The 55675-nt window shown below is 71.4% G+C and carries 56 protein-coding genes (2 of these 56 running past the window's edge); 21 read left to right on the top strand and 35 right to left on the bottom strand.

Annotation, left to right across the window (positions count from 1 at the left end; genetic code table 11):
- On the bottom strand, positions 1-770 hold the 5' portion of the coding sequence (gene moeZ, locus ACNKF0_RS05930) for an adenylyltransferase/sulfurtransferase MoeZ (protein WP_416956594.1). 481 nt of this gene lie to the left of the window's left edge; 770 of the gene's 1251 nt are visible here — the first part of the coding sequence; its start codon is at positions 768-770; its stop codon lies beyond the left edge, outside the window.
- A 175-nt stretch (positions 771-945) separates the two neighbouring features.
- Between moeZ and ACNKF0_RS05925 the strand changes: the two genes are divergently transcribed.
- From ACNKF0_RS05925 to ACNKF0_RS05915, 3 genes are all read left to right on the top strand, one after another.
- Positions 946-1533 (top strand): TetR/AcrR family transcriptional regulator, encoded by a 588-nt coding sequence (locus ACNKF0_RS05925; RefSeq protein WP_299923185.1) that lies wholly within the window; start codon positions 946-948, stop codon positions 1531-1533.
- A 65-nt stretch (positions 1534-1598) separates the two neighbouring features.
- Entirely contained in the window at positions 1599-1817 is a 219-nt protein-coding gene (locus tag ACNKF0_RS05920) for a DUF3107 domain-containing protein (protein WP_416956592.1), read from the top strand.
- Between the two features lie 144 nt (positions 1818-1961).
- Complete coding sequence (locus ACNKF0_RS05915) at positions 1962-2246, top strand: GlsB/YeaQ/YmgE family stress response membrane protein (RefSeq protein WP_299921967.1); 285 nt, start codon at positions 1962-1964, stop codon at positions 2244-2246.
- Between the two features lie 85 nt (positions 2247-2331).
- Here the strand turns inward: ACNKF0_RS05915 and ACNKF0_RS05910 are convergent, their stop codons facing one another.
- On the bottom strand, positions 2332-3006 hold the full coding sequence (locus ACNKF0_RS05910; protein WP_416956589.1) for a ferritin-like fold-containing protein: 675 nt from the start codon (positions 3004-3006) through the stop codon (positions 2332-2334).
- A 156-nt stretch (positions 3007-3162) separates the two neighbouring features.
- Between ACNKF0_RS05910 and ACNKF0_RS05905 the strand changes: the two genes are divergently transcribed.
- The gene (locus ACNKF0_RS05905; protein ID WP_416956587.1) at positions 3163-4584 is read left to right on the top strand and encodes a DEAD/DEAH box helicase; all 1422 of its coding nucleotides are present in this window, start codon (positions 3163-3165) and stop codon (positions 4582-4584) included.
- Between the two features lie 25 nt (positions 4585-4609).
- On the opposite strand, the gene ACNKF0_RS05900 is transcribed toward ACNKF0_RS05905, so the two are convergent.
- Positions 4610-5464: a ParA family protein gene (locus tag ACNKF0_RS05900; protein ID WP_416956585.1), complete on the bottom strand. Its 855-nt coding sequence runs from the start codon at positions 5462-5464 to the stop codon at positions 4610-4612.
- Between the two features lie 60 nt (positions 5465-5524).
- Here ACNKF0_RS05900 and ACNKF0_RS05895 point away from each other — a divergent pair, with 60 nt between their 5' ends.
- Both ACNKF0_RS05895 and ACNKF0_RS05890 read left to right on the top strand, forming a co-directional pair.
- Positions 5525-6277: an SDR family NAD(P)-dependent oxidoreductase gene (locus tag ACNKF0_RS05895; RefSeq protein ID WP_416956583.1), complete on the top strand. Its 753-nt coding sequence runs from the start codon at positions 5525-5527 to the stop codon at positions 6275-6277.
- Positions 6274-6759 (top strand): GNAT family N-acetyltransferase, encoded by a 486-nt coding sequence (locus ACNKF0_RS05890; protein WP_416956581.1) that lies wholly within the window; start codon positions 6274-6276, stop codon positions 6757-6759. The genes ACNKF0_RS05895 and ACNKF0_RS05890 overlap by 4 nt, the downstream gene beginning before the upstream one ends.
- Before the next feature lie 39 nt (positions 6760-6798).
- Here ACNKF0_RS05890 and ACNKF0_RS05885 read toward each other — a convergent pair whose 3' ends face one another.
- Together ACNKF0_RS05885 and ACNKF0_RS05880 are read right to left on the bottom strand one after the other, a co-directional pair.
- Positions 6799-7635, bottom strand: a complete 837-nt coding sequence (locus ACNKF0_RS05885) for a PHP domain-containing protein (protein ID WP_416956579.1) — start codon at positions 7633-7635, stop codon at positions 6799-6801.
- A gap of 1 nt (position 7636) precedes the next feature.
- The gene (locus tag ACNKF0_RS05880) at positions 7637-8203 is read right to left on the bottom strand and encodes a histidine phosphatase family protein (RefSeq protein ID WP_416956577.1); all 567 of its coding nucleotides are present in this window, start codon (positions 8201-8203) and stop codon (positions 7637-7639) included.
- 49 nt (positions 8204-8252) lie between these two features.
- On the opposite strand from ACNKF0_RS05880, the gene ACNKF0_RS05875 reads away from it, so the two are divergent.
- Positions 8253-9425, top strand: a complete 1173-nt coding sequence (locus ACNKF0_RS05875; protein WP_416956575.1) for an MFS transporter — start codon at positions 8253-8255, stop codon at positions 9423-9425.
- A gap of 12 nt (positions 9426-9437) precedes the next feature.
- Here the strand turns inward: ACNKF0_RS05875 and ACNKF0_RS05870 are convergent, their stop codons facing one another.
- A complete protein-coding gene (locus tag ACNKF0_RS05870; protein ID WP_299921987.1) occupies positions 9438-9623 on the bottom strand; it encodes a DUF5302 family protein in 186 nt (61 codons plus the stop codon).
- Positions 9624-9692: 69 nt separating this feature from the next.
- Positions 9693-10505 (bottom strand): class I SAM-dependent methyltransferase, encoded by an 813-nt coding sequence (locus ACNKF0_RS05865; protein WP_416956572.1) that lies wholly within the window; start codon positions 10503-10505, stop codon positions 9693-9695.
- A 36-nt stretch (positions 10506-10541) separates the two neighbouring features.
- On the opposite strand from ACNKF0_RS05865, the gene ACNKF0_RS05860 reads away from it, so the two are divergent.
- Positions 10542-11624, top strand: coding sequence for a hypothetical protein (locus tag ACNKF0_RS05860; protein ID WP_416956571.1), 1083 nt, complete (start codon positions 10542-10544; stop codon positions 11622-11624).
- Here ACNKF0_RS05860 and ACNKF0_RS05855 read toward each other — a convergent pair.
- From ACNKF0_RS05855 to ACNKF0_RS05825, 7 genes are all read right to left on the bottom strand, one after another.
- Positions 11600-12643: a MaoC family dehydratase gene (locus ACNKF0_RS05855; RefSeq protein WP_416956569.1), complete on the bottom strand. Its 1044-nt coding sequence runs from the start codon at positions 12641-12643 to the stop codon at positions 11600-11602. The genes ACNKF0_RS05860 and ACNKF0_RS05855 overlap by 25 nt on opposite strands.
- A gap of 75 nt (positions 12644-12718) precedes the next feature.
- Positions 12719-13879, bottom strand: a complete 1161-nt coding sequence (locus ACNKF0_RS05850; RefSeq protein WP_416956567.1) for a Gfo/Idh/MocA family protein — start codon at positions 13877-13879, stop codon at positions 12719-12721.
- 30 nt (positions 13880-13909) lie between these two features.
- A complete protein-coding gene (locus ACNKF0_RS05845; RefSeq protein WP_416956565.1) occupies positions 13910-14752 on the bottom strand; it encodes a sugar phosphate isomerase/epimerase family protein in 843 nt (280 codons plus the stop codon).
- A gap of 136 nt (positions 14753-14888) precedes the next feature.
- Positions 14889-16139: a substrate-binding domain-containing protein gene (locus ACNKF0_RS05840; protein ID WP_299922001.1), complete on the bottom strand. Its 1251-nt coding sequence runs from the start codon at positions 16137-16139 to the stop codon at positions 14889-14891.
- Entirely contained in the window at positions 16139-17266 is a 1128-nt protein-coding gene (locus tag ACNKF0_RS05835; RefSeq protein WP_416956563.1) for an ABC transporter permease, read from the bottom strand. Before ACNKF0_RS05835 ends, ACNKF0_RS05840 begins: the two co-directional genes overlap by 1 nt.
- Positions 17263-18384, bottom strand: a complete 1122-nt coding sequence (locus tag ACNKF0_RS05830; protein ID WP_416956561.1) for an ABC transporter permease — start codon at positions 18382-18384, stop codon at positions 17263-17265. The genes ACNKF0_RS05835 and ACNKF0_RS05830 overlap by 4 nt, the downstream gene beginning before the upstream one ends.
- The gene (locus ACNKF0_RS05825) at positions 18381-19934 is read right to left on the bottom strand and encodes a sugar ABC transporter ATP-binding protein (RefSeq protein ID WP_416956559.1); all 1554 of its coding nucleotides are present in this window, start codon (positions 19932-19934) and stop codon (positions 18381-18383) included. Before ACNKF0_RS05825 ends, ACNKF0_RS05830 begins: the two co-directional genes overlap by 4 nt.
- Before the next feature lie 95 nt (positions 19935-20029).
- On the opposite strand from ACNKF0_RS05825, the gene ACNKF0_RS05820 reads away from it, so the two are divergent.
- The gene (locus ACNKF0_RS05820; RefSeq protein ID WP_416956558.1) at positions 20030-21223 is read left to right on the top strand and encodes an ROK family protein; all 1194 of its coding nucleotides are present in this window, start codon (positions 20030-20032) and stop codon (positions 21221-21223) included.
- Between the two features lie 29 nt (positions 21224-21252).
- On the opposite strand, the gene ACNKF0_RS05815 is transcribed toward ACNKF0_RS05820, so the two are convergent.
- On the bottom strand, positions 21253-22449 hold the full coding sequence (locus ACNKF0_RS05815; RefSeq protein WP_416956556.1) for an acyl-CoA dehydrogenase family protein: 1197 nt from the start codon (positions 22447-22449) through the stop codon (positions 21253-21255).
- Positions 22450-22581: 132 nt separating this feature from the next.
- On the opposite strand from ACNKF0_RS05815, the gene ACNKF0_RS05810 reads away from it, so the two are divergent.
- Together ACNKF0_RS05810 and ACNKF0_RS05805 are read left to right on the top strand one after the other, a co-directional pair.
- Entirely contained in the window at positions 22582-23193 is a 612-nt protein-coding gene (locus ACNKF0_RS05810) for a hypothetical protein (protein WP_416956554.1), read from the top strand.
- 258 nt (positions 23194-23451) lie between these two features.
- Complete coding sequence (locus ACNKF0_RS05805) at positions 23452-24513, top strand: IS110 family transposase (protein ID WP_416956553.1); 1062 nt, start codon at positions 23452-23454, stop codon at positions 24511-24513.
- 23 nt (positions 24514-24536) lie between these two features.
- Here ACNKF0_RS05805 and ACNKF0_RS05800 read toward each other — a convergent pair whose 3' ends face one another.
- From ACNKF0_RS05800 to ACNKF0_RS05775, 6 genes are all read right to left on the bottom strand, one after another.
- Positions 24537-25982: a phospholipase D-like domain-containing protein gene (locus tag ACNKF0_RS05800; RefSeq protein ID WP_416956551.1), complete on the bottom strand. Its 1446-nt coding sequence runs from the start codon at positions 25980-25982 to the stop codon at positions 24537-24539.
- 35 nt (positions 25983-26017) lie between these two features.
- On the bottom strand, positions 26018-27082 hold the full coding sequence (locus ACNKF0_RS05795) for a hypothetical protein (RefSeq protein ID WP_416956549.1): 1065 nt from the start codon (positions 27080-27082) through the stop codon (positions 26018-26020).
- Positions 27079-27315 (bottom strand): DUF6752 domain-containing protein, encoded by a 237-nt coding sequence (locus tag ACNKF0_RS05790; RefSeq protein WP_416956547.1) that lies wholly within the window; start codon positions 27313-27315, stop codon positions 27079-27081. The genes ACNKF0_RS05795 and ACNKF0_RS05790 overlap by 4 nt, the downstream gene beginning before the upstream one ends.
- A 13-nt stretch (positions 27316-27328) precedes the next feature.
- Positions 27329-28894 carry a hypothetical protein gene (locus tag ACNKF0_RS05785; RefSeq protein WP_416956545.1) on the bottom strand — a complete coding sequence of 522 codons (1566 nt, stop codon included), beginning with the start codon at positions 28892-28894 and terminating at the stop codon, positions 27329-27331.
- Between the two features lie 41 nt (positions 28895-28935).
- On the bottom strand, positions 28936-30141 hold the full coding sequence (locus ACNKF0_RS05780) for an endonuclease/exonuclease/phosphatase family protein (protein WP_416956543.1): 1206 nt from the start codon (positions 30139-30141) through the stop codon (positions 28936-28938).
- Positions 30142-30258: 117 nt separating this feature from the next.
- The gene (locus ACNKF0_RS05775; RefSeq protein ID WP_416956541.1) at positions 30259-32169 is read right to left on the bottom strand and encodes an endonuclease/exonuclease/phosphatase family protein; all 1911 of its coding nucleotides are present in this window, start codon (positions 32167-32169) and stop codon (positions 30259-30261) included.
- Between the two features lie 193 nt (positions 32170-32362).
- Between ACNKF0_RS05775 and ACNKF0_RS05770 the strand changes: the two genes are divergently transcribed.
- The 4 genes from ACNKF0_RS05770 to ACNKF0_RS05755 are packed head-to-tail and all read left to right on the top strand — an operon-like array spanning position 32363 to position 35732.
- Entirely contained in the window at positions 32363-33658 is a 1296-nt protein-coding gene (locus ACNKF0_RS05770) for a magnesium transporter MgtE N-terminal domain-containing protein (RefSeq protein ID WP_416956539.1), read from the top strand.
- Positions 33655-34167 (top strand): DUF1003 domain-containing protein, encoded by a 513-nt coding sequence (locus tag ACNKF0_RS05765; protein ID WP_416956537.1) that lies wholly within the window; start codon positions 33655-33657, stop codon positions 34165-34167. The genes ACNKF0_RS05770 and ACNKF0_RS05765 overlap by 4 nt, the downstream gene beginning before the upstream one ends.
- 31 nt (positions 34168-34198) lie before the next feature.
- Positions 34199-35359 (top strand): Mrp/NBP35 family ATP-binding protein, encoded by a 1161-nt coding sequence (locus tag ACNKF0_RS05760; RefSeq protein WP_416956535.1) that lies wholly within the window; start codon positions 34199-34201, stop codon positions 35357-35359.
- A 43-nt stretch (positions 35360-35402) separates the two neighbouring features.
- Positions 35403-35732, top strand: coding sequence for a sec-independent translocase (locus ACNKF0_RS05755; RefSeq protein ID WP_299922035.1), 330 nt, complete (start codon positions 35403-35405; stop codon positions 35730-35732).
- Between the two features lie 4 nt (positions 35733-35736).
- Here the strand turns inward: ACNKF0_RS05755 and ACNKF0_RS05750 are convergent, their stop codons facing one another.
- Positions 35737-36273, bottom strand: a complete 537-nt coding sequence (locus ACNKF0_RS05750) for a hypothetical protein (RefSeq protein ID WP_416956533.1) — start codon at positions 36271-36273, stop codon at positions 35737-35739.
- A 10-nt stretch (positions 36274-36283) separates the two neighbouring features.
- The gene (locus tag ACNKF0_RS05745) at positions 36284-37324 is read right to left on the bottom strand and encodes a hypothetical protein (protein WP_416956531.1); all 1041 of its coding nucleotides are present in this window, start codon (positions 37322-37324) and stop codon (positions 36284-36286) included.
- A 145-nt stretch (positions 37325-37469) separates the two neighbouring features.
- Between ACNKF0_RS05745 and ACNKF0_RS05740 the strand changes: the two genes are divergently transcribed.
- Genes ACNKF0_RS05740 through ACNKF0_RS05730 form a run of 3 tightly spaced genes read left to right on the top strand, consistent with a single transcriptional unit; the run spans position 37470 to position 38664 of the window.
- A complete protein-coding gene (locus ACNKF0_RS05740) occupies positions 37470-37808 on the top strand; it encodes a hypothetical protein (RefSeq protein ID WP_416956529.1) in 339 nt (112 codons plus the stop codon).
- Positions 37805-38149: a LysM peptidoglycan-binding domain-containing protein gene (locus tag ACNKF0_RS05735; RefSeq protein WP_416956527.1), complete on the top strand. Its 345-nt coding sequence runs from the start codon at positions 37805-37807 to the stop codon at positions 38147-38149. Before ACNKF0_RS05740 ends, ACNKF0_RS05735 begins: the two co-directional genes overlap by 4 nt.
- Positions 38146-38664 (top strand): Rv3235 family protein, encoded by a 519-nt coding sequence (locus tag ACNKF0_RS05730; RefSeq protein ID WP_416956525.1) that lies wholly within the window; start codon positions 38146-38148, stop codon positions 38662-38664. Before ACNKF0_RS05735 ends, ACNKF0_RS05730 begins: the two co-directional genes overlap by 4 nt.
- 2 nt (positions 38665-38666) lie before the next feature.
- Here the strand turns inward: ACNKF0_RS05730 and secA are convergent, their stop codons facing one another.
- The 11 genes from secA to ACNKF0_RS05675 all read right to left on the bottom strand — a co-directional run bounded on the left by secA (position 38667) and on the right by ACNKF0_RS05675 (position 52893).
- On the bottom strand, positions 38667-41507 hold the full coding sequence (gene secA / locus ACNKF0_RS05725; protein ID WP_416956523.1) for a preprotein translocase subunit SecA: 2841 nt from the start codon (positions 41505-41507) through the stop codon (positions 38667-38669).
- 15 nt (positions 41508-41522) lie between these two features.
- Entirely contained in the window at positions 41523-42749 is a 1227-nt protein-coding gene (locus ACNKF0_RS05720; protein WP_416956521.1) for a winged helix-turn-helix domain-containing protein, read from the bottom strand.
- A 2-nt stretch (positions 42750-42751) separates the two neighbouring features.
- Positions 42752-43432 carry a response regulator gene (locus ACNKF0_RS05715; RefSeq protein ID WP_416956519.1) on the bottom strand — a complete coding sequence of 227 codons (681 nt, stop codon included), beginning with the start codon at positions 43430-43432 and terminating at the stop codon, positions 42752-42754.
- A 55-nt stretch (positions 43433-43487) separates the two neighbouring features.
- Positions 43488-44102: a ribosome hibernation-promoting factor, HPF/YfiA family gene (gene hpf / locus ACNKF0_RS05710; RefSeq protein ID WP_416956517.1), complete on the bottom strand. Its 615-nt coding sequence runs from the start codon at positions 44100-44102 to the stop codon at positions 43488-43490.
- A gap of 402 nt (positions 44103-44504) precedes the next feature.
- Positions 44505-45209, bottom strand: a complete 705-nt coding sequence (locus ACNKF0_RS05705; protein WP_416956515.1) for a ComF family protein — start codon at positions 45207-45209, stop codon at positions 44505-44507.
- Between the two features lie 58 nt (positions 45210-45267).
- Positions 45268-47022 carry a GerMN domain-containing protein gene (locus ACNKF0_RS05700; RefSeq protein ID WP_416956513.1) on the bottom strand — a complete coding sequence of 585 codons (1755 nt, stop codon included), beginning with the start codon at positions 47020-47022 and terminating at the stop codon, positions 45268-45270.
- Positions 47019-48620: an MtrAB system histidine kinase MtrB gene (mtrB, locus tag ACNKF0_RS05695; RefSeq protein WP_416956511.1), complete on the bottom strand. Its 1602-nt coding sequence runs from the start codon at positions 48618-48620 to the stop codon at positions 47019-47021. The genes ACNKF0_RS05700 and mtrB overlap by 4 nt, the downstream gene beginning before the upstream one ends.
- A gap of 10 nt (positions 48621-48630) precedes the next feature.
- On the bottom strand, positions 48631-49329 hold the full coding sequence (mtrA, locus tag ACNKF0_RS05690; protein ID WP_299922057.1) for an MtrAB system response regulator MtrA: 699 nt from the start codon (positions 49327-49329) through the stop codon (positions 48631-48633).
- 53 nt (positions 49330-49382) lie between these two features.
- A complete protein-coding gene (gene ahcY, locus ACNKF0_RS05685) occupies positions 49383-50849 on the bottom strand; it encodes an adenosylhomocysteinase (RefSeq protein ID WP_299922059.1) in 1467 nt (488 codons plus the stop codon).
- Between the two features lie 92 nt (positions 50850-50941).
- On the bottom strand, positions 50942-52081 hold the full coding sequence (locus ACNKF0_RS05680; protein WP_416956508.1) for a DUF808 domain-containing protein: 1140 nt from the start codon (positions 52079-52081) through the stop codon (positions 50942-50944).
- A 71-nt stretch (positions 52082-52152) separates the two neighbouring features.
- Positions 52153-52893 (bottom strand): GNAT family N-acetyltransferase, encoded by a 741-nt coding sequence (locus ACNKF0_RS05675; protein ID WP_416956506.1) that lies wholly within the window; start codon positions 52891-52893, stop codon positions 52153-52155.
- A 78-nt stretch (positions 52894-52971) separates the two neighbouring features.
- Here ACNKF0_RS05675 and ACNKF0_RS05670 point away from each other — a divergent pair, with 78 nt between their 5' ends.
- The 3 genes from ACNKF0_RS05670 to ACNKF0_RS05660 all read left to right on the top strand — a co-directional run bounded on the left by ACNKF0_RS05670 (position 52972) and on the right by ACNKF0_RS05660 (position 55309).
- A complete protein-coding gene (locus ACNKF0_RS05670; RefSeq protein ID WP_416956504.1) occupies positions 52972-54462 on the top strand; it encodes a DUF222 domain-containing protein in 1491 nt (496 codons plus the stop codon).
- 88 nt (positions 54463-54550) lie between these two features.
- A complete protein-coding gene (locus tag ACNKF0_RS05665) occupies positions 54551-54904 on the top strand; it encodes an HIT domain-containing protein (RefSeq protein ID WP_416956503.1) in 354 nt (117 codons plus the stop codon).
- Between the two features lie 33 nt (positions 54905-54937).
- Positions 54938-55309 (top strand): nuclear transport factor 2 family protein, encoded by a 372-nt coding sequence (locus tag ACNKF0_RS05660; protein ID WP_416956501.1) that lies wholly within the window; start codon positions 54938-54940, stop codon positions 55307-55309.
- A 25-nt stretch (positions 55310-55334) separates the two neighbouring features.
- Here ACNKF0_RS05660 and ACNKF0_RS05655 read toward each other — a convergent pair whose 3' ends face one another.
- On the bottom strand, positions 55335-55675 hold the 3' portion of the coding sequence (locus ACNKF0_RS05655; RefSeq protein ID WP_416956499.1) for a hypothetical protein. The gene runs 256 nt beyond the window's last position; only the last 341 of its 597 coding nucleotides appear in the window; its start codon lies off the right edge, out of view; its stop codon occupies positions 55335-55337.

Below are 55675 nucleotides of genomic sequence, written 5' to 3'. Positions count from 1 at the left end.
TCGTAGATGACGAGCTTGCCGATGGCCGGGTCACCGATGCCGGTGATCAGCTTGATCGCCTCGTTGACCTGGATGGAGCCGATGCTCGCGCACAGCACGCCCAGCACGCCGCCCTCGGCGCAGCTCGGGACCATGCCCGGCGGCGGGGGCTCGGGGTAGAGGCAGCGGTAGCACGGCGCGTCGTCGGTCAGGGTCGGGGCGAAGACGGACGCCTGGCCGTCGAAGCGGTAGATCGAGCCCCAGACGTAGGGGATCTTCAGGAAGTAGGCGGCGTCGTTGACCATGTAGCGGGTCGCGAAGTTGTCGGTGCCGTCGACGATCAGGTCGTAGCCCTCGAAGACCTGCAGCACGTTGTCGTTGTCGAGGCGCTCGTCATGCACGACGACCTCGACGTAGGGGTTCACCTCGGCGATCGACTCCCGGGCGGACTCGGCCTTGGAGCGGCCGATGTCGGACATCCCGTGGATGATCTGGCGCTGCAGGTTGGACTCGTCGACCTCGTCGAACTCCGCGATCCCGAGCGTGCCGACGCCCGCCGCGGCGAGGTACAGCAGGGCGGGCGAGCCGAGACCGCCGGCGCCGATGACGAGCACCTTGGCGTTCTTCAGCCGCTTCTGTCCCGCCATGCCCACGTCGGGGATGATCAGGTGACGGCTGTAGCGGCGCACCTCGTCGGTGGTGAGCTCGGCGGCCGGCTCGACAAGCGCAGGCACTGCTTGCTGGGACACGTCTTCTCCTTGACTCGGGTGTCGGTGCAACAGCACCGCCATCGTCCATGTTCCCCGCGGGCCCCTGAAGCGCCTGTCCGGTCCCGCGATGCGGACGCGGCGCGGACGAGGGCTGCGGATAGGCTCGGGCCGATCCCCTACCCAGGAGTACGACGTGACCGCAGGCCGCACCGACACCACGTCCCACGGCGCCCACCCCCGACCGCGCGGCGGTCGGATGCCGCGCCGCGAGCGCCGTGTGCAGCTGCTCGAGTCCGCGCTCGAGGTCTTCGTGGCGCAGGGCTACCACGCTGCCGCGATGGACGACATCGCCGACCGGGCCGGGGTGTCCAAGCCGGTCCTCTACCAGCACTTCCCCGGCAAGCTCGACCTCTACCTCGCGCTGCTCGACACCTCGTGCGACCTGATCATCGACAACTGCCGCGAAGCGCTCGCCTCCACCAACGACAACCGGGACCGCGTCACGGCGACGATGAAGGTCTTCTACAGCTACGTCGCGTCCGAGGAGGGCGCGTTCCGGCTGGTCTTCGAGTCCGACCTCACCAGCGAGCCCGACGTGCGCGAGCGCGTGGACCGGGTGACCACCGAGTGCGCGTCGATGATCGCCGACGTGATCCGCACCGACACCGGCCTTCCCGACGAGGCCTCGGAGCTGCTCGCGGTGTCCCTGGTGGGAATGGCCCAGGTGTCCGCGCGGTTCTGGCTCGCGGGCGGCGGGCAGATCGCCCAGGACGACGCCGCCGACCTCATCGCCGGTCTGGCCTGGCGCGGCATCCGGGGCTACCCGATGACCGACGACCACTGACCCGGCGACCACTGACCCGGCATCATCAAGACGTACCCCCAACCCCTGAGCTGAGGAGCAACATCGTGGAGGTCAAGATCGGCGTGCAGCACGCGCAGCGCGAGCTGGTGCTCGACACCGACAGCACGCCCGAGGACATCGAGACCCGCCTGACCGAGGCGCTGGCCGGCAACGGCGTGCTCCGGCTGGCCGACACCAAGGGCCGCTCGGTCGTCGTGCCTGCCGACAAGATCGCCTACATCGAGCTCGGTTCCCCGACCGCCAGCACCGTCGGCTTCCGCTGACGCCTCACCACCCGGGGTGATGACACCCCCTCCCTAGGGGCGCGCGGTGATTGATACCGGGTCCTGGGGGGAACATGATGGAGAAGCCGGCACACACTGCCGGCACTCCCGTCACGAGCTCGTGGCAAAGAAAGGTGGCCCATCATGGTCGTAGATCTCATCGTCCTCCTCATCATCGGCGCGATCATCGGACTGCTCGGCAAGCTCGTCGCTCCGGGCGACAAGGACAACATCCCCATCTGGCTCACGATCCTCTGCGGCATCGGCGGCGTGCTGCTGGGCTACTGGATCTACTCCCTCTTCGGCGGCGACGGCTCGGGCGGTATCGACTGGGTCCGCTGGATCGTCGCGATCCTGACGGCGGCCGTCCTGGTCGTCATCGCCTCGACGGTGACCGGCCGCAACACCGGCAGCCGCTCGCGGCTCTGATCGACCCGCACGACAGCACGAGGCCCCGCATCCGACGGATGCGGGGCCTCGTCACGTCTCGGCGGACGCGAGCGGGCGACCGGCGTCAGGCGTCCAGCCCGAGCTCGGCCATCCGGGCCGCGTGCAGCTCGGTCAGCCGGCTGAACATGCGACCCAGCGCGGCCAGGTCGAGGCCCGGGCGGTCCACTCCCCCGGCCAGCAGCGCCGTGAGGGAGTCGCGGTCGCCGGCGACGCGCTGCGCTTGAGTGAGGGCCTCTCCCATCAGCCGACGGCCCCACAGCGCCAGTCGACCGCCCAGGCGGTGGTCCTCGGCGATCCCGGTGCGTACGCGCTCGACGATGAAAGCCGTCTGCCCGGTGTCCTCGAGCGAGCTGATGATGACCTCGCGGGTCTCGGCGTCGAGGTAGGCCGCGATCTCGCGGTAGAAGTCGGCGGCGAGCCCGTCGCCGACGTAGGCCTTGATCAGGCCCTCGTAGTAGTCCGACGGCGCCGTGTGGGCGTGGAAGCTGTCGAAGCTGGGCCGGAAGGCCTGCATGGCCTCGGCCGGGTCGGCGCCGAGCTGCGCGAGCCGCTCGACCAGCTTCTGCAGGTGCCCGAACTCGGCGGTGGCCATCGCCCCGATCGCGATCTTGTCGTCGATCCCGGGCGCCATCTTGGCGTCCTCGACGAGGCGCTCGAACGCCGACAGCTCGCCGTAGGCGATGGCCCCGAGGAGGTCGACTGCAGCACGGCGGTAGTCCTCGTCGGGCGATTCCGTCATGTTCGCAGCCTAGCGATAGCATCATGGTGACCGAGCCGCCGACGCATCAGCCGGTGGCCGCCTGTATGTGCGCGGTCGGCACTTGCCCGCAGGGGCTCTCGAGTGGGCTGACCGCATACGCGTGGGACAACCCGACTCATCAGAGAGCGACACTTCGTGACCACCTTCCGTGAACTGGGCGTGCTGCCCGAGATCTGCGACGCGCTCGACCGCGCCGGCATCACCACCCCCTTCGCCATCCAGGAGATGACCCTCTCGGTCGCCCTGCTCGGCACCGACCTCATCGGCCAGGCCCGCACGGGCACCGGCAAGACCCTCGCCTTCGGCATCCCGGTGATGCAGCGCTCGATCGCGCCGTCCAACCCGGCCTACGCCGACCTGCCGCAGGGCAAGCCGCAGGCGCTCATCGTGGCCCCGACCCGCGAGCTCGCGCTGCAGGTGTCCAACGACCTGAGCCTGGCCAGCAAGGACATGGGCCTGCGCGTCCTCACCGTCTACGGCGGCGTCGGCTACGAGCCGCAGCTCGAGGCCCTCGACGCCGGCGTCGACATCGTCGTCGGCACGCCGGGCCGCCTCATCGACCTGGCCAACCGCCGAGCGCTGGACCTCTCCCACGTGCACGCCCTCGTCCTCGACGAGGCCGACGAGATGCTCGACCTCGGCTTCCTGCCCGACGTCATCACGCTGATCTCCAAGACGCCGGAGACCCGCCAGACGATGCTGTTCTCGGCCACGATGCCGGCCGCCATCGTGTCGCTGGCCCGCATCCACATGCGCCACCCGATGAACATCCGCGCCGAGTCGTCCTACGACACCACGATGGTGCCGGCCACCGCGCAGTTCATCTACCAGGCCCACGACCTCGACAAGCCCGAGATCATCGGCCGGATCCTCCAGGCCGAGGACGCCGAGAAGATCATCGTGTTCACCCGCACCAAGCGCCAGGCGCAGAGGGTGGCCGACGACCTGGCCGAGCGCGGCTTCAGCGCCTCGCCGCTGCACGGCGACATGGCCCAGGTCGCGCGCGAGAAGGCGCTGGCGAAGTTCCGCGAGGACAAGATCCGCGTCCTGGTCGCCACCGACGTCGCCGCCCGCGGCATCGACGTGCGCGGCGTCTCCCACGTCATCAACTACACCTGCCCCGAGGACGACAAGACCTACGTCCACCGCATCGGCCGCACCGGCCGCGCGGGCGCCTCGGGCATCGCGATCACCTTCGTCGACTGGGCGGACCTGCACCGCTGGAAGATGATCAACAAGACGCTCGACCTGCCCTTCCCCGAGCCGCAGGAGACCTACTCCACCTCCGAGCACCTCTTCCACGACCAGGGCATCCCGGCCGGCACCAAGGGCCGGATCGTCGACCCCGCCCCGGTCGAGAAGAAGGAGCGCGCCCCGCGCGAGCGTCGTTCGGGCTCGGACCGCTCGGGCTCCGGCCGGTCGGACCGCTCCGACTCCGCGTCGGGCTCCACGTCGGGCGAGAAGTCGGGCTCCACGTCGGGCGACGCCCCGCGCCGCCGCAACCGCAACCGTCGACGCACCCGCGGCGGCCAGTCGGTCGAGACCCCCCAGTCCTGACCCCCCTGACCAGCCGGCCTCCGGGTCACTCCTTCGCGCGAGCGGGCTTCTTCGCCACCTTCTTCTTGGGGCGGGAGGCCCGCTCGACCAGGTTCTGGGCGACCTCGCGGTAGGCGATGGCGCCCTTGCTGCTGCGGCTGGTGGCGAGGATCGACCGGCCGGCGGCCGGAGCCTCGGCGAACTTGATGGTCTTGGGGATCGGCGGCTCGACGACCTCGAGGTCGTAGGTCTCGCTGATCGTCTCCAGCACCATGCGGGCGTGGTTGGTGCGGCCGTCGTAGAGGGTGGGCAGCACGCCCCACACCTCGAGGCCACGGTTGGTGAAGCGGCGTACGTCGTGGACCGTGTCGAGCAGCTGCCCCACGCCCCGGTGCGAGAGGGTCTCGCACTGCAGCGGCACCAGCACACCGTCCGCGGCGGTCAGCGCGGCGACCGTCAGCACGCCGAGCGAGGGCGGGCAGTCGAGCAGCACCCAGTCGTAGGCCCCCACCTCGGAGTCCTCGAGGTCCTCTGCGAGCTGCTCGAGCGCACCCTTGATGACGTGCTCGCGGCCGGTGCGGGTGAGCAGGTCGGCCTCCGCACGGGCGAGCTCGATGGTCGCCGGCAGGACGTCGACGCCCTCGTCGGTCTCGAGGATGACGTCGATCGGGTCGACGCCTTGGGTCAGCACGTGGTGCACCGAGACCTCGAGGTCCTCCGGGTCGATGCCGAGGGAGAAGGTCAGGCAGGCCTGCGGGTCGAGGTCGACCAGCAGCACCCGGTGCCCGAGCTCGGCCAGCGCGGCACCGATCGAGGCGACGGACGTGGTCTTGGCGACCCCGCCCTTCTGGTTGGCGACGGCCAGCGTGACGGGGGCCGCTCCCCGGCTCTTGGTGCTCATTGCGGGCAATTGTGCCGGACCGGGTCGCACGCGGGCGCCGGGTCCTGAAATGCTGGCCCGATGAGCACTGCACTGATCACCGGGGCCACCGCCGGCATCGGCCACGAGTACGCCGTCCAGCTCGCCGCCCGCGGCGACGACCTCGTCCTCGTGGCGCGCGACTCCGCCCGTCTCGAGCAGGTGGCCGAGGACCTGCGCCGCGCCCACCGGGTCGAGGTCGAGGTGCTGGTCGCCGACCTGACCGACCGCGCACAGCTCGCCACGGTCGAGGCCCGCCTCGCCGACCGCGACCGACCGGTCGACCTGCTCGTCAACAACGCCGGCTTCGGGCTCAAGCAGCGCTTCCTCGACAACACCGCGGACGACGAGACGGCCATGCTGGAGGTCCTGGTCACGGCCGTGCTGCGGCTGAGCCACGCCGCCCTCGGTGCGATGGCCGAGCGTGGCCACGGCGGCATCATCAACGTCTCGAGCGTCGCCGCCTTCCTCCCGCGCGGCACCTACTCCGCGTCGAAGGCGTGGGTGAACAGCTTCAGCGAGTGGGCCCATCTGGAGTACCGGTCGCGCGGGGTGAAGGTGATGGCACTGTGCCCGGGCTTCACCAAGACCGAGTTCCACCAGCGGATGCAGGTGAAGCGCGGCGAGGGCTTCATGTGGCTCGACGTCGACTTCCTCGTGCGCGAGTCGCTGAAGGACTTCGACAAGGCCCGCGCCTACTCGATCCCCGGTGCGCAGTACAAGACGATCAGGCTGCTCACCACCGCCATCCCCAACCGCGTGCTCCGGCTCACGCAGGGCATGGGTCGCCGGTGACGGTGCGGATCGTCCCGCCCGAGGTGGCCGACGCCGAGGCACTGGCCGACCTCCACCTCGACGTCTGGGAGGAGGCGTACGCCGACCTGATGCCGGCGTCCGTGTTCGCCGAGCGCCGCGCGCGCCGTGCCGAGCGGGTGGCGAGCTGGAGCGGCATCATCGCCAACGGCTCGAGCGACAACCTGCTCGCGTGGGCGCCCGACGACCGGCTGCTCGGCTTCTCCAGCACCGGCAGCGGCCGCGACGCCGACCACGCCCTGCCGCCGCTCGAGGTGATGGCGCTCTACGTGCGGGCGTCGTCGTCCGGCACCGGGCTCGGGCACGCGCTCCTCGACGCGGCGATCGGCGACTCCCCCGCCTACCTCTGGGTCCTCGACGGCAACGCTCGCGCGATCCGCTTCTACGAGCGCCACGGGTTCGCCTTCGACGGCACCACTAAGCGTGAGGACGTCGGGCTCGAGCGGCGGATGGTGCGAGCCTGACCGGACGTCATGCGAATCGCGGGTTCGAACCCCCGATTCTCATGACGTCAGAGCCAGGGACAGGAGCCGCTCGTACTGCTCGGGGTCGGTCGTGTTGACCCCGAGGTCGTGGTCGACCTTGCCGAGGCCGTGGTGGTCGCTGCTGCCGGTCACCACGAGGTCGAGGTCGGTGGCGATGCCGCGCAGCTCGGCGCGGTCGGCGGCGGAGTGGTCCTGGTGGTCGACCTCGATCCCGGCGAGACCGAGGTCCTTCAGCTCAGCGAGGTCCTCCGCCGACAGCACCGACCGGCTGCCGCGACCCCACGGGTGCGCGATCACCGCGACGCCTCCGGCGGCGACCACGAGGGGGATCATCTCCTCCAGCGCGGACGCGTAGCGGTTGACGTAGCCCGGCTGCCCGGGGCTCAGGAGGGTCGCGAACGCCTCGGTCCGGTCACGCACCACCCCGAGCCGCGCGAGCGCGTCGGCGACGTGCGGACGGCCCGCGGCCACCGACCCGCCCGACTCACGGCGTACGTCGTCCTCGGAGATGTCGATGCCGTGCGCGCGGAGGGCGCCGACGATCGCGGGCGTGCGGGCGGTGCGCCCCTCCAGGATCCGGTCGAGCTCGAGCACGAGCGCCGGGTGCGTCGGGTCGGGGAGGTAGCCGAGCAGGTGCACGCCGCAGTGGCCGAAGCGGGTGCTGATCTCCAGGCCCGGCACCAGCGTGATGCCGACCTCGTCGGCCACCTCCTGCGCCTCCGTCCAGCCCGACATCGCGTCGTGGTCGGTGAGCGCCACGACGTCGAGGCCGGCCGCCGCGGCCTCGCGGACCAGGTCACCGGGGGTGTCGGTGCCGTCGCTCGCCGAGGAGTGCGTGTGGAGGTCGATCCGCACGTCAGCTGTTCCAGCTCAGCAGGGCCGGGTGCTCGCGCTCGTAGCCGAGCACCGAGACGGTCGAGGTGTCGAGCTTGAAGAACCGTCCCTTGGCGGCGGTCTGCTCCAGCCATCGGGCGGTGAGGACGCGGAGCGAGTGACCGTGCGCGAAGACGAGCGAGCGGTCGTGCTCGCGCGTGCGCCGCACCACGCGGTCCAGCCGCGCCGACACCTCGTCGGCGGTCTCCCCACCGGGGGTGGGGTGCGTCCAGACCGTCCAGCCGGGCACGTCCTCGCGGATCTCCTCGGTCGTCACGCCCTCGTAGTCGCCGTAGGCCCACTCGACGAGGTCCTCGTCCACCTCCGCGGCGGGGAAGCCGGCCAGCTCGGCCGTACGACGCGCGCGTCGGCGCGGGCTCGTCAGGACCAGGTCGAACTCCGCCTCGGCCAGCCGGGGCGCCAGCGCCGTGGCCGCCTCCTCGCCGGACTCGGTGAGCACGAGGTCGGTGACCGAGGTGTGCCGGCCGTCGCGGCTCCACTCGGTCTCGCCGTGCCGGACCACCCAGAGCTCGGGACCTGTGCTGGACATGTCCGCGAGTCTGCCACGGGCGCCGGGCCGGGCTGCCACCATGCTGGGCATGACGACGGTCGACCTCCGCCGCGCCCGGTGGGCGATCGCCGCCGCGTTCGCCGTGCAGGGGCTGGTGTTCATCAGCCTCACCACGCGGCTGCCGCGCTTCCAGGAACGCTGGGACCTCGGCGAGCTCGAGCTCTCGGGCGTGCTGCTGATGATGGTGCTGCTCGCCGGGGTGGGCTCGCTCGTCGCCGAGCGGCTCGCCCCGCGCCTCGACAGCGCCGCGGTCCTGCGCGCGGGCCTGCTGGTGGTGGCGGTCTCGGTCGCGACGGCCGTCCTCGCCCCGACGACCGTCGTCTTCGTGGTCGGCCTGGCGGCGTACGGCGTCGGCCTCGGCCTCGTCGACGCGACGGGCAACATGCAGGCGGTCGCGCTGGAGCACCGGTGGGGTCGCGTCGTGCTGCCCTCGTGCCACGGGGCCTGGACGCTCGGCGGCATCGTCGGCGCGGTCGTGACCCTGGCCACCGGGGACGTCCCGTGGCCGGCGGTGGCGCTGGTCGCCGTCTTCCCACTCGCGGCGACCATGGCGCCGTACCTCCCCCGCGACCACGGTGCGGCGGCCACCAGCACCGAGACCGACGTGCCGTGGCGGGCGATCGTGACGGTCGGCCTCGCGCTCGTCGTCTTCTACACCGTCGACACCGCCGCGGCCACCTGGGGACCGGTCTACCTCGACGACGAGTTCGACACCCCGGAGGGCCTGGTCGCCCTGGCCACGCTCCCCTACCTGGTGGCCAGCGGGATCGTCCGGATCGCCGGCGACCGCCTGACCGAGCGGGTCGGCGCGGTGCGCCTGCTCCGGATCGGGGCGGGCATCGCCCTCGTCGCACTCACGGTCGTGGTCGCGGCGCCGTCGTGGCCGGTCGCCGTCCTGGGCTTCACGCTCCTCGGCTGCGGCGTGGCGGTGGTGGCTCCGCTGAGCTTCTCGGCCGCGGCGGCGCAGGCCGGCCGCGACGCCGACCCGGCGACGCGACGGGCCCGGGTGGACGCCGTGGTGGCGCGGTTCAACCAGTTCAACTACGCCGGCGCACTGCTCGGCGCCGTGATGACGGGAGTCGTCGGCTCCAGCTCGCTGAGGATCGGCTTCGCCGTGCCGCTCGTGCTGGTGGTGTCCCTCTTCTGGCTGGCCAAGGCGTTCGCGCCGGCGGACGAGGTGCCCGCCGGCGCGCGCCGGTGACGGTGCCCGACCTCAGGCGCCGCCGCCGCCGGCCTTGCGGCGGTGCATCGGCTTGGCGACGTTCTTGTCGTTGATCTCCGAGCCGTGGGCCTTCTCCCGGGAGCCTGCCGTGTCGTCGGGGTGGTCGTGGCCCTTCTTGCGATCGAGGGCCTCCCGCATCTTCGCCTTGATGTCGGCGTTGGGGTCCTGATCGGCCATGAGGTCCTCCTGGGTCGATGAACGGTCGGAACCCCCACCCTGCCAAAGCCGACAAGCCGGGTCGAGCGGTTAACCCTTGCGGAGCACGTCGATCCGCGCGCCGAGCTTGCCGATCGTCCGGTAGACCTGCCAGCGGCAGTCGCCCACCATCACGTCGTACGCCGCGTCGCCGAACTCGGCGCGGTAGCGCGCGGGCTCGCGCAGCAGCCGCGCCAGGTGCAGGAGCGCGCGGCCCCCGCTGCCGTCGTGCTCCTGCGACCACTCGCCCCACTCGCTGGACAGGTCGATGGTGTCCACCACCTCCAGGCCCGACCGGGCGATCGCGTCGTCGATCACCCGCGGCTCGGCGGAGGAGGGCACCACGCCCATGACGTCGAAGAGCTCGTCGGCCTCCTCGTCCCCGAGCAGCTCGGTCGCCACGGCTTGGAACGCGACGACGTGACCGCCCGGGCGGAGCACGCGGGCGAACTCGGCGAAGGCGTCGTCGGGGTGATCGACGTGGACCATCACGTCGCGGCACCAGACCAGGTCGATCGAGGCGTCGGCCACCGGCACGTGCGTGGCGGTGCCGCGCTCGAACGCGAGGCGCGAGGCGATGTCGGGCACGAGGTCGCGACGGGTGGCGCGGGCGAGGTCGAGGTGGCGCTGCACCGGGTCGATGCCGAGCACGCGGAAGCCGAAGTGGGTCGCGAGCCGGACGGCGTGGGTGCCCTCGCCGCAGCCGACGTCGACGGCCCTGCTGTCGGGACGCAGGTCGAGCTCGCGCACCACCTGCAGCAGCACGGACGGGTCCCGCGGTGCGAGGCTCTCGTCGAGGCGCGCCGCGAAGTCCGCCTCGAGTCGCGGGTAGGTGTCGTAGAAGAAGTCGGGGTCCCAGGCCACGGATCGAGTCTGCCGCCCTCCAGTAGGGTCACCGCCATGGCTCGCCGCGTGTTCCTCCACGTCGGCACGGCGAAGTCCGGCACCTCGTTCCTGCAGGACCTGTGGTGGCGGCACCGCGACGAGCTGCGCGGTCGCGGTCTGCTGCTGCCGGGCCGGCGTCGCGACCACTTCGCCGCCGCCGCCCTCGTCAAGGGGATGACCGCCGTCGTCGAGACGTTCACCCCGCGCGAGCGCGACGCGTGGCACCGGCTGGTCGAGGAGACCCGGGCGTGGCCAGGCGACGTTCTGCTCACCAACGAGCACTTCTCCGACTCCCCCGCCGAGTCGGCCGCCGCCGCGCTCGCCGACCTCGCGGGCACCGCCGACGAGGTGCACGTGGTCGTCACGGCCCGCGACCTGGGCCGGGTGCTGCCATCGGCGTGGCAGCAGCGGGTCAAGATGGGCGCCCGCCAGCGCTACCGCCGCTTCCTCGCGACGGTGCGGCGCGACGAGGACGACCAGAAGTTCTGGCGCTACCAGGACGTGCCGGCGATCCTCGCGCTCTGGTCGGCCGGCCTCCCCGCCGGGCGCGCCCACCTCGTCGTCGTACCTGCCCCGGACGCGCCGCGCGAGGAGCTGTGGCTGCGGACCGCCTCGGTCCTCGGCGTCGACGTGACCGGCCTCGACACCGAGGCCCGTCGGGCCAACGACTCCCTCGGCCTCGTGGAGGCCGAGCTCCTGCGCCGGGTCAACGAGCGCCTCCCCCGCGCCGAGCGGTCGCCGGAGCTCACCCGCCACGTGAAGGGGACGTTCGTCCCCGAGGCGCTGGTCGGCTGCGCGCCGCGTGAGTCCTTCGTCCTCCCCGCCCGGCACCATCCCTGGGTGCTGGAGCGGTCGGCGGCGATCGTCGCCGACCTGCGCGCCGGCTCGTACGACGTCGTGGGCGACCTCGACGACCTGCTGCCGGCGCCGCCCCGCGACGGACGCACCCCCGACGACGCGACCGACGAGGAGCTGCTCGCCGCGGCCCGGACGGTGCTGTCCCGGCTGGGCGTCGCCCCGGTGGACAGCCTCGACGCCGCCCTGGCTGCGGTCGCGGACGACCTGCTCGCGCGTCAGCGCGGGACGAGCGCCCAGTAGTCCAGGTCGAGCAGGACGCCGTCGGCGTACTTCCCGTCCTCGCCGCGCAGCGTCATCGCCTCGTCGCGGCCCTTCGTGGCGACCAGCCGCAGGCGCAGTGCGCCGACGCCCGGCGCGTCGAGCTCGGTGGTGTCGAGCACCTCCGACCAGGCGTGGACCGTGTCACCGGCGTGGGCAGGTGAGACGTGCGCGCCGGCGTTGATCGCCGCGACCAGCTGGGCGTTGGCGAGGCCGTTGAAGGACAGCGCCCGCGCCAGGGAGATCACGTGGCCGCCGTAGACGAGCCGCCGGCCGTCGGGTCGGGCGTCGGTGTTGAAGTGCACCTTGGCGGTGTTCTGCCACAGGCGGGTGGCCATCATGTGCTCCGCGTCGGTGAGCGTCACCCCGTCGACGTGGTCGATCCGCTCCCCCACCGCGTAGTCGCCGAGCCGGTGCGGCTCACCGGCGGCCACGACGTCGTACGACGAGAAGTCGAGGCCGGCGGGCACCACCAGGTCCTCGGGGGCGACGGCCGGAGCCAGGGACGGTACGACGGTCTCGGGCGCCGGTGACCCGGCGGAGCGCTTGTGGACCATCACCCAGCGCGCCCAGTCGATCGCGACCTCGCCACGCTGGTTGGTCGCGGTCGAGCGCACCCACACCACGCCCGTGCGGCCGTTGGAGTTCTCCTTGAGCCCGATGACCTCCGAGCGGGTGCGCAGCGTGTCGCCCGGCACCACCGGCCGGTGGAAGCGGCACTCGGCGTAGCCGAGGTTGGCCACGGCGTTGAGCGACACGTCCGGGACGGTCTTGCCGAAGGCGACGTGGAAGCCGACCAGCTCCTCCACCGGGTGGGGCGCGAGGCCGACCGACGCGGCGAACTCCGCCGACGACGGGACCGCGAAGCGCGTCGGGTAGATCGCGCCGTAGAGCGCCCGGTCGCCCTCGGTGACCGTGCGCGGGGTGGCGTGCTCGATGACCTGACCGACGGTGAAGTCCTCGAAGAAGTTGCCAGCGTTGGTCTTGCCGGGAGCAGTCATGGCGCTCATCGTGCCGCACCCCCGCCGGATCCGGCGGGGGCGGTCACGTGGGATCCGTCACGCGCAGCGACGGCCTCAGAGAGGTCGCGCGTCGACCTCGACGCAGCTGCCCCCGCGGGCGGAGCTGGCCTCGATCGCGGCCAGCACCCGCTGGACGGCGAGGCCGTCCTCGAAGGACGGCGTCGGCGCCCGGCCCGCCGCGAGCGCGGCGAGGAAGTCAGCGGCCTGGTTGGTGAAGGTGGCGTCCCACCCGAGCACGTGCCCGGGCGGCCACCAGCCGTCGATGTAGGGGTCGTCCTGCTCGGTCACGAGCTGGCGGGTGAAGTTGTCGGCGCCGTCGAGGCACACGTCGAGGTGGTTGAGCGACTCGAGGTCGAAGCGCAGGGCTCCCTCGCTGCCGTAGACCTCGATGCCGAGGGCGTTCTTGCGAGCGGTCGCCATGCGGGTCACCTCGAGGCTGACCACCGCGCCGCCGTCGGTGCGCAGGGTGCCCCACGCGGCGTCGTCGACGGTCACCTCCTCGGGGCCGTCGGCGCCGGTGCGCTGCCCCACGAAGGTGTGGGTCGTCGCGTTGACGGCGGTGACCTCCTGGCCGAGGAGGAAGCGCACCTGGTCGACGGCGTGCGAGGCGAGGTCGCCCAGCGCACCCGAGCCGGCCAGCTCACGGCGCAGCCGCCAGGTCATCGGCGCGGCGTCGTCGGCGAGCCAGTCCTGCAGGTAGGAGACGCGCACCTGCCGCACCTCGCCGAGGCGACCCTCGGCGACGTGGCGGCGGGCCAGCGCGAGCGCCGGCACACGGCGGTAGTTGAAGCCCACCATCGAGTGCACGCCGCGCTCGCGGGCGGCCTGGGCGGTGGCGACCATCTTCTCGGCCTCGGCCATGGTGTTGGCCAGCGGCTTCTCGGCGATGACGTGCTTGCCGGCCTCGAGCGCAGCGATCGCGACCTCGGCGTGCAGGTGCCCGGGGACGCAGACGTCGACGATGTCGATGTCGTCCCGCTCGAGCACGGCGCGCCAGTCGGTGGCCGACTCGGCCCAGCCGTACTGTCCCGCGGCGGCCGCCACGGCGTCGGCGTCACGACCGACCATGACCTGCCGGCGCACGCCGGGAGCACCGGGGCGGAGAGCCGCGACGTTGCGCCATGCGTGGGAGTGGGCCTTGCCCATGAAGGCGTAGCCGATGACGGCGACTCCCGGGGACCCGGCGGCGCCCGATGCGCTGGGTGTGCTGGTCACGTACTTCTCCTGACTTGCGGTGACGGTCGCTCAGGCGAGCGACCGGAGGAAGGACAAGCCGTCTCGGGCGAGCTCGTCCTGGGTGGGTGCCAGCGGACGCCAGATGGAGGCGGCCGTGGCGATGGAGGCATTGTCGGCGGTGAAGCTCTCGATGACGAGGGGACCGTCGTAGCCCACCTCCTCGAGCGCCGACACCAGGGCCGGCCAGTCCGTCTGGTCGCCGCCCGGCGCGCCCCGGTCGCTGCCGCAGACCTGGACGTGTGCCAGGTGCTGGCCTGCGGCTCGGACCGCGTCCGCGCTGGAGCGCTCCTCGATGTTGAGGTGGTAGCTGTCGAGGGCCAGGCCGAGGCCCTCGCCGAGCAACGGCTCGAGGGCGGTGAGGGCCTGGTCGACGGTGTTGAGCAGGGAGGTCTCGTAACGGTTGAGGGGCTCGATCCCGAGCCGTACGCCCTGCGCGGCCGCGTGGTCGACGACCGGGGCGAGGTGCGTGCGGAGGTCGTCGTACGCCGCCTGCCGCTGGTCGGCGTCCATGCGCCAGACCCGGCCGGTGGAGGCGTAGAACGGGCCGCAGACCGCGCGCGCGCCGATGCCGGCAGCGAAGTCGATGCAGGCCCGCAGGTAGTCCTGGGTGTCGCTCACGCAGGAGGCGTCGACGAGGTCGCGACCCGGGGCCATCGCCCCCACGACGCAGGGGGTCAGGCCGGTCTCGGCGAGCACGTCGGACACGACGGGGACGGTGAGGTCGCCGGCGTTCTCGAGCGGCAGCTCGACGGCGTCGAAGCCCATGCCGGCGATCCGTCGCAGCAGGTCGGCCACGCCCGCGTCGGTGAGCGGGGAGGTCCAGACCCACGTGTTGACGCCGATCTCTCGCATGGAGCGGTCCTTCCGGGTGACGTGCGGGCTGGGTGTGCGTGCTGGGTGGTGCGGGGATGGGTGTCGGTGGGCCGGGCGCGAGCCCGGCCCACCGACGGGTGGATCAGATCATGATCGGATCCGTCTCAGGACCGGATCAGGGGATCTGGCGCTCCTGCCAGACCTCGGGGTAGCCGACGAGGTCCTCGCCGCCGAACTTGGCGTAGTGGCCGTCGGGCATGCCGTCGTTGGCCTCGAGGTAGTCGGCGCGCTCGTCCTCGGTGATCGGGGTCTGCGGGAGCACCCACTCCTTGGGGACCTCCTCGCCGGCGAAGATCTTCTCGAGCGCGAGGAGCGGCGTGCGCCACTGGAAGTTCGAGTAGACGGGCGCCAGGCCGGTCAGCCCGGTCTCCTCCCACTTGCGCAGGAAGGTCATCTCGTCCTCACCGGTCATGACCGGGTAGTCGGCGCCGAAGTCCTCGAAGGCCTCGATCGCGGCAGCCGCGCCGTCACCGGCGTCCATCCAGACGCCCTGGACCTCGCCCTTGCCGAGCTCGTCGGTGATGATCTTCTTGATCTCGGTCGGGTCGGCGCCGGTGAAGTAGTCGACGGCCTCGATGCCGTTCTCGTCGAAGAGCTTCTCGGCGGCGGCCCAGCGCTGCTCGAGCACGTCGACGCCGGGCAGGATGCGCAGCGCGACGACCTTGTCGCCCTCCTCGAGGTTGTCGATGAGGAACTCGGCGGTGTCGATGCCCCACGCGAAGCCACCGATCGGGTGGATGAAGGTGGTGGCGCAGTCGGTCTCCACACCGCGGTCGAAGACCACGACGGGCTTGCCGGTCTCGCAGGCACGCTCGACCGCGTCGGTCATCGCGGCGGTGGAGTTGGGCGAGATGATGAAGGCGTCGCAGTTGCCCTCGGAGATGAAGTAGTCGATGTCGGCGATCTGGGTGTTGTCGTCGTCACCGGCGTCGCGGGTCTCCATCTCGGAGATGACGCCCTTGTCCTGCATCTCCTTGAGCTGCTGGTTCATGGTGATCCAGCCGGTCTGGCGCCACGGGTTCGAGATCGAGGCGTTGGCGAAGCACGCCTTCATCTCACCGTTGGCCTTGTACTCCGACGTGTCGGTCATCTCGCCGTCGATGTACTGGAGGTAGGGCTTCTCGGGGTCGCCCTCGAAGGTCGCCGAGCGCTGCTCGTACTGCTCGTCGTAGACGGCCTGGTCGAACCATTCCTGCTCGTCGCCCGAGCCCTCCTCTGAGGCCTCCGGGGACTCGGACGTCTCCGAGCTCTCGTCGGTGCCCGTCGTGGAGTCCGTCGGGTCCTCGGTGCTGCACGAGGTGGCGAACACCCCGAGCAGCAGGGCCGAGGCCACTGCGATCGGCGCGCGGTGCATCTTGTGGCGCATCAGTTTTCTCCTGTTTCAGTGCCCGGGTGGGCAGTGGTGGGTGATGGTGCAGGTGCGGCTGGAACTGACCGAGAAGGGGGACGACGGCCCAGGTTCCACGCGCGGGCCGCCGCAGCGACGGCGACGATGATGATCACGCCCTGGACCGTGTTCCTCCAGGTGGACTCGACCTCCTGGAAGTTGAGGAAGGAGAAGAGCAGCTCGAGCGCGAAGGCGCCCGCGGCGGCCGAGAGCACCCAGCCGCGTCCACCGCCGAGCACGACCCCTCCGAGCACGACGGCCGTGATCGCCTGGAACTCGTAGCCGGCGCCGACCGAGGGGTGCACGCCGGCGTAGCCGACGAGCAGGATGCCGGCGATGGTGGCCGAGACCGAGGAGAGGATGAACGCCCGCGTCTTGACCCACCAGACCTTGGCGCCGGCGAGGCCGGCGGCGTCAGGGTTGTCGCCGGCGGCGATCAGCGTGCGACCGAACGGCGAGCGCATCAGCCAGACGCTGGCGGCGGCGACTGCCACGAGGATGATGACCGAGTAGGGCAGCACGTCGAGGACGGGCACGTTCTCGATGCCGCCACGCCCGATCTCGCGGAACGTGTCGACCGGGTTGCCGGTGGCCGCGCCGCCGGTCAGGTACCTCACCAGACCGCCGAGTGCGAGCATCGTGCCCAGCGTGACGATGAAGCTCGGCACCTGCAGGATCGTGGTGCCCAGGCCGTTCACGATTCCGACGACCACGCCGATGAGCAGCATGAGCGCGATGGCCGGGAGCACCCGGCTCTCGTCGTCGCCGATGTAGTTGCCCGCGATGACGACCTGGGTCGCGATGACCGCACCCATCGAGAGGTCGAACTCGCCGGCGACGATCACGTAGTACTGGCCCATCGCGGCGATGGCGATCGGCGCGGTGCGGCCGATGAAGCGGATCAGCTGCGGGGGCTCGCCGAACGAGGGGTTGACCCACACCACGGCGATGAAGAGGACCGCGAGCAGGATGAACACCGCCCCGCCCGGGGTCAGCGCGCCACGGAGGAGCCGCTGCGGGAGCGATCCCTCGGTGAGCGGCAGCGTGCGGCCGGTCGTGGAGGCCTCCGGCTGGGAGGCCGCGGGGCTGGAGGTCGCGGTGCTCATGCGGTCTCCCCCTTCGTGGTCGATCCGGGCAGCGAGCTCCGGCTACCGCTGCCGAAGCGCGGTGGGCGGCGTACGACGCTGCGGCGGGCGTAGACGGCGACGGCCAGCACGATCACCAGGCCGCGGATGAAGTCCTTGAGGAACGGGTTGACCTGCATGACGCCCATGACGCTGTCGAGGACCGCGAAGATCGCGACGCCGCCCATGGTGCCGACCACGCTGCCCTTGCCGCCGGCGAGCAGCGTGCCACCGAGCACGACCGCGGCGATGGACAGCAGGTCGTAGCGGCCCTGCGACCCGATCGTCGGCGACCCGACGCCGGTGCGCGAGAGCAGGAGCAGGGCGGCGAGGCCGACCATCACCGAGCAGAGCACGTGGGCAGAGACCACCGGCAGCACGGTGCGCACGCCCGACATGCGGGCGACGTCGCGGTTGCCGCCGATGGCGTAGACGTGGTGGCCCAGCCGGGTGTAGCGGAGCATGAGCGTCACCAGGACCGCGCAGGCCAGCAGGAGGAGGAACGAGGTGGGGATCCACCCGGCGATCCCGCTGCGGCCCAGCAGCCTCAGGTCGGGCGCCGCGGAGCCGTGGCTGCCCTGGTAGTTGGTGGCGAGGTAGCCGCTGACGATCAGTCCGACGCCGAGGCTGGCGATGAAGCCGTGCACGTGCAGGACGCTGACCAGCAGCCCCATCACGAGGCCGACCACCGCGCAGACCACGAGGGTGTTGAAGACCGCGGCAGGGATGTTGCCGTCGAGCCCCTGCATGCCGCCGGCCGCGATCACCGTCGCGAGGCTGACCACGTAAGGCACCGAGAGGTCCAGGCTGCCCACCAGGATGACGAGGGTCTGGCCGATCGCGATCAGCCCGAGCACGCTCATCGCGGTGAGGACGGCCCAGATGTTGCCCTGGCTGAAGAAGTTGCGACCCTCGAGGGCGGTGAGCACCGCCGAGACGATCACGACGCCGACGAGCACGAGGTAGATCAGGGCGGTCGAGTCGAGCTGCCGGGCCCGGCGCGGTCGCGCGGCGCGTCGACGGCGTACGGACTCGGGGGGGTCCACGCTCGCGCCGGGGGTGCGCGCCGGCTCCGGCGTCCTGTCGGTGGTGGCGCTCATGCTGCTTCCTCGCTCGCTGCTCCGGTGGCCATCGCCAGCACGGCTTCCTCGCTCGCACCCGCCGGGAGCTCGCCGGCGAGCCGGCCGTCGCGCATCACGAGGATGCGGTCGGACATGCCGATCACCTCGGGGAGCTCGCTGGAGACCATCAGCACGGCCACGCCCTGACGGGTCAGCTCGCGCATCAGCTCGTACACCCGGTGCTTGGCGCCGACGTCGATGCCGCGGGTGGGCTCGTCCATCAGCACCACCAGCGGGTCGATGCTCAGCCAGCGGGCGAGCACGACCTTCTGCTGGTTGCCGCCGGACAGGAACTGGACCTCCTGGCCCATGCTGTGGGCGGCGACGTCGAGACCGGACAGCACGCCCGGCATGTCGCGCCGCGCCGCGCCGGTGCGCCGCGGGAACACCGCGCGGACCACACCGAGGGAGTTGTCGAGGATCGACTGGTTGAGCGCGAGGCCCTTGGCCTTGCGGTCCTCGGTGATGAAGGCGAGCCGGGCGCGCACGCCCTGGCGGGGGCTGCTGACCTCGAGCGGCGAGCCGTCGAGGGCGATGCTGCCCCGCGAGACGGGGTGCACGCCGAAGACGGTCTCGAGCAGCTCGGTGCGCCCCGAGCCCTGCAACCCGGCGATGCCGACGATCTCGCCGGCGCGGACCTCGAGGGAGACGTCGTCGACGTATCCGTTGCCGACGCCGGACAGCGCGAGCCGCACGTCGCCGACGGAGACGTCAGCGGGCTTCTGGGGGAAGTACGTCGTCAGCGAGCGGCCCACCATCAGGCGCACGAGCTCGGCCTCGGAGAGCTCGGTCGCCGGCCGGGTGGCCACGTGCTGGCCGTCCTTGAGGATCGTGATCGTCGTGCAGAGGTCGAAGATCTCCTTCAACCGGTGGGAGACGTAGACGATCGCGACGCCGCGGTCGGTGAGGCGTCGGATGATCGAGTAGAGGAGCTCCACCTCGTGGTCGGCCAGCGCCGCCGTCGGCTCGTCCATCTGGATCACCTTGGCGTCAAAGCTCACCGCCTTGGCGATCTCCACGACCTGCTGCTCGGCGACCGAGAGGTTGCGCACGAGGGTGCCGGCCTTGAGTCCGGACACGCCGAGGCCGGTCAGCAGCTCCTCGGTGTCGCGCCGCATGCGCCCGGTGTCGACCGGGCCGAACCGGCCGAAGCGCCGCGGCTCGCGGCCGAGCCAGATGTTCTCGGCGATGGTGCGCTCGAGCAGGAGGTTGAACTCCTGGAAGACGGTCGACACGCCGGCGCGCTGCGCCTGGACGGGGTGGCTGAACGAGACCTTCTCGCCTCCGACCACGATCGTGCCGCGGTCGGGGGTGTAGACGCCGGCGAGCATCTTCATCAGCGTCGACTTGCCGGCGCCGTTCTCGCCGACGAGGCCGTGGACCTCGCCCGCGCGCAGGGTCAGGTCGAGTCCGTCGAGCACGGTGTTGCCGAAGAAGCTCTTGGTCATCCCGGTCGCGACGAGGGCGTTCTCGGCGGTGTTCTCGACCGTGCTCGCAGCAGGGGTGTTCGTGGGGTTGTTCGGGGGCACGGCGACACTGTGGCACGCGTCACGGGCTTTTGTCGAGCACCCGCCAAAAGTGTTACCTCTAGCGTGCAAAGTCGTGCATGTGCTTGACTCCGCTCGTGCGCACCGGTGAGCTTTTCGATCTCCTCCGTGACGGAAGGCCCTGGACCCGTGCCCAGCTGGCCGAGGCGACGGGACTCGCCCGGTCGACGATCACGGCCCGTATCGACACGCTGATGCGGCTCGGCCTGGTCGCCCCCTTCGGCGGTGCCCGGTCCACCGGCGGCCGTCCGCCCGCGCTGTTCGCGCTCAATCCCACGGCCAAGCTCGTCGTGGGCGTCGACGTCGGCGCCACCCACGCACGGGCCGCGCTGACCGACCTCAACGGGTCCATCCTCGGCGAGCTCGACGCCCAGATCGCCGTCGCGGACGGCCCCGAGGCCGTGCTGTCGTGGGTGGTCGAGTCGGTGCGCGACCTCCTCGAGGCGAGCGAGCGCCCGGACACCGACCTCGCGGCCATCGGGATCGGCCTCCCCGGCCCCGTCGAGCACTCCACCGGGCGCCCGATCAACCCGCCGATCATGCCGGGCTGGGACCGCTTCGACGTGCCCGCCTACCTCCAGGAGAAGTACGACGTCCCGGTGCTGGTCGACAACGACGTCAACATCATGGCGCTCGGCGAGCGACGCGGTCACCTGCGCGACGTCGACGACCTGGTGCTGATCAAGGTCGCCACCGGCATCGGCGCAGGCATCGTCTCCGGTGGCATCCTGCAGCGCGGCGCCCAGGGCACCGCCGGCGACCTCGGCCACGTCCGGGTGCCCGGCGCCGACGACGTACCGTGCCGGTGCGGCAACTCGGGGTGCCTCGAGGCCGTCGCGGCCGGACCCGCGCTCGCAGCGGCGGTGCGTGCCCAGGGCGAGCAGGCCGAGACGGGCGGCGACGTGGTCGAGCTGGTGCGCTCGGGCAGCCGGGTCGCCATGGGCGTCGTGCGCCAGGCCGGGCGCGACATCGGCGAGGTCGTCGCCACCATGGTCAACCTGATCAACCCGTCGGTGGTCGTCATCGGCGGCCAGGTCGCGGGCGCCGGCGAGCACCTCCTGGCCGGGATCCGTGAGTCGGTCTACCACCGGTCGCTGCCGCTGGCGACCGAGCACCTGCGCATCGTGACCTCGCGCGCGGGCGGCGAGGCGGCCGTGCTGGGCGCCTCCGCGCTCGCGATCGAGCACGTCCTCTCCCCCGACGTCGTCGAGGCTGCCAGCGAGGCGCTGGCCGCGGCCGACGCCGCGGCCGAGGCGGCGGGCGGCCGCTGACCGGCTCGTGACCGGGCTGCCGGCCCGGCTCAGCGCAGCTGGTAGTCCTTGAGCAGGCTCCGGCCGATGATCATCTTCTGGATGTCGGAGGTGCCCTCGCCGATGAGCATGAACTTGACCTCGCGCATGAGGCGCTCGATCTCGTACTCCTTGGAGTAGCCGTAGCCGCCGTGGATGCGGAAGGAGTCCTCCACTACCTCGTTGGCGTACTCGGAGGCGACCATCTTGGCCATGCCGGCCTCGACGTCCATCCGCTGGCCGGTGTCCTTCAGGCGGGCGGCCTTGACCATCATCGTGTGGGCGACCTCGACCTTGGTGGCCATCTCGGCGAGGCGGAACAGCACCGCCTGGTGCTCGGCGATCGGCTTGCCGAAGGTCTTGCGCTGCTGGGCGTAGGCGATGCCGAGCTCGAAGCCGCGCCACGCCAGCCCGCACGCACGGGCGGCGACGTTGACGCGCCCGACCTCGACGCCGTCCATCATTTGGAAGAAGCCCTTGCCCGGCTCGCCGCCGAGGACCTGGTCGGCCGAGATCTGGTGGCCCTCGAGGATGAGCTCGGTCGTCTCGACGCCCTTGTAGCCCATCTTCTCGATCTTGCCCGGCACGGTGACGCCCTGGGCGGTCTCCCCGAACCCGGCCTCCTTCTCCACGAGGAAGGTCGTCATGTTCTTGTACACCGACTCCGAGCCCTCGTCGGTCTTCGTCAGCACCGCGACGAGCGTGGAGGTGGCGCCGTTGGTCAGCCACATCTTCTGACCGGTGATGGAGTACGACCCGTCGTCCGCGCGAGTGGCCTTGGTGGAGACTGCCGACACGTCCGAACCGAGACCCGGCTCGGACATCGAGAACGCGCCGCGCACCTCACCGGTCGCCATCCGCGGGAGGTACTTCTGCTTCTGCTCGTCGGTGCCGTGCTGGATGAGCATGTAGGCCACGATGAAGTGGGTGTTGATCACGCCGGACACGCTCATCCACCCGCGCGCGATCTCCTCGACCACCAGCGCGTACGTCAGCAGCGACTCCCCCAGCCCGCCGAACTCCTCGGGGATCGTCAGGCCGAACACGCCGAGCTCCTTCAGCCCCTCGATGATCTCGGTCGGGTACTCGTCCGCGTGCTCGAGCTCCTGCGCCACCGGGATGATCTGCTCGTCCACGAACTGGCGGACGGCCTTCAGGATCTCGGTCTGGTCCTCGGAGAGGCCGTCGGTCTGGCAGAGGCGGGGCATGTGGTGGCTCCTGGGCGCTCGCGGCTGGATCGCTCGGAGTCTAGGTGTCGACCGAACACCGGTGGCAGGGTCCCGAGCCGAGACAGTCGTCACACCGCCGGATCGTCAGGCACGCGTGAGAGAGTGGAACGCATGCGAGCCACACGAACGATCGGACCAGCCCTCGGAGCCTCCCTCGTCCTGCTCCTCGCAGCGTGCGGGGAGGACACCCCCGACACCGGCGTCGACCCCTCGGCGGAGACCTCCTCCTCGGAGTCGCCCACCGAGACGCCGACCGAGACGCCCAGCGCCGCCCCGGTGGAGCCCGTGGACTTCGGCACCGAGCCGGCTGTCGCGCCGCGCTACAAGAAGGCCGCGCTGCGCGCGACCAGCGACGACCTCATCACCATGGTCCCCTCGACCCTCCCGGAGGGCTGGACCACGGTGGGCGGCGGCTACCAGCCCGACCCGCAGTGGTGGCGCATGGAGTTCACCGCACCGACCGGCGACGTGGTCCTCGACCAGATGCCCGGCACGAGCGACGACGCCCTGGCCGACCAGCCCGACCTGACGGCGGCCGACGACGTCGACCTCTCCGACTGGGGCACCGGCGCGTGGTCGGCGTGGGACCACGAGGGCGCGACCGTCCTGGCCTACGACCTCAAGGGCAGCACGGTGGTGCTGCAGGGCCCCGACGTGGAGACCGTCCGCGGGCTCGCCGAGACCCTCCTGCCGGCCGACGAGGCCGGCGAGCAGGAGGGCTGACTGTGAGGATTCACTTCGCAGCCTGATGGTGCTGGGCTGTGGGCAGGCAACTGCGGGTGTGACCCTAGGGCTGACTGGCTTCGTGCCTTTCGGAGGACTTGTCCGCTCGTGGTTGCCGGCCCCGGCCCGGTCGGAGCAGCTGGCCTGATCAGGAGCTTGACCGACCGGTGTTTGCGCACCGGCCGTGTCTCATCACAGTCCTGCCGAATCTCCGCCCCGGACCGGAACCACATCCGCTCCCAGGCAAGGAGAGAACGCATGACCAGTGTGACCGATCTACGCGAGGTGGTCGATGTCGTGATCGGCGTCGACACCCACGTCCACACGCACTCCGCAGCCGCGGTCGACGCCCGGACCGGCGGCGTGCTCGACGAAATCACTGTCGAGGCGACCGCTGACGGCTACGCCCAACTGGTGGCGTTTGCCGACGAGCACGCAGTGCTGCGGGCGTGGGCAATCGAGGGCACCGGCGCCCACGGGGCCGGCATGACCCGGCACCTCGAACGCCGCGAAGAGCTCGTGATCGAGCTCGACCGGCCCGAGCGAACCAAGCGACGCAACGGCGCGAAGTCCGACCCGCTTGACGCCATCCGCGCCGCCCGCGAAGCCCTCTCCCGCGCGAAGCTCGGCACCCCTCGCAGCGGCGGGGACCGCCAGGCTCTGTCAGTGCTGCTGGCCGCTCGTCGTTCGGCAGTCAACGCCTCCGCTGATGCCCAACGCCAGTTGTTCAGCCTGGTCATCGCCGCGCCCGAGCCAATCCGTGAGCGGTTCCGCGGCAAGAAACTCCCTGCAATGATCCGGACCGCCGCAAGCATCCGCCTGAGCTCGTCGTGGGACGTCGAGACGATCACAACCGTCACAACACTGCGATCCCTAGCCCGCCGCGCCCGGGCCCTGTCTGAGGAAGCCGCCGAGCATGAGAAGGCGATCCGGACCATCGTGCGGGCATGGCGACCGGACCTGCTTGCACAACCCGGTGTCGGGCCGATCGTGGCCGCGACGGTTCTGTGCGCTTGGTCCCACCCGGGCCGGATCCACTCCGAGGCCGCCTTCGCGATGCTCGCCGGCGTCGCCCCGATCCCAGCCAACAGCGGCCAAGTCACCAGCCGTCACCGGCTCAACCGTTACGGCGACCGACAACTCAACCGCGCACTGCACACCATCGCGCTGTCCCGCATCCGCTACGACGAGTCCACCGGCCGCTACGTTGCCCGCCGTACCAGCGAAGGCAAGACCAGCCGCGAGATCAAACGCTGCCTCAAGCGCTACATCGCTCGCGACATCTACCGTCTACTCCAGCACAGCCCGATCGGGGCTTGACGATCCATAGGAGCGTCCTCAGGTCAGTCGTTCTCCCAGGTCGGGCCCGCGCCCTTGAGGCGGTCGGGCTCGACCGTGACCATCGGGCCGACACCGACGCGGCGGCCGTTGACGGTCTTCCAGGACGAGTACGTCGTGGTGTAGGCGTCGCGGCTGAAGGGCTTCTGCCACATGAGGTTGAAGTTCTTCATGTAGTCGCGCACGTTGCCGCGTCCGTGCATGCTGAACAGGATCTCGTCCTGCGGGGTGCCGAGGCTGGACCAGTTGGTCGAGCCGGTCCACACCATGTGGCTGTCGACGTTGCCCTTGTAGGAGCCCTTGAGCACGAAGTACTTGTGGTGCGTGTAGCGCTCGATGTTCTCCGGCATGTTGTCGATCTCGGGGTCGCCGGTCGGGACGTCGTCCTTGAGGTTGAACCCCGTCGAGCGCAGCGGCACGCGACCGCGCGCGGTCGGTGCCCCGATGTGCTGCTTGGTGTGGAAGCCCATGAGGCCGTAGTTGACCCGCAGGTTGCAGCCATTCGCGTAGAGGTCGCGCAGCTTGTCGGCGATGTAGTTGCCGCGCTTGCCGCGCATCGAGTGCATCGACAGCGCGAGCTGCGTACGACGCTGCGCACCCGCCGCGTCGGTGTAGACGCACTGGATGTTGTTGAGGATGTCCAGGACGGCGTCGTTGGACGGCGTCGTGTAGCGGGGGAAGACGATGTTGTAGTACTTCTGCTGGTCGCCCGCGGGGCAGTTGAGGCCCGCCTCGCAGAACGCGTAGGTCGCCCGGCGCTTGTCCCAGTCGGGACGCATGTCGTTGAACAGGGCGATGTACTGGTCGTAGAGCGTGGTCTTGCCGACCGTCGTCCACAGGTCGTTCCACTGCCAACGGACGGCGTTGAGCGTCATGTTGTAGGAGCCGAGCATGACGACGTCGCGGTTCTTGCCGGTGCGGCTGAACAGGTAGAACTTGCTGTGCAGGTTGTTGTACTCGTTCTCGTCGGCCCGGCAGCCGGACGTGCACCGCTTGAGGAAGTTCTTCTTCTTGGTGTTGTGGCCCAGCACCCTCTGGATCCGGACCTGCGCGTTGGGCACGAGGTGGTCGTTGAGCAGGACCCGCACCTTGACCCCGCGCTTCCGCGCGCGGATCAGCTCGTCGGCGAAGACCTGGCGGTCGAGCGAGTAGGCCGAGATGGTGATCTTCTCGCCCTTGGGCGTGTTGCGGATCGCACGCAGCACGTGGCGCTCGATGACGTAGCGGTCCTTCTCCACCATCGGGTTGTTGAACTTCGCCCCGGTGGGGACCTTCCACTTCTTGTTGGGCTTGCCGGGCTTGCGCGCGGCGAGCGCCGTCAGGGGCGCCGACGCGGCGACAGCGGCGCTCGAGGTCGGGGCCGAGGCAGCGGCGGTGGCACCGGAGGTGGACGCGGCCATGGAGGCCAGCAGCCCACAGGCGGCGAGAAGGGTAACGAACTTGGAACGCACAAAGACTCCTACGTGGCACACTCGAGGCGCCCGGATCAGAGATTCCCCCGACGTGGCGGCACATCCCCTGTGCTCGCGCGGACGTCCGCCACGATATCAGCGACGAGTCGCGCGGCCGATTCGAGAAGCTCGTCCGCGGTGACCGTGTCGGGCTCGCGGCCCGGAGCGCTCCCGGCGTCCGCGACCAGGTCGGACAGGTCCCCCAGCACGTGGAAGCCGCGATCGGCGATCAGCGCGGTGGCCGCTCGGTCGAGCTCGGCGAACCGCACCCGGTGGTGCTCCGGCAGCCCGCCACGCTCGCGCGGTTGGCGGGCGAGCAGGTCCTCGGCGAGGTAGCCCCGGATCCACACGCCGCGCTCCTGGGCGGAGTAGGGCGGGAGGTGCTTGTTGACCAGCCGGAGGGTCTCGATCTGGACGATCCCGAGGGCGGGGTTGACCGCGTCGGAGGGCGCCTCGTAGGCGTCGGGGTCGACGCCGAGCACCTCGGCGAAGTGCCGCCAGTGCAGGTCGCGCGGTCGGCCGGCCCCGGGCATCACCAGCACGTGCACCTGCTCGGCGGGCAGGTCGGGGGTCCAGCGCTCGAGGACGCCGGCCAGGTCCCAGGTGCGCATGCTGAACTCGGGCCCGCCCGCGGCCTTGCCGGCCATCACCGCGTCGAGGTCGACGGTGCTGCCGTTCTTCACCGACTCCTGCCACCCGGCCGACACGACGCTGGCCGCGTCGCGCGCGGTGACGACGAGGTGCACCTCGGCGCCGGCGAAGTCGGCGATCGCCCGGGAGGCCTGCTCGGCGCTGGCGCCGCAGAGGAACTCGTGGGTGATCAGCACGTCCCCGGACTGCGCGGCTGCCTGGTCGACGAGCCGCTGCCACGCCCCGGGGGCGTCCGGGTGGCGCCGCGCGAGCCGGGGCCGCTCCTGCAGGTCGAGGGCTGCCCAGAGGTGCTCACGGTGGCCGAAGCCCGGGAGGAAGACACCAGCTGACCGCAAGCGGTCGCGGTTGGCCCAGACGACCTGCTGCAGGTACGTCGTACCGGTCTTGGGCAGGCCGACGTGGAGGAACACCCGGCGTGGCCCACCGTGGTCGCGCGGGCCAGGGCTCAAGAGAAGTCCTCGCGGTACTTCCCGAGCAGCTCCTCCAGCTTCTCCTCGTCGCGCGCGGCGACCGGCAGCAGCAGCTCGGTCACGACGTCGGTGAGCTCGGCCAGGCGCACGTTGAGGGCACGGTTCTCCTGGACGGCCTCCTCGAGCGCGGCGACGCGCTTCTCGAGGTCGCTGCCGGTCTCGGGGCCGGGGGTGCCCCTCCGGTTGCCCCGCAGGTTGGGGAGTCCGAACATGTCTGCTGCCACCTCACGCGTTCCAGTCGATGATCATGCGGCACACCTGCGAGCTGCCGGGCGCGTCGGAGACGTGCTCGCGGACCTGCTCCAGGATCCGTCCGCCGGACTCCTCCACCTCGGCCGCGACGATCGCGGGATCGAGGGGCTTGCGGGCGCCGGTGCGGCGAGCGTAGCCGTCGCGCCCCTTCTCGCTGAGGAACTGCAGGTGCAGGGTGCCGGTGGTCCCGGCCAGCACCATGCGGGCCGAGCGCAGCATGTTGAGGCGACCGCGGCGACCGAGCCGTTCGACGACGTGGACGCAGCCGACCGCGCGGGGGCCGGGCATGCGGGCGATCCAGGCGGGCACGGCGAGGACGTGACGCAGCTCGAGGAGGTTGAAGAGCTGGAAGGTCACGCGCGGGTCGTCGGCGCGGCGCTGCGCCTCGGCGTCGTACGCGTAGGGCTGGAAGTCGAGCCCGATCGCGGTCACGCCGCGGTCGGCGAACCAGGCGACGTCGGTGCCGCGTCCGCAGCCGATGTCGACGTACGTCGCGAGGTCGGGGTGGCGCTCGGCGACGGCCTCGGCGACGGCGGAGACCGACGTGGCATGGTGCGCCGTGCGCTTGTGGTAGGCGTGCCAGCCGGCGCGGCCGGTGCGCATGCCGCGGAACCAGCCGTTGAACAGCTCGATCGTGCTGGCGGGGGTGGTGAACTTGTAGGCCGGGTCGGGAACCCGCCAGTCGGGGCCGTAGGTGGCGGTGAGGAAGCGGTCGGCGTCTGCCGGCACGGGGAACTCGCGTCCCTCGAGCGAGGCCGTCCCGAGCGGGTAGATCCACTCGCGCTCGAACGGAACGGCGATCTCCCCCATGAGGTAGAGCTTGCCGGCGCGCATGAACCCGCCGAACACGTCGAGGCCGCGGTCGAGGCCGTCGCTCTCGAGGACGTGCACCTTGAGCGCGATCGCGCTGTAGCGGGTGACGCGGTAGCCCATGTCGGTGAGGGCGCGCTGGATCCGGAAGGACTCGCGGATCACGTCGACCGGGTGGTCGTGGCGGCTGACGTAGCCCAGGTCCGCGTCGCTGTCGTGGCCGATCAGGCCACCGTCGCGGATCGCGCCGAGCGCCGTGCCGTAGGCGAGGAAGGCGTCGAGCCCGACCCGGTGCAGCGCGCCGAGCACCTCCTCGATCGCGTCGAGCAGCGGCTCGACCTGGGCGGCGTCGCGGGTGTCGAAGGTCTCCACCAGCTTGAGCGACTTGTCGAGGGCGAGCGGACGACCGGCGGGGTTGACGACGGCGATCCGCTCGGGACGCTCACCGAACTGCACCGTGCGGGAGAAGAGGACGGTGTCGGTGCCGGGGTCGCTGAGGGTCACGTCGGTGACGCCGTCGAGGAACGGACGCAGCGGCTTGGGCCACTGGAGGCTGATCCCGTCGTCGCCCCTCTCGCCGTCGCGCAGCAGCCAGAAGGACCAGATGCGACGGCCGTCGAAGGCCACGTCGACCAGCTGCTCACCGGCGGCGGCGACGAGCAGGCCCGCGGCGTCGATCCGGAGGACCTCCAGCGCGTCGGGACGCCGCAGCTGGCTCAGGGACCTCACGCGGCGGACTATACCGAGCACCCGGCGCGCGGCTGCGGCGCCTACTGGCCGTCGGTCGATCCGTCGGTCCCGTCGGTCGATCCGTCGGTCCCGTCGTCGCCGGTGAGCGTGGCGGTGGCGTTGATCATGCTGTGGTCGGACGCCTGGCCCGTGCCGGTGACGGCGTAGCCGGCGAACGCGACTCCGGTGGAGCCGAAGATCCAGTCGACCTGCATGCTGGGCGGCGGCGCACAGCCGCCGGCCGAGCTTCCGCCGGCGGCGGCCGTGAAGACGCCGCCGGCCGTGAAGCGGCAGAAGATCTCGGCCCGCTCGTTGTAGTCGCCGGTGGCGATGACCGGGGTGCCGTCGGCCTGGTGGAGTTCGGTCAGGTGGGCGACCTCGATGGCGGCCGCCTCGGCCCGCCAGCGGGCGTTGTTGCCGAGCCTCGGCGTGTCGGCCGGGTTGTGGAAGTTGGCGAACCAGGCCCGGCGACCGGTGCTGATCGACTCCAGCAGCACGACGGGCATCGCGATCCGGCTACCGCCGGCGTAGGGGATCGAGAGCGTGTGCGCCTCGACCAGGCTGAACATGTCGGAGCGCCACGCGATGTTGAAGCGCACCGACTTGTTGCCCAGCGACATCCCCGGGTAGAGCGAGTACTCCCCCGCCCGCGAGGTGAACATGCCGTACTGGCTCTCCTCGAACTCCTGGAACCCGACGACGTCGATGCCGTTGCTGCGCAGCTGTGCGATGGTCATGTCCATGCGCGGGCCGGCGTCGGGCCAGCCCGGCTTGTTGCCCCCCGGCCCGGTGTGGGAGTCGCCCAGCACGTTGTAGCTCGCGACCTGGAGCTCGAACGGCTGCGTGCGCTGCTCGACCACCTCGACCTGGCGGGAGACGCGGGAGGCGAGCCGGCGCTGGGCGGCACGGAAGCGGCGTACGGACGCCTCGAGCTGCTCGGGCTTCGGGTGCTCCGGCTCGGCTCCGGCCGAGCCGGACCGCTGACCCTGGCCACCGTCCTCGGCACCCTCGCCCGACTCGCCCGACTCGCCGGACTCCTCGGACGACTCCGCCTCGTCGGACGCGTCGGACGCTGCCGTGGCCTGCGAGGCGCCCGTCCGGTCGGTGGCCACGTCGTCGACGGACGAGTCCGACCAGAACGACGCCCACACCACGGCGGCGACGATCGCGAGCACGAGGAAGGGAGCCCACAGCTCGACGCGCGAGCGGCGCGGGGTGCTCGTGGTCTCGGGGTCCTTGTGGTTCACGGCCACCTTCTGCGTGGGGTGAGCCGACGGCCCCGGCGGACGGCGCCACGCCGGACGTGGGCGGCTCGGAGCCGCAAGCCTAACCGGGCGCCGTCGCCGCGCACCAACCTTCGCGGATCAGGACCCGGGGACCAGCAGCGGGTCGAAGACCTGGAACCGCTGCTCGGGGTCCATCGAGGAGCCCGGCACCGGCGGGACGCCCAGCGTGCGCGTGACCAGGTTGGTCAGGTCACCGACGCGGATCGGCTGCGCGCCGGAGTAGTTGAGCTGCTGGCGCCCGGGCGAGGTGAAGGACGGGTTGAGGGAGTAGAGGTCGCTCGCTGCCGGGACGCCCGGACCGGTCACCCACATCGGGACCTTGTAGCTCTTGGCCCAGGTCCGCGACGAGCCGCGCGACTTCTGCGCGCCACCGGTGCCGGTGACGATGAGGAGCGTGGTGTCGTTCATCGCCGGGGACTTCGCGATGCTGCGACGGATGGCGGCCACCTTCTGGAACGCCTTGCGGACCGCCTTCTCGTAGGCCGCGCCCTTGAAGCCGTCGTCGAGACCGGTCTTCAGGACCCCGGACAGCTCGATGACGCTCAGCTCGGCAGGCTTGCGCTCGATCGTCTCGCGCCACCAGCCGACGCTCCTGGCGTCGTCGCGCATGATCTTGAACCGGTCGATCTTGGCGGTGCCGTCGTCGACGCCGTACGGGTCCTTGCCGCCGCTCTTGCGGTTCCAGCTGCGGAGGACCAGCTGGTTCTCCTTGCGGCTCGAGGCGAACATGGTGCGCCCCGAGTTGTTGTGCGCGAGGTCGAAGAGGCTGGAGACGTACTGGCCCGCCGAGTCGTGGACCGATGCAGGCAGGGTCTTCTTGGAGCCGACGCCGTGGCCACCGGCCTTGGGGAAGACCCGGCGTCCGCTGAGCAGCGACATCAGGTTCGCGTCGGCCTGGGTGCTCTCGGTGGCGGTGCGCGCGTTGGTGGTCGAGGCACCGTTGCTGGCCATGCGCGTGGCCTCGCCCGGCGCCTTCGAGCCGCCCGCGATGGCCGAGGTCAGCCCGGGGACGGCCACGACCACGACGTGGTCGACACCGTTGGGCGCGGACGCCGGCACGACGGCGTTGGCGTAGTAGAGGGGGTGGTCGCTGGTCTTGGAGACGTAGTCGTTCCACAGCCGGGTGTAGCCGTTGAAGAAGACGTCCTGGGTGCCCATGATCCAGTCGATCGCGCCGCCGGCGGGCGGCTTGCAGGTGCTGCCGTCGACGTAGCCGCCGCTGGCGGACCACATGCCGGAGCCGGGCGCGACCTTGCAGTAGTAGCTGCCGCGCTCGTTCTTGTCACCGAGCGAGATGAACGGCGCGTCGGGGTAGGCGGCGCGCAGCTCGTTGGCGAGCGCGACCTCCATCGCGAAGCCCGTGTCGCGGTAGGACTGGGCCGGACCGCGGACGTCGGCAGGGTTGTGGGTGTTGAAGAACCACACGCGGCGCCCCGTGCCGACGTTCTGAAGCAGCACGGCCGGCATACGGCTCGGCACGCCGTCGAAGTAGGGGATCGGGAGGGTGCGCGCCTCGAGGAGCGTCCAGGTGTCGGTGCGCCACCCGATCGAGTTGACCGAGGGTCCGGCCGGGTTGTTGAGACCCGGGTAGGTCTGCCACGAGGTGCCCATCAGCTCGCCGAAGCGGGCCGCCTGCGGCGGCTGGAACTCCTGGAAGCCGACGACGTCGAGGGCGTTCTGCTGGAGCAGGCCCACCACGCGGTCCATGCGGACGGTGCCCGACTCCCAGCCCTTCCGCTTCCCGCCGGGGGCGGTGTGGTCGGCGCCGAGCACGTTGAAGTTGCCCACCCGGAACGAGGTGGCCGGAGTCGTCTGCGCCGTGTCGGCCACGCGGGCCGCGACGGGCGCGGCAGCGGGCTGCACCGCAGCCGCAGACGCCGGGCCGGCGTCGGGAGCGGCAGGGGCCACGAGCAGGGCCGTCGCGAGCGTCAGGGTGACGGCGCCGAGGCGTCGGAGGGAGGACAGGCGCGAGGAAGCAGTGCCGGACATGGAAGGGGCCTCACAGAGGTCGGGGAGGTGGCGTCGTCGAGGTGACCCGACCGTGACCACTCACCACACGTGCTGGACGTGTCGGCCCGGGCCCGATCGATGTGACAGAAGTGACTCGTGCGACGCTAGAGTACACCACCCCTTCGGCGCGGAGGGGGATCGAGCGCGGGACCGGCACGCTACCGTTGCCGCCGTGAGCACCACCCCGACCCGCGTCTTCGTGGCCCGGCTCGTCGGGCTGCCGATCTTCGACCCCCAGGGCGACCAGGTGGCCAAGGTGCGCGACCTGGTCGTCGCGCTCCGCACCGAGACGAGCCAGCCGCGTGTCCTCGGCATGGTCGCCGAGGTCTTCGGCCGACGCCGGATCTTCGTGCCGATGACCCGGATCACCGCCATCGACAGCGGCCAGGTGCACACGACCGGCCTGCTGAACATGCGCCGCTTCGAGCAGCGCTCGACCGAGACGCTCGTGATGGGCCAGATGCTCGACCGGACGGTCACGATCAAGGACCCCGCCAAGGAGGACGGCGTCACCGGCGTCGTCTACGACGTCGCGATGGAGCAGGCCCGCAACCGCGACTGGGTGCTCTCCCGCGTGGCGGTGCAGGAGCCGAGCAAGGGCTTCCGGCGCCGCGGACAGACCCACGTCGTGGAGTGGCGCGACGTCACCGGCCTCACGCGCCACGAGCCCACGCAGGGGGCCACCCACCTCATCGCGGCGCTCAACGACATGCGCCCGGCCGACGCGGCCAACATGATCCACGACCTCCCGCCGGAGCGACGTTCGGCCGTGGTCGCGGCCCTCGACGACGAGCGGCTGGCCGACGTGCTCGAGGAGCTCCCCGAGGAGGACCAGGTCGAGATCCTGGAGCACCTCGACTCCGAGCGTGCCGCCGACGTGCTGGAGGAGATGTCGGCCGACGACGCCGCCGACCTGATCGCCGACCTCAACCCCGAGACGGCCGCGACCCTGCTGGGGCTGATGGAGCCCGACGAGGCCGAGGACGTGCGGCGCCTGATGTCCTACGCCGACGACACCGCCGGCGCGATGATGACGCCCGAGCCGGTGATCCTCTCCCCCGACGCGACCATCGCCGACGCCCTCGCCCACGTGCGCAACCCCGAGCTCACCCCGGCCCTCGCAGCGCTCGTCTACGTCTGCCGCCAGCCCCTGGAGACCCCGACCGGGCGGTTGCTGGGTGCGGCCCACATCCAGCGGCTCCTGCGCGAGCCCCCCTCGACCCTGGTCGCCGCCGCGCTCGACGAGTCGATGGACCCGCTGCGTGCCGACGCCTCGATGGACGAGGTGGCCGCCCACCTCGCGACCTACAACCTGGTCGCCGCACCCGTCGTGGACGACGAGGGCCGGCTCATCGGCGCGGTCACCGTCGACGACCTCCTCGACCACATGCTCCCCGAGGGCTGGCGGGACCGGGCGCCGCGCCCGGGTCCGATCGCCGGCCCCGGCAGTGGAGGGGGTGGCCGATGAGCGACAACCGCCGCACCCGGCTCGACACGCCGCGCGACACCCGTCGCCAGCTCGTGCGCCGCCCGGCCTACGACTCCGACGCGTTCGGCTCGTTCGCCGAGCAGTTCGCCCGCTTCATGGGCACCGCGAAGTTCCTCATCTACATGACGCTCTTCGTCATCGTCTGGATGGCGTGGAACACCCTCGCGCCGGCCGACCTGCGCTTCGACGAGTTCCCGTTCATCTTCCTGACCCTCATGCTCAGCCTGCAGGCGTCGTACGCCGCCCCGCTGATCCTGCTGGCGCAGAACCGGCAGGAGCAGCGCGACAAGGTCGTCGCCGAGCAGGACCGCCAGGCCAACGCCCGGGCCCACGCCGACATGGAGTTCCTGGCTCGCGAGGTCGCCTCGCTGCGGATGGCGGTCGGCGAGGTCGCCACCCGCGACTTCCTCCGCTCCGAGCTGCGCGGGCTCCTCGGCGACATCGAGGACCTCTCGCGCCGCGAGCCCGAGGACGAGCCGACACCGTGAGCCCTCGGGGCGGCTCGTAGACTTCCCGATCATGAGCACCCCCACGCAGCAGCAGGTGATGGACGCCCTGGCGACCGTCGACGACCCCGAGATCAAGCGCCCGATCACGGACCTGGGGATGGTCGACTCCGTCGAGGTCGCCGAGGACGGCTCGGTCGCGGTCCACGTGCTGCTGACCGTGGCGGGGTGCCCGCTCAAGGACACGATCAACCGCGACGTCACCGCGGCCGTCTCGAAGGTCCCCGGCGTCGCGTCGGTCGACCTCACCCTCGGCGTGATGACCGCCGAGCAGCGTGCCGGCCTCAAGGAGATCCTCAGCGACGGGCGCGCCCAGCGCGAGATCCCCTTCGCCCAGCCCGGCTCGCTCACGAAGGTCTACGCGATCGCGAGCGGCAAGGGCGGCGTCGGCAAGTCGTCGGTCACGGTCAACCTCGCGCTCTCGCTCGCCGCGCAGGGCCTCAAGGTCGGCATCGTCGACGCCGACATCTACGGCCACTCGGTGCCGGCGATGCTCGGCGTGGCCGACAGCCGCCCGACCCAGGTCGACGACCTGATCATGCCGGTGCCCACGCCCAGCGGAGTCTCGGTCATCTCCATCGGCATGCTCAAGCCCCGCCGCGACCAGGTCGTGGCCTGGCGCGGCCCCATGCTCGACCGCGCCCTCGTGCAGATGCTGGCCGACGTCTACTGGGGTGACCTCGACGCCCTGCTGCTCGACCTGCCCCCGGGCACCGGCGACGTCGCCATCTCGCTCGGCCAGCACCTGCCGAGCGCCGAGGTCGTGGTCGTCACGACCCCGCAGGAGGCGGCGGCCGAGGTGGCCGAGCGGGCCGGCACGATGGCCTCGATGATGCACCAGCGCGTCGTCGGCGTGATCGAGAACATGAGCTACCTCCCCTGCCCGCACTGCCCGCCCGAGGACGACCACCGCCTCGAGGTCTTCGGCAGCGGCGGCGGCGCCCGCGTGGCGGCGACGCTGTCGGGCCGGTTCGGCTACGACGTGCCGGTCCTGGCGCAGATCCCGCTCGACATCTCGCTGCGCGAGGGGGGTGACGTCGGCAAGCCCATCGTGGAGGCCGACCCGTCCGCCCTCGCCGCGCGTGAGCTCACCCGGGTCGCCCAGACGCTGTCGGGCCGCGGCCGGGGGCTCGCGGGCATGCAGCTCGGGCTCACCCCGTCCAGCAAGTTCTGACCACGTCCGACCACCGCTCCGGGCAGGCAGTAGGTTCTGAGACATGTTCGATGTCGGGCTCCTCGAGCTGGCCGTGATCGCCCTCGTGGCGGTCGTCGTGCTGGGTCCGGACAAGCTGCCCGACCTCGCCCGCCAGGCGGCCCAGCTGCTCCACCGGGCGCGCGGGCTCGCCACCAACGCCCGCGACGAGCTCCGCAACGAGCTCGGCCCGGAGTACTCCGACCTCCAGCTCCGCGACCTCGACCCCCGCACGATCGTGCGCAAGCACATCACCGAGGCGATGGCCGAGGTCGACCGCGAGCAGGCCGAGGCGGCCCAGCAGTCCGCGCTCCCCGAGGGCCACGTCCCGCCCTACGACGTCGAGGCGACCTGATCCGTCAGTCGTCGCGGCTCTGCACGGCGACCAGCGCGGCGTAGGGCACGAGGAAGACCTCACCCGAGGCGGCGCGCCCCTCGAGGAAGTCCGCCCCGACGCGGACGACGTACGCCTCGTGGCGGGTGCCGTCGGCCAGGTGCAGGAGGCAGCGCGCCTCCGCGTCCGCGAGCCGGCGCAGCGCGGCCCGCAGGCCGAGGCGGTCGACCGGTGACCAGGCGAGCTCGGGCACCGAGCGCTCGCTCGCACCCCGTACGCCGGTGACGGCCCGGAGCGGCACGACCCACTCCTGACGCGTCCCGCTGAGCAGGCACCACTCCTCCCCCACCCGCGCCAGACGGCCCTCGACCCGTCCCAGGCGCGGGAGGTCGAGCGACACGTCGTGCCCGCGGGAGGCCATCAGCCGGCTGGCGAGGGTGACGGTGGCGTACTCCGTGCGCGCCCGGTCGGCGAGCTCGGCCTCGCGGTCCGCCTCCCACGCGGCCGCGGCCTGGCCCTCGAGGTCGTCGAGCAGCGCGAACAGGTCGTGCTCCCAGGACATGGGGCCGAGCCTAGTCAGGCAGGTCCACCACCTCGCAGGACTCCGCGTCGGGCCGGCACCGCGCCAGGGCCTCGAACTGGCCGTCCCGACGCACGAGAAGGGCCAGCAACCGGTCGGCGGTCTCCCAACGGAACCCCGGCGCGACGAAGAGCCAGCCGTCGGGGGCGGCGAGCACCCCGGCGCCCGAGCCGTCGCGCCGCTGCACCTGCAGCTCCGGCGTGCCCGACGCCTCACCTCCGATCGTGCCGGGAGGCACGTAGGCGAGCCACTGCGCGGAGGCCTCGAGCGCGTCGTGCGTCGGCACCGGGCCGAGCCGGGCCAGCGTGCCGTCCGCCGCGAGCCGGGCGAGGTAGGGGGCGCCCTGTGTCCCGTCGGTCCGGTCGTAGGCGCCATCGTTGACCAGCAGGCCGGCGTCGGTGCCGCCCAGGACGACCTGTCCGGGGGCGGTCTCGGCGAGGTCGACGGTCGCGCCGTCGACCAGGGGCCGCCACAGCCACTGGAAGTCAGGGCCACCGGCCACGACGAGTCCGTCGTCGGTCACCGCCACCGCACGAGGAGGCGGGTCCATCGGCGTGCGCGGGAGGTCGACGGCGCCGAAGCCCTCGCCGGCCCACTCGGTGTCGGCGCCGACCAGGGTCCACCCGTCACCGGGACCGGTCTGCACGTGCGCGGTGTAGCCGCCGCTGGCGGAGATGACGACCGACTGGTCGATCCGTCCGTCGATGCGCTGCGGCTCCTCGTCGTAGCCCCACCACCACGTGCGGTCGTCGCGCAGCGCGACCCAGTGCGTGCCGCGTCCGGCGGCGGTGTACCACCGCCCGGGCACCTGCTTCCCCGCGACGTAGAGGTCGAGATCGACCGCGACCGGGAGGTCGGTGGCGGGCGCGCCTGCGGGCTCGTGCTGCGCGGCCTGCTGCTCGCTCGCCTCGACCGCCTCGGGCGCGTCGGCGCCCTCCGGTGCCCCGCAGGCGGCCGCCGTGGTCAGCAGCGCGGCGGTCACCCCTGCCCACATCCGGGCTCGTGCCGTCGTCGTCCTCAGTGTGGTCCTCATCGTCATCGTCCCCCTTCACCCCGGAAGACGTCGCGGCGAGCCAGGGGGTTGCGCGACGCCCCCCGCCCGCTGTGGAGAAGCCGTTGACATCGTCCGCGAACGTTCGTTGAATGAGGCAAACGCACGCAAACGAAAGGATCGCGTCATGTCTCGGGGGATCACTCGCTCGGCGCGGCCGTACGCCGTCTGGCTGGGGGTGACCGGCGCGGCAGCGGCCGCAGCGTCGTCCGTGCCCGACGCGTGGCGCGCGACCGCGAGCGCCTCGGCCTCCGAGCGCACGGTCGACGTGCTGGTCGCCGGCTGCGCCACGCTGCTGGCCCTGTCGCTGGGCTGGCTCTGGCTGGTCACCTCGGTGACGGTGGCCGAGCTCGTGGCGGGCCGAGCACCCCGTGGCGGAGGTGCCACGCGGCGCCTGGTGCTGCTCGCGTGCGGGCGCCGCCGTGGTCGCGGGCACGGCGCTCCCGGCGCAGGCCGCGGGCGGTGACGGCGCGGAGCTGCTCGTCGGGCTCCCTGCCCGAGCGCGCGGTCGCACCGGCCACCGACACCGCGACCCACGCGGCCGCCGACACGCCCACCACCCTGGTCTCGCACCCGACGACGGGTGACGCCTACGTGGTCCGGGCCGGTGACTCGCTGTGGTCCATCGCCCGCGCGCACCCGGCACCCGGCACCGACGTGGAGGCGCGCTGGCGGGCGATCTGGCGCCTCAACCAGGAGGTCGTCGGCGACGACCCCGACCTGATCCACCCGGGCCAGGCGCTCCGCCTGCCCGCCACCGACACCGACACCGACACGGACAGCGAGACGGACGGAGAACGACGATGAGCACACCCGACACCACCGAGGCCGAGGTCATCGTGCTGCGGCCGAGCGGCGGCATGGCCAGCGTCCAGGGGGCACTCGCCCTGGACCTGACGCCGCGCACCGCTCCCCCGCGGCCGCGGTTGCGGAGCACCCGCGCGAGCGACCTGGCCGACCTCGAGCGCGCCTCCCGGGAGCAGGTGGACGCCTTCGTCGGCCGCTACCTGCAGGCCGCGGTCGAGATCGCCGCCGGCGACCGGCCGGTCGCCCAGCTGCTGCGCCACACGGTCCCCGAGGTCTACGACGCGCTGGCCGGGCGCGCCCGTGCGGTCGCCGCGGCGGGCGGCCTCACGCCGGGCCGGGTCCGGGGACCCAACCCGGCGCGGCCGGTCGTGGTCGGCGTACGCACCGCCCTGATCCGCAGTGACGCGGTCGAGGCGAGCGCGCACGTGCGCTACGGCCGTCGCTCACGCGCGGTCGCCGCGCGGTTCGAGGTCGTGCGCGACCGCTGGCAGTGCGTCGCGATCAGCTGGGGCTAGGTTCAGCCGCCGGCACGCGTGGTGTGGCCCGAGGCCCCGCCCGGGGCACCGTGGCAGCGCTTGAACTTCTGACCGGATCCGCACGGGCACAGCGAGTTGCGACCGATGCCGGCGAACTCGTCGTCCTCGGCCGACGGAGCCGCGTGGACCTCGGCCTCGCCGTCCTCCGAGGGCGCGCTGTAGGACAGGTTCTGCGGGCGGTTGGGCCTGTCCAGGCCCTTGGCGCGAATGGTGGGCGCGTGGGACTGGGCCTGCGCGAAGTCGATCTGCGGCGTGGCAGCGGACACCTGCGGCGCGGCCTGCGGGGCAGCCGCGAGGACCGACTCGTCGGACGTGCCGTCGTCCTCGTCCTCGACCTCCACCTGGAGGTTGAAGAGGAAGCCGACCGACTCCTCCTTGATGCCGTCCATCATCGCGGCGAACATGTCGAAGCCCTCGCGCTGGTACTCCACGAGCGGGTCGCGCTGGGAGTAGGCGCGCAGGTAGATGCCCTCGCGGAGGTAGTCCATCTCGTAGAGGTGCTCGCGCCACTTGCGGTCGAGCACGGAGAGCACGACGCGACGCTCCAGCTCACGCTGGACCTCTTCGCCGATCTCGTCCTCGCGGCGGTCGTAGGCCTCTTGCACGTCCTTCTGCAGGTCCTCGATCAGCTTCTCGCGGCTGAGCCCCTCGAGGCCGCCGGCCTCCTTGACCAGGCCCTCCTTGGTCAGGCCGACCGGGTAGAGCTGGTTCAGGGCGGTGAACAGGCCGTCGAGGTCCCAGTCCTCGGCGTAGCCCTCGGTCGCACCGCGGACGTAGCCCGCGATCACGTCGTCGAGGAAGCCGCGGATCTGCTCGCCGAGGTCGGCGCCCTCGAGCACCCGGCGGCGCTCGGCGTAGATGACCTCGCGCTGGCGGCTCATCACGTCGTCGTACTTGAGCACGTTCTTGCGCGATTCGAAGTTCTGCGACTCGATGTTGGCCTGGGCGCCGGCGATCGCATTGCTGACGCGCTTGGCGTCGATCGGCACGTCGTCGGGCACCTTGAGGACGGTGAGGATCCGGTCGACCCACTCCGACTTGAACAGCCGCATCATCTCGTCCTCGAGCGACAGGTAGAACCGGGACTCGCCCGGGTCGCCCTGACGGCCGGAACGACCGCGGAGCTGGTTGTCGATGCGGCGCGACTCGTGGCGCTCGGTGCCGACGACGTAGAGGCCGCCGAGCTCGCGGACCTCGTCGTGCTCGGCGGAGACCTGCGCCTTGATCCGCTCGACCATCGCCGGCCAGGCCGCGTCGTAGTCCTCCGGCGACTCGACCGGGTCCAGGCCCTGCTTGCGCAGCTCCTGGTCGGCGAGGAAGTCGACGGACCCGCCGAGCATGATGTCGGTGCCTCGACCGGCCATGTTGGTGGCGACGGTGACGGCGCCCTTGTGACCGGCGAGCGCGACGACCTTGGCCTCGTCGGCGTGCTGCTTGGCGTTGAGGACGGTGTGCGGGATGCCGCGCTTCTTGAGCAGGTTCGAGAGGTACTCCGACTTCGCGACCGACACGGTGCCGATGAGGATCGGCTGGCCCTTGTCGTGGCGCTCGGCGATGTCGTCGGCGACGGCCTCGTACTTCGCCTCCTCGGTGCGGTAGACGAGGTCGACGTTGTCCTTGCGCTGCATCGGGCGATTGGTCGGGATCGGGACCACGCCGAGCTTGTAGATCTTGTCGAACTCGGACGCCTCGGTCATGGCCGTACCGGTCATCCCGGAGAGCTTGTCGTAGAGGCGGAAGTAGTTCTGCAGGGTGATCGTGGCGAGGGTCTGGTACTCCTCGCGGACGGTCACGCCCTCCTTGGCCTCGATGGCCTGGTGCAGGCCGTCGTTGTAGCGACGACCGGCCAGGATGCGGCCGGTGTGCTCGTCGACGATGAGCACCTCGCCGTCCATGACGACGTACTCCTTGTCGTTGCGGAACAGCTCCTTGGCCTTGATGGAGTTGTTCAGGAACGAGATGAGCGGGGTGTTGACCGAGTCGTAGAGGTTGTCGATGCCGAGGTGGTCCTCGACCTTGGTGATGCCCGGCTCGAGCACCGAGATGGTGCGCTTCTTCTCGTCGACCTCGTAGTCGACGTCCTTGACGAGGGTGCGCGTGAGCTTGGAGAACTCGGCGTACCACTTCACCTCGTCCTGGGTCGGTCCGCTGATGATGAGCGGGGTGCGGGCCTCGTCGATGAGGATCGAGTCGACCTCGTCCACGATGGCGAAGTTGTGGCCGCGCTGGACGCACTCCGCGACCGAGTCCGCCATGTTGTCGCGGAGGTAGTCGAAGCCGAGCTCGTTGTTGGTGCCGTAGGTGATGTCGCAGGCGTAGGCCTCGCGCCGCTCGGCCGGGCGCATCGACGGGAGGATCACGCCGGTGGTCAGGCCGAGGAAGTGGTGCACGCGGCCCATCTGCTCGGACTGGAACTTGGCGAGGTAGTCGTTGACCGTGACGACGTGGACGCCCTTGCCCTCGAGGGCGTTGAGGTAGGAGGGCAGCACCGCGACGAGGGTCTTGCCCTCACCGGTCTTCATCTCGGCGATGTTGCCGAGGTGGAGGGCGGCCGCACCCATCACCTGCACGTCGAAGGGGCGCATGCCGAGCACGCGCTTGCTCGCCTCGCGGACGGTGGCGAACGCCTCCGGCATGACGTCGTCGAGGGTCTCGCCGTTGGCGAGCCGCTCGCGGAACTCGTCGGTCATCCCGCGGAGCTCGTCGTCGGTCATCTTGACGAAGTCGTCCTCGATGGCGTTGACGGCCTTGGAGACGGCTTCGAGCTCACGGAGGATCTTGCCCTCGCCGATGCGGAGCAGCTTGTCGATGATGGCAGGCACGAGTGGTAACTGTACCTACCTCGCCAACGCTGCTCCCAATGCGTGCGCCAGGTCACCCCGGCTCCCGACCACCACGTCGTCGAGCCCGAGCCAGCCCGCGAGCCGCCACAGCTCGGCGGCCAGCTCGTCGGCGGTCTCCGCCGGAGCGCCCGGCTCCGCGAAGGCGCCCGGGACGAGCAGGCGCCCGGTGGCCCGGTCGGCCTTGAGGTCCACCCGCGCGACCAGCCGGTCACCGAGGAGGAACGGCAGGACGTAGTAGCCGTGCACGCGCTTGTCGGCCGGGACGTAGATCTCGATGCGGTAGAAGAACCCGAAGAGCGCCTCGGCCCGGGAGCGTTGCCACACCACCGGGTCGAACGGGCTGAGCAGGGTGCGGGCGGCCACGCGCCTCGGCACCCGGGCGTCGCGGTGCAGGTAGGTCGGACGTCCCCAGCCCTGCACGGCCACGGGGACGAGCTCACCGGCCTCGACGAGCTCGTCGATCGCCACCTTCACGCTCGCCTTGCCGGGCGCGGGCTGCAGGCGCAGCCGGTAGTAGTCGGCGAGGCAGGCCCCGCTCGCGACGCCGTACGAGCGGGCCGCCCGGCGGACGAGCTCGGTGACCGCCTCCTGCGGCGTGGGCGTCGGCGCGGCGAGGACGTCGGCGGGCAGGACCCGCTCGGGCACGTCGTAGAGCACCTCGAACTGGCTGTTGCGCCCGGCGATGGCGACCTCGCCCACGAGGTAGAGGTAGTCGAGGACCTTGCGGGCCTCGGACCAGTTCCAGCCCCAGTGCTCCTTCGTGCGCGGACCGGTGCTGAGCTCGTCCTCGAGGTCGCGCGCCGTGACCGGCCCGCGGTCACGCACGGCGTCGAGCACCTGCGGCTCGAGCGCCGCGTCGGCGGTGAAGCCCCACTTGCCGCGATCGGCGCGGTAGGACTCCATCCGGTGCCGCATCAGCGGCCACAGCTCGACCGGCATCAGTGCCTGGACGTGCGCCCAGTACTCCACGAGCCGACGGGGCCGGCGCGGGGTGCCCTGCTGCGCGCGACGCAGCAGCCCCACGTCGTAGGGGCCCATCCGCGAGTAGAGCGGCATGAAGTGGGCCCGCTGGAGCACGTTGACCGAGTCGACCTGCAGCACCCCGGTGCGCGCGAGCGTGCGGTCGAGCGTCGCCATGGTGGGCGTGGCGTGGGTGCGGTCCGTGAAGCCCTGGGCCGCCAGCGCGACACGACGCGCCTGGAGCTGGGTCAGCTGGTCCAAGGTCAGGGCAGGTCGAGCAGCTTCTCGCGCATGGCGTACATGACGGCCTCCATGCGGGAGTGGAGCTGCAGCTTCTCCAGGATGTTGCGGACGTGGTTCTTGACGGTGTTCTCGGAGATGAAGAGCTCCTTGGCGACCTCGCGGTTGTTGAGGCCCTTGGCCACCAGCCGGAGGACCTCGAGCTCGCGCTCGGTGAGCCGCAGGGCGGGGCCCTGCTCACGCTCGGGCTTCGACATCTGCTTGAACTCGTCGATGAGCTTGACGGCCATCGACGGGCTGATCAGCGACTGGCCCTCGTTGACCACGCGGACCGCCTGGGCGACCTCCTCGATCGAGGAGTCCTTGAGGAGGTAGCCGGCGGCACCGTTCTTGACCGACTCGTAGAGGTCGGCCTCCTCGTCGGAGACGGTGAGCATGATGATCTTGGTGGCCGGCACGGCCTCCTTGATCGCGCGGCAGGCCTCGACACCGGTGCGGCGCGGCATCCGGACGTCGAGGAGGATCACGTCGGGCGCGGTGGTGATCGCCAGCTCGGTGGCGGTGATGCCGTCGGCGGCCTCGCCGACGACCTCGATGTCGCTGTCACCGCCCAGCAGCATGATGAGGCCACGGCGGAAGAGCTCTTGGTCGTCGACGACCAGGACGCGAACGGGTTCGCTCCCAGCGGATGTTGCCTCGGTCACGCGCGCATCATGTCATGCGCGCGTGACCGAGGGCAGGGGTCGGTTCGGTCTCGGGTCAGTCGACCTCGAGGGAGATGACTCCGTAGTCGTAGCCGCGGCGGCGGTAGACCACGGCCGGCCGCTCGCTCTCCTTGTCGACGTAGAGGTAGAAGTCGTGGCCGACGAGCTCCATCTCGTAGAGGGCCTGGTCGAGCGTCATCGGGACCGCGGCATGGGACTTCTCGCGCACCACGAGCGGGCCGTCGCCGGTCACGGTGATCGGCCCGACCTTGCGCTCGACCACGTCGTCGTCCTCGGCGGCGGTGTCCTCGGGCTCCGGCAGAGCGGCGAGGGCCTCGGCCACCGAGAGGTGGTCGTTGCGGCCCTTGTGCACGCGGCGCCGATCGGCGGCGCGGCGCATCTGGGCCTGCATCTTGTCGAGGGCGAGGTCGAGAGCGCCCATCTTGTCCTCGGCAGCAGCCTCCGCCCGGATCACCGGCCCCTTGGAGAAGGCGGTGAGCTCGACCTTGGTGGACCGGTCGTGCTGGCGGGGGTTCTTCTCGAGCTCGACCTCCACCTGGACGCGCATGATGCGGTGATCGTGCTTCTCCAGACGGGTGAGCTTCTCGGACACGTGCTCGCGGAACCGGTCGGACACCTCGCAGTGCCGCCCCGTGACCACAACCTCCATGTGAACCTCCTCAACTAGCGAACGGTCCGCACCCCTCCATTTCGCCGCGGCGGCACACCCGCCGGGGCAGGGTGGGATGGAGCCCGCCCGGCCGACCTGGTCTTCGACCCCACAACCGCCTGCTGAAGCGTTCGCAACTTCTCCGTCACTACTGGCCTTCTCCCGGCATCCGGCACATCTGGTGCCGGAGACGGGGCAGGACTTACTTCTAAGCCGCACCGTGATCGTCCGACGGACAGCACGCTGCAGGACAGCGCAGCGCCCGGGGACTTACGTGGACCGTTTCGCCTGCGACTGGCATCGGCTAGCCACGGAGAACTCGTCTCTGTGACGCAACCACGGACCCGAACGGACTCCATGACAAGACGCTAGCCCCTCCTCGGCCCCGGGCCAACCGCGGGGTCACCTGTCGGTCCGGGGGGCCGAGCCGCGCCGCCGTGTGGCGGCCACGGCGGCGACCGCGACGGGCGGCAGACCGACCGCCTCGAGCGCCCGCTGCGCCTCCCGCGCGGTCGACCCGGTGGTCAGCACGTCGTCGCAGACCACGACGTGGGCCTCCCGGAGCCGGCGCCCGACGCGGGCGAGGGAGGTGGACGGGCAGCGCATCGATCCGGCCATGTTGGCGGCCCGGCCACCGGCGTCGAGACCGGCCTGGTCGGCGGCTCCGCGCGACACGAGCAGCGGCACGACCACCGCGGGACGGTCCCGGCGCAGGTGCGAGGCGGCGACGCGGGTCAGCGCCGCGGTGGCCTCGTAGCCCCGCCGCCGCCCCGCGCCCGGCCGCGACGGCACCGGGACCAGCAGCAGCGGCGCGCCGGGGTCGAGCTCGGCGGCGGCCCCGTGGACGGCCCGGGCGAGCAGGTCGCCGAGCACCCGCCGGTGGCCCCACTGGCCCCGGTCCTTGTGGCCCACCACCAGCGCACGCACCGCGCCGTCGTACGCCTCGACGACCCACGGCGTCACCAGCCCGTCGGGGACGGGTGTCGGCCAGGCCACGCGCGGGGTGCGGGACAGGCAGCCGCGGCAGGTCGGGCACAGCATCCGGCCGGGCAGGTCGCACCCCACGCACCGGCTGCCGAGGAACAGGTCGAGGGCCTCGTCGAGCACGCGCCCATGCCAGCAGGAGGCGTCGTACGACGGCAACCGCCGGCACGCGACCTGTGGATCAGCCGACGTAGGTGAGCGAGGTCAGGCCCGGCGCCAGGTCGGGCACCTCGCGCTCGGGCCGGGTCAGGCTGAAGACCGAACGACCCGCCACGGCGTAGACCTCGACGAGGTCGACGGGGGTGGACACGAGCGCGCGGATCCGCCCGCGCAGGCTCGTCGCACCGCCGGTCGAGATCTCACCCGGTGCCCCGTCGACGGAGACCGTGCGCACCTGCGCGAGGTCGTCGGTGATGATGTCGCGCAGCACCGACACGGTCGTGGGCGAGCGCCAGGCGACGTCGCGGATGCGGGCGGTGTCCTCGGCTGGCAACGAGAGCGGCTGTGGCCGGGTGAAGCCGATGACCGCTCCCGCGGCGTCGTGCCGGATCCGGACGGCGACGACCTGGTCGGTCGAGCCCCGGCGCAAGACGGCCACCAGGCGGCTGCCGTCGCGCGAGACGATCAGCTCGCTCAGCCGCCGGCCGGTGAGGCCCGGCACCTCCACCTCGCCGGCCTCCCCGTCGACGACCTGGATCACCCGGGCACGCCCACCGTTGCGGTCGAGCACCCAGATCCGGTCGCGGTAGTCCCAGTGCGGAGCGGCGAGGTCCACGGCGCCGACGACGACGGTCGCGACCTCGCCCGTCGCCGCCTCGGTGGGGGCGAGGACCAGCTCGGTGCCGGCTGCGGTGACGCCGGCCACCCGGGCACCGGCGAGGTTGACGCCGATCGAGCGCAGGTCGACCGCCGAGTCCTCCTGCCCGAGCGGGCCGAGGGTGGGTGCGAGCTCCCCCAGCTGGCCGGCGACGACGCGGCCCCGGTCGAGGGCGTAGAGGTCGGTGCTGGCCGGCACGCCGTTGGGGTCGTAGGCGCTGCCGAGCTGGAGGCTGACCTGGGGGGAACCGCTGGGGCCGACGATGGTCCGGCCGCCGATGCTGAGCTGTACGGCACCGATCCGCGGCTCCTGCCGCAGGGTCCACACGAGCTGGGCCAGCATCCGCTCCGTCGTCAGCTCGTCCACCGCGTCGGGGTCGCCGGACAGGGAGACCTCGGCGACGCCGGAGACGATCGGCACCGACAGGCCGTGGGTGGTGCCGGGTGGGAAGTAGCTGCGGGCGACGTCCTGCAAGTCGGCCGAGGTGGTGGTGAGCAGCCCGCGCACCAGCGAGGAGGCGAACTGCTCGCCGCGCGGCACGAACACCGGCTCGGGGACGAGCACCTCGGTGGTCGGGTCGAAGTAGTAGAGCGAGGCCCGCTCGTACCAGTCGTCGAACCACGACTCCGGGACGATGAGGGCGTCGGGCACCTCGTCGATGCGCCACTCGCCGTCCTCCTTGACCAGGCCGATCGACATGGTGGCGCCCGCGCGGGTGCGCTGCCAGGCGCCGCGGGCGTCGTAGAGGTTGACGTCGGTCAGCGGCACCCGCACCGACGTGCCGGCGGTGACGTCGCCGAGCTCGGAGTAGGTGATGATCTGCTGCTCCGGGACCCACGCCTCCGCCGCCTCGCGGGACAGGAACTGGCGGGCCACGCGGGCGCTGACCGGGGTGGCCGTCATCGCCTCGAAGAAGCCGTCGACGATCTCGGAGGTCGCCTGCCCCGTCTGCGGGGGGCGCGGGTCGAACGAGATGCCGGGCACGTCCTCGGTGACGCCGGTGCCCTCCGACTCCTCGACCGGGCCGGACGTCGGCATCTGCACGCAGCCGGCGAGCAGGGACGCCACCAGGACCGCGCTCGCGGTGCGCAGCGCCCGCGCTGCCGACCGGCGGTTCACGCCGTCTCCCGGGCGTCGACCGGCACCAGGGGCAGCGGCGAGTGGCGCAGCTGGGTGCCGAGCTGGCGGGGCAGGCTCAGCCGGAACTGGGCGCCCTCGCCGGGACGACCCCACGCCTGGAGCCACCCGCCGTGCAGGTGGGTGTCCTCCAGCGAGATGGACAGGCCGAGGCCGGTGCCGCCGCTGGTGCGGGCGCGCGCCGGATCCGCGCGCCAGAACCGGTTGAAGACCATCGCCGACTCCCCCGGCCCGAGCCCCACGCCGTGGTCGCGCACCGCGATCGCGGCCGACTGGAGGTCGGCACCGACGAAGATCTCGACGTCGCGGCTCTCGGCGTGGTCGATGGCGTTGGTGACGAGGTTGCGCACGATCCGCTCCACGCGGCGTACGTCGGCCTCCGCGACGCACGGGGCGCCGGGGTCGTGCAGCACCACGCGGGTGTCGCGCTGGGCGGCCAGCGCGGAGGTCATGTCGACGACGCGGCGGGCCACGTCGACGAGGTCCACGTCCTCGGTCTCGAGCACCGCGGCGCCGGCGTCGAAGCGGCTGATCTCGAGCAGGTCGGCCAGCAGCGTCTCGAAGCGGTCGAGCTCCTTCTGCAGCAGCTCGGCGGCGCGACCGGTCACCGGGTCGAGGAACGGCTTGGCGTCGTGGATGACGTCGCTGGCCATCCGTACGGTGGTGATCGGGGTGCGCAGCTCGTGCGACACGTCGGAGACGAAGCGCCGCTGCAGCCGGCTGAGCTCCTCGAGCTGGCGGATCTGCTTCTGGAGGTTGGAGGCCATCTGGTTGAACGACGTCGCCAGGCGCGCGAGGTCGTCCTCGCCGGTCACCCGGAGCCGCTCCTGCAGCTGCCCGGCGGCGAGGCGCTCGGCGACACGACGAGCCATCCGGATCGGGGTGACCACCTGCCGGGTCACCAGCCAGGTGAGGCCGGCCACGAGCAGCAGCAGCGGCACCCCGGCGATGAGCATCGCCCGCGAGACCAGGGCGAGCGTCTCCTGCTGCTCGGCCAGCGGGTAGAGGTAGTAGAGGGTGTAGGTGTTGTCGTCGGCAGGCAGCCGGACCTGGCTGCCGACCACGATGCCGGGCCCCTCGGGCAGTCCCTGGATCGGTCGGGTGGTCTGGATGTCGGTGTAGGTCCACGCCGTCGGGGAGAGGGAGTCGAAGCGCGCCTCCATCGACTCCGGGACGCTGGAGAGGTTGAGGCCCTCGGTGAACTTGGCGCCACCGTCGGCCAGGCGTACCCCGTCCTTGACCGGCGGGGACAGCACGACCGCGAAGCCGGCCGTCGCCCCGCGCGCCTGGAGCGGCTCGACGAGGGCCTGCTGCTGGGCCGACTCGTCGACGTCGACGCCGAACGCGGCGGCCAGTGCCGCGCGGGCCGCCTCGGTCTCGCTCTCGGCCTCCTGCACGACGGCCTCGACCCGGTGGTCGAGCAACCCCTCGCGGGTCTGCTGGATGAGGAACCAGCCCACGATGCCGACGACGGCTGCGGAGAGCAGGACCGTGCTCACCACGACGCGCGCCTGCACCGAGCGCCGCCAGAAGGCGGGCCCGTGCCGGAGCACCGGTGGGAGCCGGTCGCGGATGCTCACCCGTGGGCCCCTAGGACTTGCCGGCCTTGTAGCCCACGCCGCGCACCGTCACCACGACCTCCGGGTTCTCCGGGTCGTGCTCCACCTTGGAGCGCAGGCGCTGGACGTGGACGTTGACCAGCCGGGTGTCGGCACTGTGCCGGTATCCCCACACCTGCTCGAGCAGCACCTCGCGGGTGAAGACCTGCCACGGCTTGCGGGCCAGGCAGACGAGCAGGTCGAACTCGAGCGGGGTCAGGTTGATCGGCTGGTCGCCGCGCGTGACGGAGTGGCCGGCGACGTCGATCGACACGTCGCCGATGGTCAGGCCCTCGTCGGGCGTGACGTCGTTGCGGCGTACGCGCGCGCGGACGCGGGCGATGAGCTCCTTGGGCTTGAACGGCTTGACGATGTAGTCGTCGGCGCCGGACTCGAGACCGACGACCACGTCGACGGTGTCGCCCTTGGCGGTGAGCATCACGATCGGCACGCCGGACTCGGCGCGGATCTCCTTGCAGACGTCGATGCCGTCCTTGCCCGGGAGCATCAGGTCGAGCAGGACCAGGTCGGGCCGGTAGTCACGGAACGCGTCGAGGGCGACGTCGCCGCGGCCCACGATGCGGCTGTCGAACCCCTCCTGGCGGAGCACGATGGAGAGCATCTCCGCCAAGGAGGCGTCGTCGTCGACGACGAGCACGCTGCCGCGCGCGGGTTCGGCAAGGTCGGTCATGGCGCCAGTCTATTGGGGCGCCATGACCGACCTCAGCCGAACGCCGGTGCCGCTCAGTAGCGGTAGTGGTCGGACTTGAACGGGCCCTCGACCGGGACACCGAGGTAGGCGGCCTGCTCCTTGGTCAGCTCGGTCAGCTCGACACCGAGGGCGTCGAGGTGCAGCCGGGCGACCTCCTCGTCGAGGTGCTTGGGCAGCACGTGCACGCCCAGCTCGTAGTCGTCGGCCTTCGCGAAGAGCTCGATCTGCGCGAGCACCTGGTTGGTGAAGGAGTTGGACATCACGAACGACGGGTGGCCGGTGGCGTTGCCCAGGTTGAGCAGGCGGCCCTCGGACAGCACGATGACCTTCTTGCCGGGCTTGCCGTCCTCGGACGGGAAGATCCACTGGTGGACCTGCGGCTTGATCTCGTCCTTGACGATGCCGGGGATCCTGGCCAGGCCGGCCATGTTGATCTCGTTGTCGAAGTGGCCGATGTTGCCGACGATCGCCTGGTGCTTCATCTTGTGGAAGTGCTCGACCGTGATGATGTCGAAGTTTCCGGTCGTGGTGATGAAGATGTCGGCGGTCTCGACGACCGACTCGAGGCGCTTGACCTCGTAGCCGTCCATCGCAGCCTGGAGCGCGCAGATCGGGTCGATCTCGGTGACGATGACGCGGGCACCCTGGCCGCGCAGGGACTCCGCGGAGCCCTTGCCGACGTCGCCGTAGCCGCAGACGACCGCGACCTTGCCGCCGATCATCACGTCGGTGGCGCGGTTGATGCCGTCGACGAGCGAGTGGCGGCAGCCGTACTTGTTGTCGAACTTGGACTTGGTGACCGAGTCGTTGACGTTGATCGCCGGGAAGAGGAGCGTGCCCTCCTTGAAGCGCTCGTAGAGGCGCAGCACACCGGTGGTGGTCTCCTCGGAGACGCCCTTGACGAGCGGCGCGCGCCGGGTCCAGCGCTGCGGGTCGGACTCGAGCGAGCGGGCCAGGACGCGCAGCACCTCCTTGAACTCCTCGTTGTCGGTGGAGTCCTGCGAGGGGACGGCGCCGGCCTTCTCGTACTCGACGCCGAGGTGCAGCAGCATCGTGATGTCGCCGCCGTCGTCGAGCAGCATGTTGGGGCCGCCCACCTCGCCGTCCGTGGCCGGGAAGTCAAAGACCTTCTCGGCCTCGTCCCAGTACTCGGCGAGGCTCTCGCCCTTCCACGCGAAGACCGGGACGCCCTGCGGGTCCTCGGGCGTGCCGCCCTTCGACGGGGGTCCGACGACGACCGCGGCGGCGGCGTGGTCCTGGGTGGAGAAGATGTTGCAGGTGGCCCAGCGGATGTCAGCGCCGAGGGCCGCGAGCGTCTCGATCAGCACGGCGGTCTGGATCGTCATGTGCAGCGAGCCGGCGATGCGCGCGCCCTTGAGGGGCTGCTCCTTGCCGTAGCGCTCGCGCATGGCCATCAGGCCCGGCATCTCGTGCTCGGCGAGCTCGATCTCCTTGCGGCCGTAGGCAGCGAGGTTGAGGTCGGCGACGTTGAAGTCCATCGGTTGTCTCCTGGTGTGGTGGAGCCGTCTGCGCCGCACATCTGTGCGTCGTCGGGATCTCCCGCGCGGACCAGAAGAGGGTAGGACGGCCCTCAGCGATTCGGGGAATCCTCGGCAGGCGGGTCGACACGGCCAGTGGCGTGGTCGTCGGCGTGCTCCGCAGCGTGCTCGTCGGGGTGCTTGTCGCCGTGCTCGTCGCCGTGCTCGTCGCCGTGACCTGAGCCGTGTCCGCCACCGATCCCGAAGGCGTGGAGGACTGCCAGGATGATCCCACCGACCAGCAGGCCGACGAGGCCCGACAGGAGCGTGTTGAGCAGCCAGCCGAGGAGGGAGCCGAGGGCCCCGCCCACGGCGTGGTGCACCTCTTCCTCCCAGTGGTGGATGAGCTCGTACGGCGCGTGCAGCACGTCGCCGAGCGTCGTACCCTCCAGCAGCCCGTCGGGGCCGCCGATCTCGTAGAGGCTGACCAGGAAGATGTGGCCACCGACCCACAGCATGGCGAGCGTGCCGATCAACGAGATCGCGGTGAGCAGGCGCGGCATCGCCGAGACCAGCGCGAGTCCGACCCGCTGGGACGCCTTCGAGGGCTTCTCCGCCAGGTGGAGACCGACGTCGTCCATCTTCACGATCAGTGCGACGACGCCGTAGACGAGGACGGTGATCAGTACGGCGACCGCGGCCAGGACGATCGCACGCATCCAGATGCTGGCGTCGGGGTCGGACCCGACCACCTCCTTGAGCGCGATCACCATGATCTCGGCGCTGAGGATGAAGTCGGTGCGGATGGCTCCGGCAACCGTCTTCGCCTCGTGCTCGGGGCTCAGCTCACCGGAGCTGGTGAGCTGGTCCTCCGCCTCCTCGGCCACCGGCTCGTGGCCGCGGACCTTCTCCCAGACCTTGTGTGCTCCTTCGTAGGCGAGGAAACCACCGCCGAAGATGAGGATCACCGGCAGCAGCTGCGGGAGGAACTGCCCCAGCAGCACGGCGGCGGGCAGGATGAAGAGGAGCTTGTTGCGGAGCGACCCGATCGCGATCTTCTTGATGATCGGCAGCTCGCGGGCGGCAGGCGACCCGTGCAGGTACTGCGGGGTCACGGCAGTGTCGTCGACCACCACGCCCGCGGCCTTCATGCTGGCCCGACCTGCGGCAGCGCCGACGTCGTCCACGCTGGCTGCTGCGATGCGCGCGAGTGCGGCGACGTCGTCGAGGAGGGCGAACAGTCCGCCGGCCATGGGTGATCCTTCGGGGCAGTGGGTGTGGTGACGCGCGATGCGTCGCGCGGTGGGTCGTGCCGTCCCGCAGCCTATCGGCGGACTGCGCGCAGCTCGTAGGTGAGGAGCTCGGCGTGGGGTGGCATCGGGCCGCGGCTCCGCTCACCGGTGTCGGTCCACCCGAGCCTCTCCCAGAAGGCACGACCGCGCGGGTTCGCCGCGTAGACCCGGAGGAACGGACGCGCGGTCCCGGCCTTCCGCATCACCTCGAGGATCTCGTCGTGGGCGGTCCTGGCCAGGCCGCTCCCCCATTCCTCCACTGCCACCCCGAAGTGCTTCACCTCGTCGCCGGCCACCGCGGCGAACCCCGCGACCTCGTGTCCGCGCAGGATCACGAAGCACTCGATGCCGGGGTCCGCGATCTCCTCACGCCACCGGTCCGCGAGCACCTCGCGGGGGAAGGGGTGGCGGTCCTGCGGGAACACCTCGGAGAGCCCGGCCATCGACGCGGGCTCCTGGACGGCCATCACGGCGGGGACGTCCGCGACGCGCATCTCGCGGAGCACGGGCGGTGGCATGCCTGGACAGTAGCCTCGGCTGGTGCCGTTCTTCGTGCGCGAGTCGGCGTACATCCGCGGGATCGTGCCGCGACGCGCGACCAGGACCACAATGCGACGCTCCACGTCGTCCACCGCTCCTACGGCGACGTACGCCCCACCGACGAGGTGCTCGCCCTGGTGGCCGCCGGGAAGGGCTGAGGAGCCCGCGGCCCTGCCGGCCCCGCTGGTCGAGGAGGGACGGAGTCCCGTCACGAGACCGAGCGGCTCACCCACGATGCGCGCCGAGAAAGGCTGGCCACGAACCGTCCACAGCCATGGCCGATGTCGGACCCGACGGATACAATCGAACACATGAGCGAAGCGCTGGCGGACCGGGTGGCGGGCCGGGTGGCAGGTGGGGTCGAGGACCTCACCGCCTCCGGCCTGCTCGCTTCGATCCGCTCGGCGCGGTCGGCCGAGAACCAGGCCGCAGCCGACCAGCTGATCCTTGCTGCGCAGTGGGCGGACCTGCATCCGCCGGAGTCGATCCACGACGCCGCGTCGTTCTCGGTGCCGTCGGCGGGGTGTGAGCACGAGGAGCCCATCGCGGGTGATGGGTGCCCGTTGGTGGCGGAGTTCTGCGTCGCGGAGCTCGGCGGCGTGCTGGGTGTGTCGACGGTCGCGACGAAGAAGCTCATCGGGCAGGCCCTGGAGCTGCGGCACCGGCTGCCGCGGTTGTGGGCCCTGGTGCACGCCGGCCGGGTCCCGGCGTGGAAGGCACGGTCGGTCGCGGAGACCACCATCCACTCCTCCCCGTCATTGACCCGTGAGGCGGCCGGGTTCGTGGATGCCCAGGTTGCCGCCGTGGCGGGGAAGGTCGGACCCGCGCAGCTCGACCGGCTGGTGGCGGAGGCGATCAAGCGGTTCGACCTCGCCACCCCGGACCCGGCTGCGGATCCCGAGGACGGCTGGCTCCACGTCGACCCGCGTCACGTCACCATCGACACCCAGGAGGTCCACTTCGCCGGCACCATGCGCGTCGAGGCCGAGATCGACATGGCCGACGCGATCGATCTCGACCGGGCCCTGGCCCACGGTGCCGCGACCCAGGCCGCGCTCGGGTCCACCGAGTCGCTCGACGTGCGCCGCGCGAAGGCCCTCGGCGACCTCGCCCGCACCCAGACCGCCCTCGACCTCCACACCACAGGCGCAGGCACCGTCGCGAAGACCGAGAGCGACGACCGGCTCCCCGCCGCACGCGAGGTCGTCCTCCACGCCCACTTCAACGCCCACTTCGACGACAACTTCGACGACAACTTCGACGCCTCAACAGCCGGCGAACAGACCGTGTTCGGGCCCACCGGACGCCTCGAGGAGCGTCAGCGCCTCGTGCTCCTCGACCAGATCAAGGCGTGGTGTGCCGATTCCCGGACGAAGGTCACGATCAAGCCGGTCATCGACCTCAACACCCAGCTCCACACCGACGCGTACCAGGTCCCGGAACGGATCCGCGAACAGGTCGTCCTCAGAGACAAGACCTGCGTGTTCCCGTGGTGCACGAGACCCGCCCGACGCTGCGACGTCGACCACGTCATCCCCCACGACCCTGACGCCGAAGCCGAGGGCAGACCCCAGCCCGGGCCCACACAGACCGACAACCTCGCCGCCCTGTGCCGGTTCCACCACCGGCTCAAGACACATTCCGCCTGGCGTTACGAGATGGTCGCACCCGGGATCTACGAGTGGACGTCCCCGCACGGGCACCGCTACCGCCGCGACCACACCGGCACCACCGCGATCGACGACGCCCGACCACCAGATCGGCCGGACGTCGTGCGCATCCCACGACCCCGCCGACCATGACCCCGCCCCGCACCCCGCCACCCACCCGGTAGCGGGGCCACAGGCACGTCCCGGCCGGCGCGCGTCCCGCTCTGGAAGGGTGACTGCCATGTCCACCGAGCCGAGCTACCAGGGCACCGACTTCTACTGCGACGTGGCGATCCCTCGAGCCGTCCCGCTGGACGTCGTGCACGAGGACGACCGGGTGCTCGCCTACCACCACACCCGGCCGTTCTGGCAGGTCCACCTCGTGGCCGTGCCGAAGCGGCACATCGCCTCGCTCACCGCCGTCGGCCCAGCCGACGAGGCCGACGTCCGAGCACTCCTCGCCGTCGTCCAGCGGCTCGCGCACGAGGTCGAGCAGGCGCACGGCGCAGCCGCGGTGCTGACCAACCTCGGCACCTACCAGGACTCCAAGCACCTCCACGTCCACGTGCACTCCGGTCCGCAGGTGCGCGCCTGAGGCGATGTCGCCCCCGACGGGCACACTCGAGCCATGGACCCAGCCGCACTCCTCACCCGCCTCGTCGAGATCATCGACGCCCACGACTGGGAGGCGCTGCCCGGCGTGCTGCACCCCGACTTCACCTGCCGCCTCGTGCACACGGGCGAGGTGTTCGACCGCGACGGCTGGGTCCGGTTCAACGCCGACTACCCCGGCTTCGAGCGCATGAACGCCGAGGACCTGGTGGCTGACGGAGAGCACGGGGTGCTGCGGGCGCGGGTCACCGGCCGGGGCGACGCGGGAGAGGAGCTGGAGTTCGCCGTGGCCAGCTTCGCGACCGTCCGCGACGGCCTCCTCGCCGAGCTCGTCGAGGTCTGGGCCGACGTCGACACGCAGCCACCGGCCGGCAGCCGGCCGTCGTAGGGCCAGCCGACCCAGCCGGAACAGGTCACTTCATCTTCTTGGCAGCGACCTTCGCGAGCTTGTTGATGCTGGAGCCCGCGATCGCCGCGTCGTCGAGGGCCACGACGGCAGCCATGCGCTTGCCGTTGCTGATGAACACGCTGGTGGAGTAGCTCGTGACGCCCGCGAGCGCGGTCTCCTGCTTCAGCACCAGCGAGGCCCGGCCGAGCTTGGGAGCCTTGGCCAGGGTCGTGGTGATCGTGGCGCCCGAGGTGGGGTCGGTGTAGCTGCCGCACTTCTTGGTGAGGCCCTTGTAGGCCTTGAAGTAGGCCTTGACCTTCGCTGCCGACTTGGCCTGGGTGACCGACGACTGGACGAACGGCTGAC

It is taken from the genome of Nocardioides sp. T5, from assembly GCF_048161455.1.
Taxonomy (GTDB): Bacteria; Actinomycetota; Actinomycetes; order Propionibacteriales; family Nocardioidaceae; genus Nocardioides.
This window is presented reverse-complemented; position numbering and strand designations above follow the sequence as displayed.

Coding starts and splice junctions, on each gene's coding strand:
- ACNKF0_RS05925 (WP_299923185.1), top strand. CDS start 946: ATGCCGCGCCGCGAGCGCCGTGTGCAGCTGCTCGAGTCCGCGCTCGAG.
- ACNKF0_RS05915 (WP_299921967.1), top strand. CDS start 1,962: ATGGTCGTAGATCTCATCGTCCTCCTCATCATCGGCGCGATCATCGGA.
- ACNKF0_RS05910 (WP_416956589.1), bottom strand. CDS start 3,006: ATGACGGAATCGCCCGACGAGGACTACCGCCGTGCTGCAGTCGACCTC.
- ACNKF0_RS05900 (WP_416956585.1), bottom strand. CDS start 5,464: ATGAGCACCAAGAGCCGGGGAGCGGCCCCCGTCACGCTGGCCGTCGCC.
- ACNKF0_RS05895 (WP_416956583.1), top strand. CDS start 5,525: ATGAGCACTGCACTGATCACCGGGGCCACCGCCGGCATCGGCCACGAG.
- ACNKF0_RS05880 (WP_416956577.1), bottom strand. CDS start 8,203: ATGTCCAGCACAGGTCCCGAGCTCTGGGTGGTCCGGCACGGCGAGACC.
- ACNKF0_RS05875 (WP_416956575.1), top strand. CDS start 8,253: ATGACGACGGTCGACCTCCGCCGCGCCCGGTGGGCGATCGCCGCCGCG.
- ACNKF0_RS05870 (WP_299921987.1), bottom strand. CDS start 9,623: ATGGCCGATCAGGACCCCAACGCCGACATCAAGGCGAAGATGCGGGAG.
- ACNKF0_RS05860 (WP_416956571.1), top strand. CDS start 10,542: ATGGCTCGCCGCGTGTTCCTCCACGTCGGCACGGCGAAGTCCGGCACC.
- ACNKF0_RS05855 (WP_416956569.1), bottom strand. CDS start 12,643: ATGACTGCTCCCGGCAAGACCAACGCTGGCAACTTCTTCGAGGACTTC.
- ACNKF0_RS05845 (WP_416956565.1), bottom strand. CDS start 14,752: ATGCGAGAGATCGGCGTCAACACGTGGGTCTGGACCTCCCCGCTCACC.
- ACNKF0_RS05840 (WP_299922001.1), bottom strand. CDS start 16,139: ATGCGCCACAAGATGCACCGCGCGCCGATCGCAGTGGCCTCGGCCCTG.
- ACNKF0_RS05835 (WP_416956563.1), bottom strand. CDS start 17,266: ATGAGCACCGCGACCTCCAGCCCCGCGGCCTCCCAGCCGGAGGCCTCC.
- ACNKF0_RS05830 (WP_416956561.1), bottom strand. CDS start 18,384: ATGAGCGCCACCACCGACAGGACGCCGGAGCCGGCGCGCACCCCCGGC.
- ACNKF0_RS05815 (WP_416956556.1), bottom strand. CDS start 22,449: ATGCCCCGCCTCTGCCAGACCGACGGCCTCTCCGAGGACCAGACCGAG.
- ACNKF0_RS05810 (WP_416956554.1), top strand. CDS start 22,582: ATGCGAGCCACACGAACGATCGGACCAGCCCTCGGAGCCTCCCTCGTC.
- ACNKF0_RS05805 (WP_416956553.1), top strand. CDS start 23,452: ATGACCAGTGTGACCGATCTACGCGAGGTGGTCGATGTCGTGATCGGC.
- ACNKF0_RS05790 (WP_416956547.1), bottom strand. CDS start 27,315: ATGTTCGGACTCCCCAACCTGCGGGGCAACCGGAGGGGCACCCCCGGC.
- ACNKF0_RS05775 (WP_416956541.1), bottom strand. CDS start 32,169: ATGTCCGGCACTGCTTCCTCGCGCCTGTCCTCCCTCCGACGCCTCGGC.
- ACNKF0_RS05765 (WP_416956537.1), top strand. CDS start 33,655: ATGAGCGACAACCGCCGCACCCGGCTCGACACGCCGCGCGACACCCGT.
- ACNKF0_RS05760 (WP_416956535.1), top strand. CDS start 34,199: ATGAGCACCCCCACGCAGCAGCAGGTGATGGACGCCCTGGCGACCGTC.
- ACNKF0_RS05755 (WP_299922035.1), top strand. CDS start 35,403: ATGTTCGATGTCGGGCTCCTCGAGCTGGCCGTGATCGCCCTCGTGGCG.
- ACNKF0_RS05750 (WP_416956533.1), bottom strand. CDS start 36,273: ATGTCCTGGGAGCACGACCTGTTCGCGCTGCTCGACGACCTCGAGGGC.
- ACNKF0_RS05745 (WP_416956531.1), bottom strand. CDS start 37,324: ATGAGGACCACACTGAGGACGACGACGGCACGAGCCCGGATGTGGGCA.
- ACNKF0_RS05740 (WP_416956529.1), top strand. CDS start 37,470: ATGTCTCGGGGGATCACTCGCTCGGCGCGGCCGTACGCCGTCTGGCTG.
- ACNKF0_RS05730 (WP_416956525.1), top strand. CDS start 38,146: ATGAGCACACCCGACACCACCGAGGCCGAGGTCATCGTGCTGCGGCCG.
- hpf (WP_416956517.1), bottom strand. CDS start 44,102: ATGGAGGTTGTGGTCACGGGGCGGCACTGCGAGGTGTCCGACCGGTTC.
- mtrA (WP_299922057.1), bottom strand. CDS start 49,329: ATGACCGACCTTGCCGAACCCGCGCGCGGCAGCGTGCTCGTCGTCGAC.
- ahcY (WP_299922059.1), bottom strand. CDS start 50,849: ATGGACTTCAACGTCGCCGACCTCAACCTCGCTGCCTACGGCCGCAAG.
- ACNKF0_RS05680 (WP_416956508.1), bottom strand. CDS start 52,081: ATGGCCGGCGGACTGTTCGCCCTCCTCGACGACGTCGCCGCACTCGCG.
- ACNKF0_RS05670 (WP_416956504.1), top strand. CDS start 52,972: ATGAGCGAAGCGCTGGCGGACCGGGTGGCGGGCCGGGTGGCAGGTGGG.
- ACNKF0_RS05665 (WP_416956503.1), top strand. CDS start 54,551: ATGTCCACCGAGCCGAGCTACCAGGGCACCGACTTCTACTGCGACGTG.
- ACNKF0_RS05660 (WP_416956501.1), top strand. CDS start 54,938: ATGGACCCAGCCGCACTCCTCACCCGCCTCGTCGAGATCATCGACGCC.